We start from the raw sequence: 57,671 nt of genomic DNA on the forward strand, positions 1-57,671 counted from the left end.
CGAGCCTCAATGAGCTCTTCCCGGACTGGAAGGAACGCGGTGCTCCGCTAAACACCCCGGTCACCCGCGACGACATCTTCTTCCTGCGCGGCCCCGAGAATGCCGCCAAGGCGCCCGGTGCCTTCGTGCCCCGCAACATGCACAACGACGGGAACTACATCATCAGCCTGGCGAATCTGTGCCGCTGGCTGGGTGAGCAGGCGGAAGCGCTGGGCGTCGAGATCTACCCTGGATTCCCGGCCGCCGAGGTGCTCTACGACGAGAACAACGTGGTCAAGGGCATCGTCACTGGTGAATTCGGCATTGCCAAGGACGGGTCCCAAAAGGACAGCTACATGCCGCCCATGGAGCTGCGCGCCAAGTACACGCTGTTCAGCGAGGGGTGCCGTGGCCACCTTGGCAAGGACCTGCTTGAGAGATTCAATCTTGACGAAGGCAAGGACCCGCAGCATTACGGCCTTGGCATCAAGGAACTCTGGGACATCGACCCCTCGAAGCACGAGCCGGGCCTTGTGATCCATACTGCGGGCTGGCCTCTGTCCGAAAGTGGCAGCACCGGCGGTGGCTTCCTGTACCATCTGGAAAACGGCCAGGTCTACGTGGGGCTGATCACGGATCTCTCCTACTCCAACCCCTATGTGTCGCCCTTCGAGGAATTCCAGCGGATGAAGCTTCATCCGACCATCAAGCAGCACCTGGAAGGCGGCAAGCGCGTTGCCTATGGCGCTCGGGCCATCACCAAGGGCGGCTACAACAGCCTGCCCAAGATGAGCTTCCCCGGTGGCCTGCTTCTTGGCTGCGATGCGGGCACCCTGAACTCGTCCAAGATCAAGGGCTCCCACACCGCAATGAAATCCGGAATGCTGGGGGCTGAGACCGTGTTCGAGGCGATCCAGAAGGAGTCCTCAGGCGAGGATCTGACCGCCTTCGCGGAGAAGTTCAGGAACAGCTGGTTGTATAAGGAGCTGTTTGATGAGCGCAACTTCAGCCCGGCGATGCACAAGTACGGCACGGTCATCGGCGGCGGTATTGCGTTTCTCGAGCAGAACATCCTGCATCGCAGCCTGCCGTTCACCTTCCACGACACCACACCGGATTACGCTGCGCTGAAGCCGGCTTCCGAGTGCAAGAAGGTCGAATACCCCAAGCCGGACAACAGCATCACCTTTGACCGGCTGTCATCCGCCTTCATGTCGAACACCAACCATGAAGAGGACCAGCCCAGTCACCTGAAGCTGAAGGATCCGGAAGTGCCGATCCGGGACAACCTGCCGAAGTATGACGAGCCGGCTCAGCGCTACTGCCCCGTCGGTGTCTACGAGGTGGTCGATGCCGAGGATGGCAGTGGCAAAAAGTTCCAGATCAATGCCCAGAACTGTGTCCACTGCAAGACCTGTGATATCAAGGACCCGGCCCAGAACATCCAGTGGGTCGTCCCGGAAGGCGGCGGTGGCCCGAACTACCCCAATATGTGAGGGGCGGTTCAGGTATAAAAAAAGGCGACCCTCGGGTCGCCTTTTTTATATCCGATCAGTCAGCGGGCCGATCAGTGAGCGTGGCCGTGCTCTTTCTCTTCGTCGGACGGCTCGCGGGTATCCACGACCTCGACGTCAAAGTGCAGGCGCTGACCAGCCAGCGGATGGTTGGCATCAATGGTCACGGTCTCGTCTTCGACGGATACAACGCGCACGATCTGCGGACCTCCGGGGGTCTCCGCCTGGAACTGCATACCCGGCTCAACCTTCTCCACACCTTCAAAGGCGGAACTCGGAACCGGCTGCACCAGCTCTTCACGGACTTCGCCGTAGGCGTTTTCCGGATCCAGTGACACCTGGGCTTCATCACCCTGGCCTTTTTCAGTCAGCGCTTCTTCCAGGCCGCTGATGATGTTCTGTGCGCCTTCCAGGTAGCTCAGAGGCTCGCGCTCCTGGGAAGAATCCAGAACTTCGCCCTCGTCGTTCTTGAGGGTGTAGTGAATAGTGACGACACGGGGTTCGGTCATGTTGACTCCTTGCGTGTGGGACAGAAACGTCGTAATTAAGTAATGCGGTGGATCGAAAGTGTTGCTGAACAGCGGCCTGTACAGAGGGACTTACGACGATCCGCAACGCAATAGGTCGCCCTTTCAATATAGGCTCCCATGACTATGATATTCCATCAGCGGGTGCTTTGAAAACAGCGTCAGTCGGCTTCGCCCAGGGAGAAGAAATTGCCCTGGCTGGTGACGCCATAGTGAGCGCGGCCGTTAATGGTTTTCAGTTCAGCAATCTCGGTCAGGTGGTAGAAGGCGTTGCGCTCCACGCGGGCTTCCAGGTTGCGCTTGACGAGGAGATAGGGAACGTCCTCGCCCGTTTCCGTATTACGGCGCACAACGAGTGGATGCGCCTCCCCCAGCGCAAACACATCGTCCATGTTGGTGGTGAACCAGAGGATCCGGGCGTCGCCCTCCCCTTCGACCTCGAGACTGTGGGCAATAAAGGGCGCGTCCTCAACCCTGATACGGTATTTCTCGGCAGGCGTAAGCAGATAATACTCGCCGTCCGCTTCACGCCGCATAATGCTGGCGAAAAGCTTTTTCAGGCGCTGGCGTTCCATTTCACGCCCCTGGTAGAACCAGCGCCCGTCGCGGGCAATTACCAGGTCCAGATCGCCGGTGAATGCCGGGTCCCAGTCCGCCACGGGCGGACCCTCACCGGTTGTATCCAGTCGGGCAACATGTTCGAATTGCCGGGCCAGTTCAGCCTGATCACCGGGTGCATCAGTCATACCCAAAGTCCTCCGCCGATCCATGTGGCGCCGGCTGTGTGCGCCAGCAAGGCTGATACTATAGGGCACTGCCACTGGCTTCAATGACCGTCATGGAGAATGCTGATGAGTAATGGAATCACGGCCGCCCAATTACAGGATGAGTTCCCGCTGGATACGGGCCTCGCCTACCTCAATCATGCCGCCGTGGCGCCCTGGCCCAGGAGCGCCAGCGATGCAGTCGCCCGCTTCGCGATGGAAAACACTCGAATCGGGGCAACCCATTACCCTCGCTGGCTGAGCGTTGAGGATCAACTCCGCCACAACCTGGCTCAGATGATCAACGCGCCCGCGGCGACGGATATCGCGCTGTGCAAGAACACCTCCGAGGCGCTGTCCATGGTCGCGGCCGGCATTGACTGGCGGGAAGGCGACGAAGTCGTTATTACCAGCCAGGAATTCCCTTCGAACCGCATTGTCTGGGAAGCGCTGAAAGACCGGGGTGTTACCCTGAGGGTGGCGGATATAGAGCGTGCCGATGCGACTCCCGAAGGTGCCATCGAGGATGCTCTCAACGAACGCACCCGACTGGTGTCCGTGAGCTCCGTGCAGTACGGGACCGGCCTGCGAATTGATGCCGAGCATCTTGGCGCGCTCTGTCGCAGCCAGGGCATCCTGTTCTGCCTGGATGCGATCCAGAGTGCCGGTGCGGAACCCCTGGATGTTCAGGCCTGCTGCGTCGATTTTGCCATGGCCGACGGCCACAAGTGGATGCTCGGCCCGGAGGGACTGGCGTTTTTCTATGTATCCCCGGAGTGGCGCGAACGACTGAAGCTTTATGAGTTTGGCTGGCACATGGTTGCGGATCGTGGCAATTTCGACCGCAAGGACTGGGAGCCGGCGCCGGATGCCCGCCGCTTCGAATGCGGAAGCCCGAACCTCCTGGGCGCCCACGCTCTTGAGGCGAGCACTCGCCTGTTGCTGGAGGTGGGTCTTGAGCAGGTGCGTGAACGGATTGATCAGCGGATGGCCCACCTGGCCTCGGGCCTGGACCAGATTTCCGGTGTGGTTCCGGTGACACCGGAGAGCACGGCGCGGCGGCTGGGCATCTATACCGTCAACGTGGCGGGAATGGACAACAGGAAACTCTGCCAGGAACTGGCCAGTGAGAACGTGATCTGCGCCAATCGCGGTGGCGGCATCCGGTTCTCACCCCACTTCTACACGCCCTACGCGGCCCTGGAGCAGGCCCTCGATACCCTGGAGCGGCTGGTCAGTCACGGCTGACTTCAGATTGCCGCTCCATCGGTCTGGCGGGGCAGGATGAACTCCACATCACTGTTCTGGGCGGCCTTCATCAGGGCGCTCACAACGTCATCGATGGACGCCCCATTGTACAGCACCTCATAGAGTCCCCGGACCAGCGGCATGTAAACCCCCATTTCAAGGGCCTTTTCGTGCACCAGTTCCAGCGTGCGCACACCCTCCGCGACCTGCCCGATCTCCGTCACCGCCTCATCCAGGGTCGCACCCTTCCCCATGGCATAGCCGACCCGGTAATTGCGGCTCATGGAGGAGGTGCAGGTGACGATCAGGTCGCCCACGCCGGAGAGCCCCAGAAACGTCATGGGATTGGCGCCCATGCTCACCGCGAAGCGGCTCATTTCGGCCAGGCTGCGGGTAATCAGCATCGATTTGGTGTTCTCACCCATACCCCGCGCCGCGGCCAGTCCGGATACCATCGCGTAGATGTTCTTGAGGGCCCCACCGAGCTCAACACCGTAGACGTCCAGATTGGCGTAAACCCGGAAATAGTCGTTGCCAAGGACCTGCTGCACGCTCTCACGCAGCTTTCTATCTTCCGAGGCAATCACAGAGGCGGTGAGTTCGTGCGCCACCAGCTCTCCGGCAAGGTTGGGCCCACTCAGAACCCCAACACGGACTCCTGGCAACTCCTCCTCCAGGACTTGACTCATCAGGCGGAACCCGATCCGTTCGATTCCCTTGGTGGTACTGACCACCATCTGGCCTGCGTCGAAACAGTGCGCGCAGTCATGGATCACGTTACGGAATACTTTGCTCGGCAGCGCCACGAAAACCAGTTCGGCACCGCTGATGGCCGCCTCGATATCGGTAGTGGGTTCAATAAGCGTACCCAGCTCAACCCCCGGGAAGTAACGGGGGTTTTCATGCTGGTTGCGGATCAGCTCCGCCTGCTCCGGGTCACGCATCCAGAATCGGACGCGGTAGCCATTTTCGGCAAGGACCTTGGCAATGGCGGTTCCAAAACTACCGCCGCCAAGTACGGCTATCTGATGGATTGCTTCCATGGAATCGATCTGTCACTTGTGGATGGTTCGGTTCAGAGCTCGCACTCCAGCGCCCTGACCAGATTTCGGAATTCTTCGCGATTATGGCTGTTGAGACTCATGAGCACACGATGGGCATCAAGCACCTTGTCCCTGACTTCCTGCTCACTGGCACGCATCAGGGGAATTTCCTCAAGCTCCTCGAGATCCGAGGCCGGCTCGCGGACGATCAGAAAGATCTGGTCGAATCCCATGGAGTGGATAATGCGGGTCACATCAGGGTTGGTCGTAATCAGTGTGGGAAGGAAGTGGCTCTGTTCTTCCGAAGCCATTGCTATTTTCGCGAGAAGCCCCAGTGTCGTGCTGTCGATGACCTCGGTTTCGGTCAGGTCAACAACCACGGTCCGGAACTCCGGATTGTTGACCATGTCATCTATGATCTGGTCCAGCGTGGAGCAGAGGTTCAGGCGCACCTCCCCTATGAACTTGAGGACATAGATACCCCGTTCTTCCGCCTGAAGGATTTTGCAATCATTCATCGACAGCCCGTCCGTCCGTCACCGTTACGATTGCGATGTCATCCGGAAGTTCCGACATCTCCTCGAGTTGCAGTGCCTCACTGAGGCTTTCGATAGTGTGACGCCCAGAGCTGACGAGTTCAAGTAAGCGTTTTTCTTTCTGATCCAGACTTTTGGCGTTGATTACTTCGAGGATGCCATCGGAAAACAGGATCAACCGAAAGCCCTCGGGGAGCGGCTCGGTATAGGTTTCCCAGTGTGGATCGGCAAACAGACCGACAGGCAGGCCGGAACCCTCCAGAAAACGGGTTTCGGAGCCCGACGTAATAATAGGCAGCGGAAAGTGGGCGCCGACGGCATAACGCATGACCCGCTCCCTGGCATCAATAAGGCCCACAAACATGGTGACGTGCTTGCCCAGCCCGGTTTCCTTCAGCTCATGATTGACCCGTTTAAGGAAACGTTCGGGGTCCAGAATGTCCTCGCTGGAGCCCCGCCTCAGGTTGCGCTGGAGCCGGTTGGTCAGGTTCTTCAGGAGCACCGTAACAAAGGCGGAACTGGCGCCATGCCCTGATACATCAGCGATATAGACCAGACTGAGATGTTCATCCAGGCGCAGGTAATCCAGAAAGTCGCCACTGAGATAGAGCGAGGGCTGGATCATGTGGGTCATCCGCATGTCTCCGATCACGCGGTCCTTTTCCGGCAGCATCTTCATCTGGACCTTGCGCCCGGCTGTCTGGTCGGCTCGCAGCTCGGAAATGCCCTCGCTGAGGTTGAGGTTCTTGGTCTCCAGCTCCTCGCGATAGACCTCGTTCAACCGCGCTACCCGTACGCGCTCAAACAGCTTGCCCAGCACGGAGTCCACGGTCCCCTTGTCCCTGATGGGCTTGATGACGAAATCAGAAGCGCCGGCGCGCAGTGCCGACACCACCTCCGCGGCAGTCTCCGCCCCTGAAAACGCGATGATGGGAGTGGTCAGGTCGCCAAGCGCCTGCTCGCCATGGGCCAGCCTATGGATCGACTCGGGCGGGAGGTCCGCGAAAATGACATCGGGGAACGCCGTGCTGAGCTCAGCTACCCCTTTCGCGAGGCTGTCGCAGGCGGTTACGTAATAGCCACGAGCGCGCAGGTGGCGGCTCAGGTCCCCCCGGCTGGCCTCATCCGGGTCAATAATGAGAATCTGCTCTGTTCTGGTCGCCATGACACGCTTCCTGGATGAGCCCAATATGATAAAGTCTGACCCGGACCCGCCATTGTGGCAAGGGCCTTCTTCTGTACCAATCCCCCGGCAGCAAAAGTAGACCGTCAATGATGCGAAGTTCCCTGGATGACCTGCTCGGCGCCTACGATAAACTGATCATGGACCCGGTCCACGGCGGCATCCGGCTCCACCGCCACGAGATCGAGGTGATTGACCATCGCCTCTTCCAGCGCCTGCGCAATATATGCCAGAACGACATCCTCAGCCTGGTCTTTCCCGGCGCCACGCACTCGCGGTTCCTGCACAGCATTGGCGTCATGCACGTGGGTGATCGCATGTTCAGGGCCATGATGGATGCGTACCTGCGTGAACGCCAGCTCAGCAGGCGTCCGGAGCTTACCTTTGAACAGATTGATGCCATTGACTACATGGCCAAGGTTATCCGCCTCGCCTGCCTGCTCCATGACAGCGGCCATTCCAGCTTTTCCCATCAGTTCAACCAGGCGGACCGCATCCAGAACCTGATGCAGTCTTCCGGGCGTTTCGAGCGGCTCTGGGAAGGAGTGGACATACGCACCATCTATCCGACCATTCCGCGGGTACTGGAACACGAGCACTATTCCGTGCGCGTCGCCTGGGAAATCCTCCGGGATATTGATGTCGACGGGCGCTACGGCATCGATATGCAGGATGTGCTGGGCGTCATGGAAACCACCGAGGTGACCCCGAGCGAGCGGTTCTGTCAGCACGCGCGGACCTTCTGGTCCTTTATTGCCGGCCCGGACGCCCAGGCGGGCGCCATGGCGGAAAGCTCCACCCCGGACCTGGTGATGGAGATGCTGTCGTCCATTGTCTCCGGCGAGATCGATGCGGACCGCGCCGATTACATGCTGCGCGACGGCTTCCATTCCTCCGTGACCATCGGCGGCTTCAACCTGGACCACCTGCTCAGCAACCTGCGCTTTGGCTGGAATCCGGACTCGCCCTGGCTTGGCCTTGCCATCGCGCGCAAGGGGCTTGGCGCCCTGGAGGACTTTGTCTACAGCCGCCATCAGATGTACCGCCAGGTCTATGCCCACAAAACCGCGCTGGGCTTTGACTGGCTCCTGCGTGAGGCCATCAACGAAGTCCTGGAGGATCAGGATGTGCTTGCCTGGGTGGACGATTGCCTGGGTAACATCCGGCATTTCGCGGAAGTCACCGATACATTTTTCTGGGAGGCGTTCCGCCGAAAAGCCCGGGAGAACCCCGCAAGCTGTTCACGTTGCGTGGTGGATCGGATCCGGCTGAGTCATGTGGACACTCGGGAGAACCTTGAGGCGGGAGCGATTGAGGCGCACCGGCATTATCTCGCCGACGCCCTTTCGGCCCCCATCAATGAGATCGTGACCTGCACCATGCACGCCCGCTTCTCCCATATAAGGGATCATTTCGAGGGCATCAAGGTGCTGGTCCGGGACCCGGTTTCAGGGCGCCGCAGCCTGGCGCAGATCCCAGACGTATCAACCTTTTTCCAGAAGTTCTCGGACAGCACCATCATTCATTTCTACCGCCTTCCGGAACCGCTGCGGGGATCAGGCCCAACTGCGCCCAATGACGGACAAGGCTGAGGCCACTGCTGAAGGCGCCCTCGACGCGGCCACCGGCAAGCCAGTCCCCGCAGAATCCGAGCCTGTGGTCATCCAGTGACACCGACCCCGGTGGCTCATTACCAGTCGCTGGGCGGGCATAACGCCAGCAATGGGCGACCCACTGCACGGGCGCTGCCTCGATGGCGAACTGGTTACGGAAGGCCGCCAGTAACTGACGAGCTACCTCATCCGGAGCCATCTCCAGGTTTTCCGTAGACCAGGACGGGGTTGCATGCAGCACCCACCAGCTGCCGTGCTTCTGGTAGTCCTCGCGCCCCGGCTTGGAGGAGTTGCGCGCAACCCAGTCCAGCACCGGGCTTTTGAGGCTTGCCCCTTCAAAATCGAGGCCTGGATCCTGGCCAAAGCGCGCCGCCACTGCCCAGCAGGGACTCATGGCAAACTCCCGTAACCGCTTGCCCGCCTCCGGCACTGTTGGCAGCAGCGCCCGGGCCTGTGCCGGTGGTGTGGCGGCGACCAGTGCATCATAGGGCCCGTATTGGCCCTTGTCCGAGTCCAGGTACCACTGGTCATTCCGTTGCCAGGCCCGCCTGACCGGTGTCGCTGCCTCAATCGTCAGCGGCTGCGCAAGCGCGCGGGACAGCGCCGACATTCTGGAAGCGCCCACCCAGCGCGCTTCCCCGGGGAAAGGCTCCATTTCTCCCTGTTCATTCTCGTGCAGGAAACGGCCCTGCCAGGGCTTGATGGCCCCGGCTGCGTAACGGTCCAGAAACGACCTGAATTCAGGCTTGCGCACGGTAAAATATTGTGCCCCCATATCCAGGAAGTCACCGGACAGGCGTTTGCTGGAAACCCGTCCACCCGGCCCCCTTGCTTTCTCGAACAGGACCGGATCGAGTCCCGTTTCCCGCACCAGATTACCGACCGTTAATCCGGAAATGCCTGAACCGATGATGGCGATTGAGCGTATACGTGATTGCGTCATGCACAATTTCCTGTATGTCTGATAAATAGCAGGTCCAAAGGCAATGTCCCACACCAAAGCACTTCTTGGCAGCATCGTCCGCTGGTTTGATTCCGAGGCCATGTCGGATCAGATCAATCTATCGGATACCACTTTCAACTGGCTCCGGGTTCTCCCGTTTATCGCCCTGCATCTCGGGTGTCTCGGCGTTATCTGGGTCGGCGTGAGTCCCTTCGCCGCCTGGTTTGCCCTGGGCTTTTTCGTGCTTCGGATGTTTGCGATAACCGGTTTCTATCACCGCTATTTCTCACACAAGACGTTTACGACCACCCGTTTCTGGCAGTTCATCTTTGCCCTTCTCGGGGCCAGCGCGGCGCAGCGCGGCCCCCTGTGGTGGGCCGCCAACCACCGGCATCATCACCAGTATTCGGACTCTCCCGAGGACCTCCACTCGCCCCAGGAACAGGGGTTCTGGTGGGCCCACATGGGCTGGTTCACCTGTGATGCAGCCTTCCTGACCGACTATAAGCGGGTCAGGGACTGGATGAAGTTTCCGGAGCTGCGATTCATCAACCGCTTCGACGCACTGGTTCCTCTCGCTTGCCTCATCGCCATCTTCGCCCTCGGTGAAGCGCTCTCAGTCTGGGCGCCGGGGCTCGGCACCAATGGCCTTCAGCTTACCGTGTGGGGCTTCTTTATCTCGACGGTTGCCGTTTTCCACGCCACGGTTTCCATCAACTCGCTTTCCCATGTCTGGGGCCGGCGCCGCTTCGACACCCGGGACGACAGCCGCAACAACTTCATCCTGGCGCTGATTACCCTGGGGGAAGGCTGGCACAACAATCACCATCGCTACCCCAACTCCGCACGCCAGGGCTTCCGCTGGTGGGAAGTGGACATTACCTTCTACCTGCTCTGGATTCTGGAAAAACTGGGGATAATCCGTAACCTGAAGCCGATTCCAAAGGCTGTATACGAAGAAACCCTGGAACGTGACCGCGCCCGGAAAGCTGGATCCTATGCCTCTGAATAAAAGCACCATCGACCGTTTCATGGCTCTTTTCAATGAAAACAGACCCGATGTGGACGCGCTTATGGAGGAATGCTATTCCAGCCAGGTCCTGTTCCGGGATCCGCTGGTGGAGCGCCGCGGACGAAAAGCCCTGGCCCGGTACCTCAAGGACGCCTATGCCAACGTCATACGGTGCGAATTTGACTATGGCGAACCGGTGCGTGGCTCACGTCAGGTAACGATTCCCTGGACCATGACTCTGGAGCACCGACGACTCGCCAGGGGCGCCCCCATTCATGTTGACGGCATCACCCTGCTCCAGGGCGATACGGACAGCATTGAATACCATCGCGACTATTACGATGCCGGACAGCTCATCTATGAAAACGTGCCGCTTCTGGGAAGCGTCATTCGCTGGATAAGGAGACAGGCCGCATGATGACACAGACCACACCCCACCAACTGACTGTATGGCTGACAGGAGCCACCTCCGGCATTGGCCTGGCCGTACTCCAGGAGCTGGTTGCCAGGGGGCACCGTGTCATCGCTACCGGTCGCAACCGGGAGCGCCTCGACGAGCTCAGGGACAGCCTGGGGGACTCGGTGATACCGCTTGCCGGTGACGTCACCGACCCGACCGACTGCGAACGCTTCCAGGAACAGCTGCTGACAATGGCGCCACTGGACTGGGCCATACTTAATGCCGGCACCTGCGAATACCTGGATGTCAGGCAGTTCGATGCCGAACTGGTCTCCCGGGTAATGAACACCAACGTTGTGGGCACGGCGCGTTCCGTTGAGGCCGTATTGCCCGCCCTCAGGGCTTCGGGTTCGGAAACGCGTCGTCCGTTGCTGGCCATTGTGAGCTCCTCGTCCTGGTGGTTCCCCTTTACCCGTGCCGAGGCTTACGGGGCATCCAAGGCGGCCCTGACCTACTTCGCTGAATCGCTGCGCGCGGACCTGGCCGCGGAGAAGATTGATGTGTCCGTGGTCTCGCCCGGCTTTGTGAAAACCCCGCTTACGGACCAGAATGATTTTTCGATGCCCTTTCTGATGGACGCGGCGGATGCCGCCCGCATCATGGTCCGGGATCTGGAGAAACACCGGCGCCACAGCCATTTCCCCAAACGTTTCACCTGCTCGTTGAAACTTCTTGCCTGTCTGCCTCGTATCATCAAGGACCGCATGGCAGCTGCCATGGCACGCAGTAACACCGATTAGACGAGCAGATACGACATCCATGACAGAACAACGCATTGCCGTGGTCGGAAGCGGGATCTCCGGCCTGACGTCGGCGTGGCTCCTGAGCCGTTCCCACGAGGTTCACTTGTACGAGGCCAGCGATACCATCGGTGGCCACACCAATACGGAGTACATCGAGGCTGGTGGGCGCGTCTGGCCGGTGAACACCGGATTCATCGTCTACAACGACTGGACCTACCCGGGATTCATCCGACTGATGGAGGCCCTGGGGGTTGAATCCGAAGTGTCCGACATGAGTTTCAGCGTGCAGAGTCCGGCCACGGGCCTTGAGTACAACGGCACCAGCCTGAACGCGCTTTTTGCTCAGAGGCGCAATCTGGTGAACCCGTGGTTCCTCAACATGATCCGGGAAATCATGCGCTTCAACACCCTGACCCGGGACGGTCTGGCGAAGGACCTGATTCCGGCGGATCGGACCCTGGCCTCCTACCTGGATGAGCATGGGTTTTCCCGCTACTTCCGCAACCACTACATCATCCCCATGGGCGCCGCCATCTGGTCCGCGGCGGAAAGCGATATTCAACAGTTCCCGGTGCGCTTCTTCCTGCAGTTTTTCAATAACCATGGCATGCTCTCGGTCTACGATCGCCCCACATGGCGGGTTATAACCGGCGGATCCGCAAGCTACATACCGAAACTCCTGGCGCCGCTGGGGAGCAACGTCTACCGCAGCACGCCTGTGACCGCGATTCGCCGGGATGCCGAGGGCGTGACCCTGCACTCGCACCGGGGCGAGGAACGCTATGACCAGGTTGTGATCGCCACCCATTCCGACCAGGCCCTCTCGCTCCTTGCTGACCCTACGGATGAGGAAAACCGGATCCTGGGCGCACTTCCCTACCAGGACAATGACGTGGTTCTGCACACCGACAGCAGCGTGCTGCCGAAGAACCGCCGGGCCTGGGCCGCCTGGAACTACCATATCCCCCAGCACCCATCCGAAGCAGTTTCAGTCACTTACAACATGAACATCCTGCAGAACTTCACAGACGCACCGGAAACATTCTGCGTCACGCTCAACCGCAGCCATGCGATCGACCCCGAGCGTGTCATCAAGCGATTCCGCTATGCCCATCCGGGTTTCACCCTCGCCGGAATGGACGCACAGGCCTCCTATGAACGAATTGGCGCTCACAATCGTACTTATTACTGTGGCGCCTACTGGTTCAACGGTTTTCACGAGGACGGCGTCCAGAGCGCGTTGCGCGTGGCACGATCCCTGGGAGTGGAATGGCAATGACGATGACAAAAGCCCTGTCGGGAAGCTTTCTTGAAGGCAGCATCCGCCACCGCCGTACCGCGCCTGTGGGGCATGAGTTCACCTACCCCATCGGCCTTTACGGCGTGCGGCTTTCCGAGTGGAATCAGCTGCCGTCACTGGCGCGTGGCATCTCGACACGCCACATCAACCGGATCTGGTTCCGTCGTCGCGACTACTTCCAGCCCGGCAACGGGGATCTGGAAACGGCGGTAAAGCGTCACGTTTTTCTCGCCACTGACTGGGAGCCGGATGGCCCCATTGAGCTGGTCACGCAACCGCGATATTTCGGCTGGTGCTTCAACCCGGTGAGCTTCTACCTGTGTTATCCGAAGGGCGCCGATTCCGAGGAGAATCCTGTCCCCCGGGTCATTCTTGCCCAGATTACCAATACCCCCTGGCATGAGCGCCATAGTTATTGCCTCACCGGCGCCGGGGAAACGGTGACCAAAGAGGGGTGGCGGAGCCTGCGGTTCCGTTTTCCCAAGCAGTTCCACGTCTCCCCATTCAATCCAATGGACCAGGACTACGAGTGGCTTTTCGGGTTCCACCCGCAAGGCCTGCGGATCCACATGAACGTAAAAGGAAGCGGCGGGAAGGTGTTTGACGCCACGCTGTCGCTGACGCGTCACCCCCTGGATGCGGAACACGTCCAGTACGCCATGGAGCGTTACCCCGCGGAGACAATCAAGGCCAGCATCGGCATCCACTGGAACGCCTTCCGACTCTGGCGGAAAGGCGCGCCGTTCCATGACCACCCGGGCTATGCCACGGCCACCACGGCCGCGCCGGACAGTGGCGACCTTACTGCAACGCACATAACAACCTTGAACAATGTTGGGACCGTAACATCATGGAAAACGTAAAACACCTTATACCCACCGCCAGCACCCGTCCTGTCGATGACGGGGCCCGAAAACTGGTTATGCGGCAGTTCAGGCAGCTCGGAAAGGGGCGACTGACCGTGCACGAGGGGCATGAATCACACAGCTTCGGCAGCAGTGAACCCTATCCGGATGCGGAGTTGGTGATCAATGATTCCTCGGCCTGGCGTGACATGGTTACCGGTGGCAGCATCGGCGCGGCCGAGGCCTACGTGGCCGGTGACTGGGATTCACCCGAGCTGGTCAATCTGCTGCGATTCTTCGCGCGCAACAATGACGAAATGAACGGGTTCGAGGATCGTGTCACCTGGTTTACCCGGCCTGCCCGGCGCTCCCTGCACTGGCTCAACCGCAATACGCGGACCGGCGCGCGCAAGAACATTGAGGCCCATTACGATCTCGGCAACGAGCTTTTCGAGCAGTTCCTTGACCCGACCATGATGTACTCCGCCGCTATTTTCCCCGATGAAAACAGCACCCTGGAAGAAGCATCCATTTACAAGCTTGACCGCATCTGCCAGAAGCTGGACCTCAAACCCGGGGATCAGGTGGTTGAGATCGGTACCGGTTGGGGCGGATTTGCACTGCATGCGGCTGCCGAATACGGCTGTCACGTCACCACCACAACCATCTCCAGCGAACAGTATGAACGCGCCAGGCGGGAGGTCGAAGCCGCGGGATTATCCGACCGGATCACACTCCTGTTTGAGGACTACCGCAACCTGACTGGGCGCTACGACAAGCTGGTTTCCATTGAAATGATTGAAGCGGTGGGGCCTCAGTACCTGGGTGAGTACATCGACAGGATCAATAAACTGCTCAAGCCGGATGGTCTTGCGCTGATCCAGGCCATCACACTGCCGGACCAACGATATGAACGGGCCCTGAAGAACGTTGACTTCATCCAGCGCTACATCTTTCCGGGCAGTTTCATTCCGTCCGTGGGTGCCATCATGGAAGGATTCCGCGATCACTCGGATCTGGTCTTCAGCCACGCGGAGGACATCGGATTCCATTACGCCAGGACCCTGGCGTGCTGGGCGGAACGCTTTGAGTCCAACCTGGACGCGATCCGCGCAATGGGTTACTCCGATGCATTCATCCGCTTGTGGCGGTATTATTTCGCCTACTGCGAAGCCGGGTTCGCCGAGCGCTGCATCGGTAATGTGCAGTTGCTCATGACCAAACCGGAAAACCGCCGCCCCAATATTGTTGCGGACGGCAACCTACTCTCAACCAGAGGGGACCAGCGTGCGTAGCCTCGCTAATTTCATACTCTTCCAGCTCGGCTGGTGCGTCGCGGTGCTCTATCCGGGAACGCTGGCCGCGCTGGTATTGCTGGGAATCGTGGCGGTGCACCTGCTGCTGATCAGCGCATTTCCCCTTAGGGAATTGCGCTTCATCATCATGGTGACGGTGCTTGGATCCGTTCTGGACGTCGTACACCGCACCTCCGGTGTCCTGGATTTTCCCGGTTATGTGGGCGCCTATTCCGAAGGCATGATTCCCCTGTGGCTGGTCATGCTCTGGGCTGTGTTCGCCACGGCGGTGAATCACTGCCTCTACTGGATGCGTAACTACCGGGTTATACTCTTCGGCTTGCCCCCTTTTGCCGGCGCTTTTGCCTATTACACCGCGGAACAGTTTGGAGCCATTGAGATCGGCCACGGACTTCTGGGGATTCTTGCCATCGCGATAGGCTGGGGCCTGGTCTACCCGTTGATGGTTCGAATCAGTATCTGGCTGGAATCCATAGAGGAGGCACCCCTTGCTGAACAGCGCTGGTAACTCCCGTTTACTGCTGATCCTTCCTTTCATGGCTCTGGGAACGGGAGCCGTGGCAGAGACCGTACGTTTCACCGGAGAAGCCCGTTCCCAGGGTGGTGATACCCTCTTTTACACGGAGCATCACGAGCAGCGTGGCAGCTGCGAGGGTCCAGACTGGATTCCGGAGACCAACCAGGTGACGTACCGGAACCCGGATGGTGAGGTTATTGCCGAAAAAACCGTCGATTACAGCGAGGCGGCGGAACGCCCGGGATTCGTACTGGAGGACCGGCGGTTCGAGCAGCGTATGGAAGTCCGCAATCGCGGGGATCGCAAGGCTATTGTTGACTGGAGAATATCGGATGACGATCGCAAGCGCTTTGAAGCATCAATCCCCGGTAACGGCGTCATCGACGCGGGTTTTGAGGTGATGGTCCGTAAGCACTGGGATACCCTAGTCAACGAAGAGGAAGGCGTCGAAATCCGTTTCTTCGCCCCGACTCGCGGCAAGTTCTATCAGTTCGAGGCCGAACCCGCCGATCATGAGGCGTTGGATGCGGAGCACGTTTTCCGGATTACGGCGACTGGCTGGGTATCGACCTGGTTCGTGGATGACATCTATCTCGGTTACAACAGCAACCGGCAATTGACGGACTTCTACGGACTGACCAACATCCCGAAAACCCCCGACGAGTACTACACCGCGCATATTCACTATGGGTATGAGGCCCCGGCGGAGTGCGGCTGAAGGAGGGACCTGCACCCTGCCGATTGGTGTGGTAGGGTGTGCGGCCGTAGCGACCGCCAGTCATCATGGATAGGGAAAAGAGCACCATGCGCTTCGTCACCTTTAACGTGAACGGGATCAGGGCCCGCATGCATCAGCTTGAGCAACTGGTCAGCGAGCATGATCCCGACGTTATCGGGCTTCAGGAAACCAAAGTCGCCGATGACCAGTTTCCACTCAGCGATGTTGAATCTTTGGGCTATCACGTCGCCTACCACGGGCAGAAAGGCCACTACGGGGTTGCCCTGCTTTCACGGAATAAGCCGGATCACGTCCAGAAGGGCTATCCCTGGGATGGCGAGGAGGCGCAGCGGCGCCTGATTACCGCTGAAATCCCCGTCGGCGGTGAGCGCATCACCGTCATCAACGGCTACTTCCCCCAGGGGGAAAGCCGGGATCATCCGACCAAGTTTCCCGCCAAGGAGCGCTTCTACAAGGATCTTGGCGCCTATCTCAGTGAGTATTACCGCCCGGATCAGCCACTGCTGATCATGGGCGACCTGAATATCTCCTCCACGGACCTGGACGTGGGTATCGGTGAGGACAACCGCAAACGCTGGCTGCGTGAAGGCAAGTGTTCCTTTCTGCCTGAAGAGCGCGAATGGCTGGCCGAGATCAAGAGCTGGGGGTTGAGCGATGTCTTCCGGCGCCTCTATCCCGACACGGACGACCGCTTCAGCTGGTTCGACTACCGCAGCCGTGGTTTCGAGCGCGACCCCAAACGCGGGCTGCGCATTGATCTGATCCTGGCAACCGAGTCCCTTGCGGAGCGCGTGACAGACACCGGAATTTCGTACAGTATCCGTAGCATGCCGAAACCCTCGGACCATTGCCCGGTCTGGGCGGATTTTCGTCGCTAACGCCAGCTTTCGGATGGTGGGGGTATGAAACGCAAGACCCGTGACAGGATTCTTCACGCCAGCCTTGAGCTGTTCAATTCCCGGGGTGAATCCAACGTGACGACCCTGCAGATCGCCGATGAGATCGACATCAGCCCCGGGAACCTGTATTACCACTTCAAGAGCAAGAGCGATATCGTCACCGAACTCTATGACTGGTTCGAGGACCAGATCGGTGATCTCCTGGCGGTTCCGGAAGTCGAGATATCGGTGGACGACCAGTGGCTGTTCCTGCACCTGCTGTTCGAGACCATCGCCCACTTTCGCTTTCTGTATCAGGACCTGGTCAATGTCCTGTCCCGGTACGAGCACCTGCAGCCACGCTTCCAGCGTATCATCAAGCGGAAATACGACGCCTCACACCGCATCTGCGACAGCTTCCGTAAACAGGGTATTCTCACGGCAAGCAATCAGGAGACCGACGCTCTCTGCCACCAGATCGTGCTGACGCTTACCTATTGGTTGAGCTTTGAGACACTGTCGCACCTCAATGACAGAGATGCTGTGGATCTTGGTCGGGGCGTCTACCAGGTGATGGTCCTGGTTGCCCCTTACCTGCGGGATGAGGAGCGGATGGTGCTGGAGCGGATGAGCCAGGATTATCTATAGGGTTTTCACTTGTCGTCGTCGAGCTTACGGCGCAGCCGCTCCATTTCTTCCTGAAGGCTGGCAACCTGTTGTTCCAGGTCGCGGACACGCCCTGGTGTCGGAATGCCAAGGCGATCCAGTGCTTTGGACACCCTTTCGTCAAAGACGGATTCGAGACGGTCCCAGGTGCCCGTGGCACGTTCCCGTACTTCCCCGACGCGATCCTCTACAGCCTTGACCTGGCGGTTGACGGCACCGCGCGTGCGGTTCTCCAGGTCTTCGCCTTCCTGGACCAGTCGCTCGAAGAACTTCCCGGTGTCCTCCTCGGCTTTGGTATAGGCGCCCAGACCGGCAAGCCAGATCTGGCGCGCGGAATCCTTGATCCGATTGGCCAGCTGCTGTTGCTGCTCGTCGCTCTCCTGCTCTTCCGAGTTTTCGTCTTTGCGGGCCATGGCTTAAACTCCGGGGTTTCGATTCTCTGGGAATTCTATTACAAAGGGCGGTATCCTGAACACCTGTAAGGAGAATACCCCCATTACTCAAGGAACGCTGTATTCATGCGACTCCGCAGTTTCCTGAAGAAACGGCTCGTCACGGAGGAGGTCGAGACGCAGATGAACCGCATCCGCAAGATGACGGGCAGTCTCGGCTACGACCCCTGGGGATTCAATCGCGACGCCGCCACCATTGGTATGTCCCTGGTTCGGCCGATCTACGAGAAATGGTTCCGGGTCGACAGCCGGGGCGAAGAGAATGTTCCCGCCGAGGGCCCCGTGCTTCTGGTCGCCAATCATAGCGGCCAGCTTCCCCTTGATGGCGTCCTGATCGGCTATGCGATTGCCAGTCGCAGGGACAGGCCCAGGTTGCCGCGAGCCATGATCGAGCGGTTTTTTCCGACCGTCCCCTACCTTGGCATCATGCTGAATCAGGTCGGCGCCGTTCTGGGTGATCCCGCGAACTGTGCAAGAATGCTCCAGAACGATGAAGCCATCATCGTATTCCCGGAGGGCATACGCGGCTCGGGCAAACTGTACCGTGACCGTTACCAGCTCAAGCGTTTTGGCAATGGGTTCATGCGTCTGGCCATGGAGCACAACGCTACCGTGGTCCCCGTCGGCGTGGTGGGCTGTGAGGAAACGATACCCGCCTTTGGCAACATCAAGCCCGTAGCGCGCTGGCTCGGGGTTCCGTATGTCCCCATTGCCGCTCCGGTTGTCCTGCCGGCCAAAGTGTATCTGCGTTTCGGTGAACCCATGAAATTCCAGGGGGAATCCTCGATGACCGAGGATGACATCAACCGCGAGGTCGATAAGGTCCGTCAGGCCATCAGTGACCTCATCGATATTGGTCTCAGCGAAAGGGAACGGCTGTTCTGATGACTCAAAGCTCCAAGCCAGCACTACTCGTCACGGGCGCCGCCGGCGCCCTGGCACAGCAGGTCATACAGCGTCTGCGCAAGGACTATCAGGTCGTCGCTGTGGACTTCCGCCAGGAGGTATGGCTGGGCCCGGATATTCCGAGCTACCGCATCGATCTTTCCAAGCGGGGCTTCGAGGATCTCTTCAGGCGCTTCCAGTTCCAGGGTGTTATTCACCTGGGGCGCATCATGTCGAGCCAGGAAACCCGGCTGCGGCGTTACAACGCCAACGTGCTCGGCACGGACCGCCTGCTGTCGCTCAGCGACCAGTACGGAGTCAGCCGGGTTATCGTGCTTTCCACCTATCACGTCTATGGCGCCAACCCCTACAACCCGGCGCTCATCGACGAGAGCTACCCGCTCAAGAGCGCGGGACTGACCATGGACCTTGTGGACTCGGTGGAGCTGGAAAATCTCGCAACCATCTATCTCTGGCGTAATCCAAACCTTAATGTAACCCTGCTGCGCCCGTGCAACATCGTCGGCCCCGGGGTCCGGAACACCATGAGTTCTCTGCTCTCGGCCCGTTATGCGCCAACCATGGCGGGCTTTTCGCCGATGATGCAGTTCATCCACAGCGACGACATGGCCAACGCCATAGAAACCGCCTTCCGCCAGCGCATTCCGGGCATTTTCAATGTCGCACCCCATGACTGGGTGTCCTATCGCCAGGCGCTGGAGGAATGCGGCTGCCGGCCAGTCCCCATCCCGTCCGTGCCGCCGGTTCTGCCCCGCACCATGCTCAGGGCGCTGAAACTGAGACGCTTCCCGTCGTATCTGATGGATTTTTTCAAGTATCCTGTCATCATCGATGGGCGCAACTTCTCAACCCGTTTCGGGTTCGAGCCCGAACGCTCACTGGATAGCATCTTCCGTTATTATCGGGAGTTGCGTTACCAGTCCTGAATCCGGTCTTACAGGGAGTCACGTTTGCTGGAATTCGGCGTTGTCAGCCACCTCTCGGCGGCTGTTGTCTACGGTCTCCTGGCCGGTTTCACGGCCAGTCGTTACCTGCGTCGCTACACTGACCGGGCCGTACTGCTGGCATCCCTCCTCACCACACTCTGGGCGCTGATCGTTGTCGCCCAGAATCTGTGGGGCTGGCCCAGCTTCACCGTCCGTTACCTGACGGAACTGACCCGCAATGCCGCCTGGATACTGGTGCTTTTTGCGCTGGTGCGCGACGCCCGCGAAGGCGCCATGATTTCCCGTCGAATGGTGTTTTTCACCGCAGGCACTTTCATCATGATCCTGTCGCTGCTTGCCGTCGCTGCCGTCGTCGGCCATATCGGCAGCAGAAACCTGCTGTCGGCTCGAGCCTCGCTTTTCGGCCAGCTTGCTATTTCACTGCTCGGCATCAGTGTCCTCGAACAGATCTGGCGTAATGCGTCCACCTACGGCCGCTCCAGCATCCGCTATATCTGCTTCGGGGTTGGCGGCATCTTCATCTTTGAATTCATCCTCTACGCGGATGCCCTTCTCTTCGACCGTATGTCAAAAGGGCTATGGGATGCCCGGGGAGCCGTCAACGTCCTGCTGGTGCCGCTGTTCGCGGTCAACCTGATCAACGCCCGGCGTCAGCCCGTGCAACTCCAGCTGTCCCGCGCCTTCGTCTTCCATGCCGGCACCTTTGTTCTGGGTGGCATCTACCTGCTCGTGGTCGCGGCCGCCGGTTACTACGTCCGACTCGCCGGCGGTGAATGGGGAGAAGGGCTTCAGGTGGTGTTCATCGCCAGCTTCGTGCTGCTGTTTGTGCTGTTGATGACCTCGGACCGCTTCCGGGCCCGGCTGATGATGTTCGTGAGCCAGAATTTCTTTGACTACAAGTACGATTACCGCGATGAATGGCTGAAGATGACTGAAACCTTCAGCAACCTGAATGAGAATCCGCCCCTGCCGGAGCGGGCCATCCGGACCCTGGCCGGACTGGTGGAGAGCCACACCGGCGGCCTCTGGTTGCGCGATGAGGATGGTCACTACTCCCTTCACGCCACCCTCGGACTCGAGGCGCCGAAACACACCCAGATTGATAGCGACACCGAGCTCGTCCGCTTCTTCCGGGAACGTGAGTGGATCCTGGACCTTCACGAATACCGGGACGACCCGGTGCGCTACAACCTTCTGGAAATTCCCGATGCCATCCTGGGCTTCAGGGATCAGTGGCTCATCATCCCCCTCTACCTTGGCCGGGAGCTCTATGGGATAGCACTGATCGGCTCACCCTACACCCGGGTGGAACTCAACTGGGAAAACTTCGACCTGATCCGGGTTGTCGGGCGCCAGCTGAGCAACTTTCTCGCCCAGGCCGATGCCCAGGACCGCCTCTCCCGCGCCATGCAGTTTGAAGCCGTCAACAAGGCATCCGCCTTCATGGTGCATGATCTGAAGACACTGATCGCACAGCTGTCCCTGCTGGTGCGCAACGCGCCCAAACATCGAAACAACCCTGAATTCATTGATGACATGATCCAGACAACGGATCATGCCGTAAACAAGATGTCGCGTCTCGTCGATCACATCCGCAAACCGGAGAGCGACGACCGCGAGACCAGCCTGGACCTGGCGCAGCTGTGCCAGCAGCTTGTCGATCATCATGGGCGGCAGGAGCCCGTCCCCGGGTACAATGGCCCGACCTCCGGCATTGAGGTGCAGGCCGACCCGCAGCAGCTCCAGAACGTTCTTTCCCACCTGCTCCAGAATGCCCAGGATGCAACCCCGAAAGAGGGAGAAGTCAGTCTCACGCTGAAGGCTAGCGAGGAGTACGGGGTGCTCTTTATTCAGGACACGGGCCAGGGAATGAGCGAACACTTCATCCGCGATTCCCTTTTCAAGCCTTTTGAAAGCACCAAAGGGCTGACGGGGATGGGCATAGGCGCCTATCAGGCTCAGGAATATGTCAAACAGATCGGCGGCACCATGGATGTGACCAGTGAACCCGGCGTAGGTTCCTGCTTTACCATCCGGCTCCCTCTGCTTGCCCGACATTCAGAAACGCCGGGCTAAAATGCCGTATTGGTCACGATTGTGGCTTGCACATGCTTGGCATGAGTCGCCATGAGGGATAGTCTAGAGGACCAGGGACGCAATGGATTCCGTGTAATTTTCCGAACAACCAGTGCAGGGAAACGCAGTGAATCGACGCCTTCTCATCATAGAGGATGATCCAGGCCTTCAGAGCCAGATGCGATGGTGCTTTGATGAAAGTACCGAAGTCACCGTTGCAGACGACCGTGACAGCGCCCTGGCGGCGCTGCGTCGTCACGAACCCCAGGTTGTCACCCTGGACCTCGGACTACCGCCGGATCCGGGAGGGTCGACCGAAGGGTTCCGTCTCCTTGAGGACATCCTGACACTCGCCTCCAGCACCAAGATCATCGTCGTCACCGGCCGCGAGGACAATGAAAACGCCGTCAAGGCGGTCGGCATGGGTGCGTCGGACTTCTACCAGAAACCACTGGATGGCGATATCCTCAATTTCGTCGTCAATCGGGCGTTCCGCCTTCACGCCCTCGAACGTGAAAATGAGGAATTATCCGCGGCCCGTAATGGCGCCCGCCTGAAGGGCATCATTGCCGCCAGCCCGCAGATGCTCAACACCTGCCGGACCATCGAGAAGGTGGCACCGGCTGATGTGACAACCCTGATCGTTGGCGAAACCGGGACCGGCAAGGAAGTTCTGGCCAGGGCTCTCCACGATCTGAGTCCGCGCAAGGAAAAGCCCTTTGCCGCCATCAACTGCGCGGCCATTCCGGAAAACCTGCTGGAAAGCGAGCTCTTTGGTTATGAGAAGGGGGCCTTCACGGGCGCAAGCCAGAGTAAGCACGGCAAAATCGAACTTGCCCACGGAGGGACGCTGTTCCTCGATGAGATCGGCGATATGCCGATGGCGCTCCAGGTCAAGATGCTGCGTTTCCTGCAGGAACGGGTGATTGAGCGTGTTGGTGGTGTGAAGACGATTCCGGTGGATGTTCGTGTTGTCTGTGCCACCCACCAGGATCTTGAGAAGCTGATTCATGAACAGGGTTTCCGTGAAGACCTCTACTACCGCATCAGTGAGGTAACCATCCCCGTGCCGCCGTTGCGTGAGCGTGACGGGGATGCGGTCCTGATCGCCAAATCCCTGCTGAAGGATTCCGCGGGGCAGATGCAGCGCAACGGTCTCTCTTTCTCAGAAGATGCCATTGCCGCAATTCGACAGCACGATTGGCCCGGCAATGTTCGGGAAATGATCAATAAGATCAAGCGTGCCACCATCATGGCCGAAGGCAAGCGCGTGACGGGCTCAGACCTTGAGCTCGGCCATCATGGGGAGGAAGGTGCGTCCGGCCACGCCCTCAACCTGAGACAGGTGCGCGAGGAGGCCGAAAGGCGGGCAATCCACCAGGCCCTCCAGACCACGGACTTCAATATGGCTCAGGCGGCGCGACTCCTTGGGGTCACCCGGCCAACCCTCTATAACCTGACCGATAAATACAATATTGCCACCTCGCTCGCATAAGTGGGCGTCATTACCTTGGGGAACTGTTATGCAAGGACCGAAAACACGTGGAACCCGTCTCTCCCTCCTGATTGGCCTCGTGGTTGTACTTGCCACTGGTTGCAGCGGTGGCGAGGACATGACCCAGAAGGAAGTCGAATACCTGAGCCACATGGACCAGGCGCAATTCTTCCAGCAGCAGGGCGAGCTCAAGGCGAGCACTCAGGAAGCGCGAAGCGCCATCGAGGCGCAGCCCGATCAGATTGAGCCCTACTTTATCCTGATCAATAATCTGCTGACGGCCGGAGATGGACGCACCGCCGAGTCGCAGTTACAGGAACTGCGCGGCAGAATTGATGAAACTGACGCCGAACAGCGCGACAACCTGAACCGGCTCGCAATCCTAGTGGCCAGGGCGAAGATGAAGCAGGATGACCCACAAGGGGCGCTGGAAGCGCTGGAGGACGTTGAGTCCGCGGATCGCAGCCAGCAGCTGCAAGCCAGTATTCTTCGGGCCGATGCCCATCGTCAGGCTGGCAAAAGCGATGAGGCGAGGCGGATCTACCAGGAGGTTCTCGAGCGTGATCCCGAAGCTGTCATGGCTCTGCTTGGCCTGTCCAGGCTCGCCTATGAGCAGGGCCAGCGCGAACAGGCCCGCAACCAGATGGCGAAGGCGGAGGAAGTCAACGCCGATGACCCCGAAGTCCTGCTCTGGAAGGCCCGGATGGCGCACCGCGAAGAGCGGTATGACGACGCGACTGAGGCTTACACAGCGGCTCTCGAGGATATTGGTCGATACGACGTCATGACCCGGCGCAAATACGAAACAATTTCCGCCCTCATCGACGTCCTGCGGGAGAAAGGCGACGCCTCCCAGGCTTTCGTGTATGAAGAGATCCTCGCCGATTCCGCGCCGGGCACGCTGCACTCGGGCATGGAGTCTGCTCGGGAAGCCTATCAACGCGGTAACTTCGATACCGCCGCAGGACACCTGACCGAGGTGCTCGCGCAGGCACCCGGACACGAAGCCGCCTCAATCATGCTTGGCATGATCCGGTTCCAGCAGGGCCGGGTTGGTGAAGCCGAAGAACTTCTGGCCGGACACGTCGACAAAGTCAAATCCGGAGACCTCACCAAGATGCTGGCGGCCGCTCGGATACAGCTTGAGCGCCCCGAACAGGCCCGTGAGATGCTGGAGGAGCTGGACCCTCAGGGTAACGATCCGGGGGTTGTCGCGCTGATCGGAATTGCGGCGCTCAGCTCGGGGGATACAGAGCTCGGGCGTGGTCTTATTGAACAATCCCTTGCCATGGCGCCGGACAATGCCGCCCTGCGTGTCCGTTACGCGCGGTACCTGATGACCCAGGATGAAACTGATGAGGCCATCAGCCAGTTGGAAGAAGCTATCGAACGAACACCAACGGCGGATAAGGCCCATGCCCTGCTCGCCCGGGTTCTGGCGGAATCCGGGCGTGAGGATAACGCTGAACAGGTTGTCAGCCAGTGGATGGAGAGTCAGCCGGACAATGTCCATGCCTATAATATCGCCGGCGACATTGCCCAGATGCGCGGGGATAGCGAGGCAGCCCGCGGCTATTATCGGGAGGCGATCGGTATCAACGCGGATACGCCCGAGAGCCACTTCGCCCTTGGTATGCTCGAGGCAAGGGGCGGAAACGCCGACGAGAGCCTCAAGCACCTGCGCCACGCAGTAGAGCGTGCACCGGACAACGGGCACTATATCAGGGGCCTGCTCTCCCTTGCCGCCAGCGAAGGCAGGGTTGATGAAACCATGGAGTTCCTGGAAACGGTGGGAGAAGCCAAGGAATCATCAATCGGCCCCTACCTCACGCTGTTACGAAGCGCACTGGATAACGGCAAGGACGAGCGCGCATCGCAGCTGGCTGATACCCTTTCCGATCGTATGGAGGGAGCGGATGGGTCACGTGAGACGATTGGCGATATTTACGGTGCCGTTGCCCAGAACGCGCTCAGCAACGGCAATACGGAACGCGCCCAGAAAGTGGTACGTAATGGTCGGGAGCGTTTCAGGAGTCATGAGCGTCTGGCCCTGATTGATGCGCGTCTGCAGTTCCTGCAGGAACGCCCCAGTGACGCTCGCGAAATCCTGCGGACCGTCAAGACCGAGCACCCCGACTCCGCGGCTCCCTATATCGAGGAGGCGAATTACTTCATGAGGTCCGGGAGCTATCGCGAAGCCTCTGAACTCTACCAACTCGCCCGCGACAAGCAGGATTCCGTCCCAATACTGCTGCGCCACGCCCGGGCACTACGTCAACAGGATCGCACCCGGCGCGCCATAGAAGTTCTGGAGGAGGGTTCGAAACGCTTTGGGGACAACCACCAGATCCCGCTCAATCTTGCCATGCTCTACCAGGGCGCGAATCAGAAGGACAAGGCCAGGCAGGCCTATGAAACGACCCTGGAGCTGGCGCCCGACAATACTGTCGCACTCAACAACCTGGCCTGGCTGATCCACGAGGAGGATACCGCCAGGGGGCTGGAGCTTGCTGAGCGCGCCTATAATGCAAACGCTGAGAATCCCGCCGTAGCGGATACCTATGGATGGATCCTGCTCAGGAACGGGGAGGTCAGCAAGAGCATTGAAGTGCTCGAGAAGGCCCGTGAGCGCGCGCCAGACTCCCGGGACATTACCCAGCACCTTGCCGAAGCCTACCGCGAGGCCGGTCAGCCGGAACGCGCGGACGCACTGATGGAACAGCTCTGAGTTCGGGCCCGCATTCAGCGGGCCCCGTCCCCTTCTTCCGTCAAAAGCAGGTGTTCGAGGTCGGAAATATCCACCAACGGGTCGTCCAGATCAACAACCAGGTGTGAATGGCTCAGCGTCCAGGCCCGGCCGGTGATATTGCTGTTCACCGCACGCCGGTCACCCACCGTGGTATCGCCGAGATAGGTTCCCAGAAAACTGCTGTTCCGGGGGGATACCGTTTCCAGAACCTCACCGGGCTGCAGCATCCCATCAGCGGCCATCAAGGCGAGGCGCGCCGAGGTGCCGGTCCCGGTTGGGCTGCGACAGATTACACCAGGGTGCACATAGGTGGCCGAGCGTGAGCGGTAGTGGCCGGCCGGGGCCTGCTCCACCGGGCCCATGAAGTGCGCAAACGGGACCGGACCCACATCACCCAGCTGGGGGTGTTGCTCGGTGAAGGTCTTGCGGACTTCCCGGATGAAACTGTCGCCGAAACTTGCCAGCTTCGGGAACTCATCGGCCACCAGGGCAAACCCCAGCGCGCTGGCGTCAACCATGGCAAAAAAAGCCCCGCTCCAGACGACATCAAAGGGAATGACATCGCCCCTGGGCATGGTCACCTGCAGGTCACGGGCGGCCACATAGGCGGGTTCGCCCTGGGTGGTGATCGATTCCACCCGCCCATTACGGTTCTGGGCTGTCACATGCGCGAGTCCGGCAGGTGACTCCAGAACCAGGTTCTGTTCCCCTTCCTGCATCGCCACCAATCCACTCTGCAGCACCGCCGTCGCCGTGCAGATGGTGTTGGACCCGGAATACAGCGGGTAGCCCATGGCTTCCATGATGATATAGCCCGCCTGGGCCCGCGGATCGCCGGGCGGAACAATGAGATCCACGGACATGGCGGGATCGCCATAGGGTTCGGACAGCAGAAGCCGGCGGAGCCCATCTCCATGGTTCTGGAGATAACGCATCTTCTCGAGTGTGCTGTGCCCGGGAATGTTATCCACTCCACTGTAGACGATGCGGCTGACGTCCCCCCCTGACTGCATATCAATGAGCCCCAGCTTGCGGGTGCGTCCGTCCCGGTCAATCGGCAGCATAAGGGGCTCCTGTAGTATCCCAGTGGCGATCCGGCACAACGACCAGTTTGCCGATGTAGGTCTTGGACATGAAATGCTCCTGGGCCGTATGGAATCGGGATAATGGATAGGTACCGTCCAGAAGGGGTCTGATCTCCCCCGCCTCAATATAGCGAACCAGACGGCGGAATGCCGTACGGGTCCCCTGGGACGAGCCATGCAGCTCAAGCTGCTTGAGATACATCGTACGCAGGTCCAGGTTGACCACGGCCCCCCCGATGGCGCCGGCCGTGGTATAGCGGCCTTCCGGCTTGAGGATGCGCAGCAGGTCATTGAACATCGGGCCCGCCACCAGGTCCGCGACCACGTCAATCGGGCGACCACCAGCAATGCGCTCCGCTTCCTCCACCAGGTCCCCGTTTCCGCGCACAATCACGTCCTCTGCGCCAATGTCCCGCAGGGCCGTTTCCTTTCCGGCGCTGGTCACCGCGTAGGGAATGGCGCCCCTGGCCCGTGCCAATTGGACAATGGCCGAACCCACGCCTCCGGAAGCGCCGGTAACCAGGATGCGTTCGCCCTCGGCGAGACGGGCACGATCCAGCATGTGCTCGCCCGTTAGATAGGCACAGGAAAAGGTGGCCAGTTCCGCATCACTCATCGTGGTATTCACGGCATGGGCGTTTTCCGCGGGCACCACCGTGTATTCGGCGTAGCCGCCGTCGCGACCATGACCAATATAGTCAATGTCCGCCAGGCTCTCGTCGCCCTCGGGGCGGTTGTAGATGCTGAAATCCACCATGACACGCTCACCGATACGTGACTCGGGCACGCCCTCGCCGACCGCCGCTATGCGGCCGACGGTATCCGTGCCCTGTATGCGCGGGAAGGTCAGCGTTGACCGGCCACGGCGCCAGGTGGACACCGAATCCGGGTCCGTCTCACTGCCGTACGCGCCCTGTCTGACCCAGACATCGGTGTTGTTCATACCGCAGGCCGTCACTTCAATCAGCACTTCGCCCTGCCCCGGTTCCGGCACTGGGACGTCCTCACGGTAGACCAGCTTGTCGAGCCCACCGTGCCCGGTAAGCTGCACTGCTCTCATGATCTTTTCGGGAACCATGCCCTTGCTCCTGTGCCTGACCCGTTGTCCGGACCAGTATAGTGCCCGGCCATTCCTGCGGGAAAGGTGTCTGTTCAGGCATCCGCGAAACCGCTAGGATGTCATTACATGATGTTCATAATCAGCATTGGAGTCACCATTGTCCCGGAGCCTGGAGCGCCTCCTCATCGCCAACCGTGGTGAGATTGCCATTCGTATTGCGCGCAGTGCCGATGAACAGGGTGTACAGACGCTGGCCGTCTACAGCCTGGATGACGCTGAATCACGCCACCGTTTTACCGCCGATGATGCCGCGATGCTGGATGGCACGGGCGCCGCTGCCTATCAGGACATTGACGGTATCATCCGTATTGCCCTGGATGCGGGCTGCGATGCCATCCACCCCGGCTACGGGTTCCTCTCGGAAAACCCGGAACTTGCCCGGCAATGCGAGCAGAATGGTCTTATCTTTGTCGGGCCTCGGCCGGAAGTTCTTGAAGTATTCGGTGATAAAACCCTGTCCCGTGAACTGGCCCAACGCTGTTCCGTGCCGCTGGTGCCGGGGACGCCTGTGCTCGCGTCCGTGGCTGAGGCGAGCGAGTTCATGCAGACACTGGAGCCACCCGCGACGATCATGATCAAGGCCATCGCCGGTGGTGGTGGACGCGGCATGCGGGTCGTCCAGGACAGCTCTGAGCTGCAGGAGGCCGTCACCCAGGCCCAACGTGAAGCCCGGGCCGCCTTTGGCGATGACCGGATCTACGCCGAGCGCTACCTGGTTGGCGCCCGTCATATAGAGGTCCAGATCGCAGGGGACGGCTCCGGGGATGCCGTATTCCTGGGAGACCGGGATTGCAGCATCCAGCGCCAGCGGCAAAAGCTCGTTGAAATTGCCCCGGCCCCCTTTCTGACGGCCGATACCCGCGATGCCATGGCGGATGCCGCGATCCGGATGGCTTCCGAAGTGCTGTTCCGGGGGGTTGCGACCTTTGAATTCCTGATCGATTCCGAACGCCCCAAGCAGTTCTACTTCCTCGAATGCAACCCACGCATTCAGGTGGAACATACCGTTACCGAGGAAGTGACCGGACTGGACCTCGTCCGCCTCCAGCTTCATCTGGCCGTGAGCAGGAAACTCGACGACAGCGGGATCATGCCACCACCCTCGCCCCAGGGATTTGCAGTACAGTCCAGGGTCAACCTGGAGTCTATTGAACCCACGGGTGAAACCCGCCCGGGTACGGGGCGGATCACCGCGTACGACCCACCCGGCGGACCTGCCGTTCGGGTGGATGATGCCGGCTACGCCGGTTTCACTGTGCCGCCGGGATACGACACCCTGATCGCCAAGGTCATCGCCCGCGGCCCCGATCTGAACGCGGCGCTCAAGCGCAATTATCGAGCCCTGTGCGAATTCCGTCTGGAAGGCGTGCCCCACAACCTCAAATTGCTCTGCAACATCGTGAGACGGCTCCGCCAGCAGGACGTACCGCTCGGAACGGACTACGTGGAAAATCATCTACCGGAACTGGTCCACCAACACGAGTGGCAACAGGTGCGATTCCCACCGGATCAGGCGGAGGCAAAACCATCGGATGACTCAGCGTCCGCTCCGGTGGACGCCAATGCCATCCTCTCGCCCTGCTCGGGTCGTGTCGCTGCCGTCTACAAGGTCGTGGGTGATTCCGTACAGCCCGGAGAATCCCTGGCGGTCATAGAGGCCATGAAAATGGAGTTCCCGGTTTCGGCTGCCGCAACAGGTCTTGTCCAGGCCATTATGGTCGGCGAGGACACCATGGTTCATGAAGGCGATCCGATCATGGCCCTTGAAGCAGTGGGCCTCAACGAAGCGGCTCCCGAAACCGAGGAATCCGTCGATCTGGAGGCGATCCGGGATGACCTGGCCGAAGTTCTAGAGCGCCATGAAACGACTCGGGACAGACACCGGTCCAGCGCCGTTGAGAAACGTCATCAACAGGGTCATCAGACGGCACGGGAAAACCTGTCCCAGCTGCTGGATGACGGCAGCTTCCTGGAATATGGCGCTCTCGCCCTTGCGGCCCAGCGCCGACGGCGCCCCTTCAACGAATTGCTGGAACGCAGCCCCGCGGATGGGCTCGTAGCCGGCACCGGTACCGTTAATGCCGGAAGCTTCGGTTCCGACAGAGCCCGCTGCCTCGCCCTCGCCTACGATTACACCGTCTTTGCCGGGACCCAGGGGGTAATGAACCATAAAAAAACCGACCGGCTTCTGAAACTCGCCCGGGAATGGTCCATGCCCGTGGTCCTGTTTGCCGAGGGTGGTGGCGGCCGCCCCGGTGATACCGACTATTCCGGCGTCTCCGGCCTGGACGTTCCGACGTTTTCAACCATGGCCGCGCTCTCCGGAACGGTGCCGCTGGTGAGCGTCGTTACCGGGCGCTGCTTTGCGGGCAATGCCGCCCTCGCCGGCTGCACGGACGTCATTATTGCCACCCGCACGGCAACCCTCGGGATGGCCGGCCCCGCCATGATCGAAGGTGGTGGACTCGGCCGTTTCCGGCCTGAAGAGGTGGGCCCCGTCGATGTGCAGGCGCCCAACGGCGTGATTGATATTGTCACCGAATCGGATGCGGAAGCCGTGGAGACGGCACGGCAATACCTCGGGTATTTCCAGGGTGACCTGAGCGATTGGGAGGTGACCGACCAGCGGCATCTCAGGCACCGGATTCCGGAAAGCCGGGTCCGAATCTATGATGTCCGGGCCCTTATTCAGGACCTGGCGGATCAGGGCACGGTGCTGGAGCTGCGCACCGCTTTCGCCCCCGCCATGATTACCGCGCTTATCCGCATTGGGGGCAAGCCCTTTGGCCTTATGGCGAACAATCCGGCGGTCCTTGGTGGCGCAATCAACGCCAGTGCGGCGGACAAGGCCGCGCGCTTCATGCAGCTCTGCGGGGCCTTTGGGATTCCCCTGGTCTCGCTCTGCGACACCCCCGGGTTCATGGTGGGTCCGGAGGCTGAGAAGGAAGCCACGGTGCGGCACGTCTCCCGGCTCTTTGTCACGGCTGCAGGCCTCCAGGTGCCTGTATTCACCATTGTTCTGCGAAAAGGCTATGGTCTGGGCGCCCAGGCCATGGCCGGTGGCAACCTGCACGCCCCCGTGTTCACCGCCGCCTGGCCAACCGGCGAATTCGGGGCCATGGGGCTTGAAGGGGCCGTGCGTCTCGGATATGCGGAGGAACTTGCGGCGGTTGAAGACCCCACGGAACGTCAGGCGCTGTTCGATCAGATGGTCAGCCGTGCCTATGAGGAAGGGAAAGCCCTCAACACAGCGTCCTACCTCGAGATCGACGCAGTCATTGATCCGGCCGATACGCGCCACTGGATCCTCCAGGGGCTGATGAGCTGCGGCGATTCGGGTCGTACCCCGTCAAGGCCAGCCTTTATCGATACCTGGTGAACCGATGAGCAATACCCGCGACGCGGAGGTTTCACGCACAACCTTGCATAAACCGAAAATCGTGAAACACTGGCGACATCATCAACATTAGAGACAGGAGCAAGGAATGGCCGTACAGGCAGTTTTCTATTCCGATAAAGACGGGTTTGAAGCCGCAATCAAGGAGCCCCAGCGACTCATGTTCACCAGCAAAGCCGAAGCCGACAAGCGCGACAAGATTCTGGAACTGGCTGGCGAACTTCAGGTCTTTCTTGAGCGTGAGGTTCCGGACCTTGGCGAGGATCTGGCGGAGCGTTGCGGCATCGCCCTCGCCGAGCACTCGGATTTGCTAAAAACGGCCCTGAAAAAGCCCAGCGCGCTCAATGAACCTGCCGCAGAGGAGGACACATGACGAACACCAGCTACCTACGATTTCCCGGCGGTTCACTGGGACCACGACTCGATTGAATCCACCTTCGCCACACTGCGACTCAGAACCAAGCGGAGCCGGTCCTGTGCCGATGGCGCAGGAAACCAAATAAGACCAGGCCAAGAGCGAGTAAGCCGATGGCCGCAGGCTCTGGGACCTTCGCTGTGCGGACTTTGTTAAAGCGTCCCTGCAGCCAGAAATCCCCCGCCGGGCCGGAAACGGATGCGCCTTCGTAAGGATGGGTGCGGTCAATATTGTGAAATATGTCCTGGCCGGCCTCCAGGGAAAAAAGGTCAAAAAATAGAAAGAAATCAAATTTGTCCCAGGTAACCGGCTTAAAACCGTTCTCGAACAACTTTGACTCATTTGAAACGGGCTGTTCGTACATCAGTGGCACTGAACCTTGCCAACTAAAAGCGACGGGCTGGCTGACGAAATCAAACGAAACAAGACGCCGCTTTTGGGAATCCACGCTAAATATGCCTACGGCCTCGTGAGTCTCGTACCGATTTCCGATTGGATCACTGTAGGAATAAGTAATGAGAGATGCGCTTGCTGAGAGTGAAAAAAAGACCAGGGCTAGAGCTGCTATCCATTTCATTTTGGGAATTCCTTAAGGTCGTTGGTCGGATACAAGCGCTACGCAATTTTTACGCCATCCCCAATAATCAACAGGTTACGACCTTCCTTTCTTTGAGGTGTAAGATATTTTGACGCGTCAGAAGAGAAAGAAGACGAGCATAGGCCGCCGCAACTCTAATGGGAGAGGAGTTAGCGGATCTCTTGAGTGCCATAGGCTATTGAAAAGTATGGTGCGGGTGGCCGGACTTGAACCGGCACGGCCAAAGGCCTCAAGATTTTAAGTCTTGTGTGTCTACCAGTTCCACCACACCCGCAACACCTCTGGGAGGTGAGGCGGGATTGTATAAAGCCCTGTCGGGGAACGCAATGTCAGTCGCCCCGCGCCAGCATCACGTCACAGGGCAATTTGTGCACGAGCCGGCTTGAGACGCGCCCGGGCAGCCAGCGGGTCAGGCGGCTGCGACTGTGCCCGCCCATGACCACCAGGTCGGCATTCACCTCGGAGACCTGGTTCTCGATTTCCTCCACGGGGTGGCCGTGGATGATACGCACATCCACATGGTCTCCGATCATTCCGGTACGCTCCATCATGGACTGCAGGTAATCGGTCACCGTCCGGTCCTGTTGCTGCCACTCCTCCTCGAGCGCCTCATTCGGCATCCCCGCGTCCCTGAGTCGTTCAAAGGCACGGCTGTCAATAACGTGGACAATCCTCACGTTGGCCCTGGGGAACCAGGTCCGAACTGCCGCCATCGCGGTTTCCGCCTCTTCCGAGAAATCCGCGGCAATCACGACCTGTTGGTAAGGCGTGACACTTTCGCGCCGAACCACAAGGGTCGGCATGTGCATGTACCAGAGCAGCTGCTCGGCGGTGGAGCCCAGAAGAAGATCCCGAACCGCATGACGACCGTGCGCCCCGATAACCAACAACTGGCTGCCGGTACCTTCGGCGAGTGTATGGAGCTGTTCAGCGACATAGCCAAACGCGGCATGGGGTTTGATTGTCACCCCCGATTCCCCTTTCAGCGCCGACAGCTCCCGCGTAAGGCGCTCACGGACCGCATCCTTGAGGCGTTCGACTATCGATCCCTCACTATCCGTATCCGCGTCCTTCAGCCACTTCCGCTCAGGAAACGCCTCATCCACGACATGCGCGGCATGCACCGGCATCCCGTGTTCGTCGGCGAGCTGGAACGCCCGTCCCGCTGCACGCTCGGAGCGTTCCGAAAAGTCGTGGGCAATCAGTACACCGGATTCTGACATCATCCTTCTCCATGCCTGCGGGCTTGAACATCATTGGACTTTCTCAAAGCTTTCGTTAAGCATAACAGAAGAAACCCCGGCTGCGACCCTGCCTCAATCTCCCATCAGACGGGCCACATCCAGCATGCGGTTGGTAAAACCCCATTCATTATCGTACCAGGCCAGAACCTTAACCTGGGTGCCGAGTACCCGTGTCTGGCTGGCGTCATATACGGCCGAGAACGGGGAATGATTGAAGTCCACGGAGACCAGCGGTTCATCCGTATACCCAAGGACGTTTCTCAGCGCTCCATCCGATGCCTTTTTCATGGCCGAATTGAGGTCATTGACGCTCACCTCGTGTTTCAGAATGGCGTGCAGGTCCACCATCGATACATTGATCGTGGGGACGCGCACCGCCATGCCGTCGAGCTTGCCGGCCAGCCGGGGCAGAACCAGCCCCACCGCATCGGCGGCGCCGGTCTTGGTGGGGATCAGGTTGCTTGCGGCCGCCCTGGCCCGGTACAGGTCTTTGTGGGCCTTGTCGATCAGGTTCTGGTCATTGGTGTACGCGTGGATCGTGGTCATCTGGCCCTGCTCCACCCCGAAGGCCTCATCGAGCACTTTGGCAATCGGGGCCAGGCAGTTGGTGGTGCAGCTTGCGTTGGAGACAATACGATCATCGTCCGTCAACTGATCGTGATTGATTCCGTAGACTACCGTCCGGTCTGCGTCCGGAACCGGATAGGAAACGAGTACACGGTGGGCACCCGCATCCAGGTGCCCGCTCAACAATTCGCGTTTCTTCATCTTGCCCGTGCATTCGAGGACCACATCCACACCCAGATCCTTCCAGGGGAGCTGGGCCGGATCCTTCTCCGAGAGGCAGAGAATCTCCTGGTTCCCAACGGTCAGGTGGTCCCCGTCCAGGGTCACCGGCGTACGGAAGTGGCCGTGGGTGGTGTCATGACGCAGGAGGTGACAAAGAACCCGGGGTTCCACCAGGTCATTGATGGCCACGACCTCGATCTGGTTTTCCAGCCCGCGTTCATGGATGGCCCAGACCAGGCAACGCCCGATCCGCCCGAAACCGCTGATGGCAACGCGCAACATAAACAACCTCCCCGCTTATGGATGTAGGCTACCCCCTACTATAAATCCTCGGTGAGGGAGATTGGCCAGTGGTGGTCACTGCAACACGAAGGTGACCCGTAGATCCACGCGGTAGCCAGTGACTTTACCGTTCTCAACATGCACCTTCTGCTCGGATACCCACGCACCCTTGATGTTTTCAACGGAGCGGGAGGCCGTTTCAATGCCATTCTTGATGGCATCCTCAAAGCCACTCTTTGATTCCGCGCTTATTTCGATAACCTTTGCTACTGACATAACCTTCTCCGTGTTCTCAATGTTTTACACTGGGTACTTCCTGCTCCCCTCTCTTTCCATACTGACGCTGGCCCTCCGTTGAGCTGTTGACCGGGGTCAACAATACACGCCGTAAACGAGGGGCTTTCCAGGAACGGACAGGATCGTTGATACAGATCAATGTCGAGGTAAGAAATAGGATCGACAGTTATAGCTCTCAGACCGGATCCGGATGCTGGAGGCTCTTCATGAAAGTGTTGGTAGGCGACATCGGCGGAACCAATGCCCGCTTCCGTCTCCTGGAGGGAGAAGGCCATCAATGGTGTCTGCGGCATCAGTCAACCTGGTCCAGCCCCCGGTTCGACTCCCTTGAGGCATTGCTCGAGGCATTGATGTCCAATTTCTCAAGGCTTGAGAAAGCCACCATTGACGAAGCCTGGCTTGCCGTCGCGGGTCCCGTCCGAGCGGGACGCGTTACCTTTACCAATCTGCCCTGGCAGGCGGATTCCCAGGCGCTCGCCGCCCGGTTCGGGTGGAACCGTGTGTCCCTGATCAATGACCTCGAGGCCCTTGCGCACGCGGTTCCGAGCCTAGGGGCCAAGGAGTTGATGCCCCTCCAGCACGGTAGCCCGGGCAATGCCAATTGCCTGGTGGTTGCGGTAGGAACCGGGCTGGGGGTTGCCACCTTCAAGACTCAGGATCACGGCGTGGATGTATTTGCTTCCGAGGGGGGGCATATCGATTTTGCTCCAGCTGATCCAGACGACTTCCGGCTGCTGGAGTACCTGCGCACGCGTTACGGACATATCAGCCAGGAACGGGTTCTCTCCGGCCGGGGCCTGGCCGATCTTTACCGTTTTGTCTGTGACGAACAGGGCGCGCCGCCAGAGAGCGCTCTACTTGAAGCTGACGATCCTGCCGCTGCCATCAACCAACGCGCGGAGTCCGCCCAGGCGCCCATGGCCGTGGCTGCCATCGAACGCTTCTCGGGATTACTGGGGCGGTTTCTCGGCAATGCTGCCCTCTTCTCCGCAGCCTTGGGCGGAGTCTACCTCTGCGGGGGTGTCGCAACTCGGCTGTACCCCTACCTGACCAATGCCGCTTTCCTCGATGCCTTCCTGGACCGGGGCCGAATGAAGCCCATGATGGAGCGGATCCCGGTCTGGACGATTGCAAGCACCGAGGTAGGCCTTAACGGGGTCACCGCACTGGCAACCCGCTACGCCGTGACCGGGATGCCGATTGACGCCTGCGCCGTTGATCATCTATCACAGGCCCAGTCATAACAATGAGGAATCCATGAATGGGTCTGGACAATAGACTGCCCGAGACAATGAAGGCCATGGTTCTGGAAGAACAGGGCCAGCCTCTGAAACAGCGGCAGCTACCCATGCCGGAGATTCAAACCCCGGACCAGGTGCTGCTGAAAGTTGAAGCCTGCGGCGTCTGCCGGACGGACCTCCACATACTGGATGGCGAACTGCCCGATCCCAAACGGCCGTTGATTCCCGGCCACCAGATTGTTGGCACGGTCGTGCGCACCGGTGACGCTGTCACCAACCTCCAACCGGGGGACCGTGTCGGGGTGCCCTGGCTTGGTCACACCGACGGATCCTGCCGCTACTGCCGCCGGGGGCAGGAGAACCTGTGCGAACAGGCTCGCTTCACGGGTTACACCATGGACGGTGGCTATGCGGAGTATGCCCTGGCCCACGAACCATTCTGCTTTCCGCTGCCGCCCGATGCCAGGGCTCTGGATATCGCGCCCCTGCTCTGTGCGGGATTGATCGGCTTTCGTACCTGGCGGCTTGCCGGCGGGGTGGATAATGAACGACTCGGGATCTATGGCTTTGGCGCGGCTGCCCATATCCTGTGCCAGATTGCGTGCTGGTACGGGCAGTCCGTTTATGCCTTTACGCGCCCGGGGGACGAGGCGGCGCAGAAGCTCGCACGCGATCTTGGCGCCGTCTGGGCCGGCTCCAGCGAGGAGGATCCGCCCGAGGTACTGGATGCGGCTCTTGTTTTCGCACCGGTCGGTGACCTTATGGTTACCGCCCTCGGACATGTGGACCGTGGCGGCAGCGTGGTCAGCGGCGGCATCCACATGAGCGACATTCCGGCCTTTCCCTACCGGCTGCTGTGGGAAGAGCGCAGCATGAAGTCGGTGGCCAACCTGACCCGGGAGGATGGCCATGCCTTCCTCGAGGTGGCGCCCCGCGTTCCCGTGCGCACCGAGGTGCATGCCTACGCGTTGAAGGATGCCAACCAGGCCCTGGAGGATCTCCGCCACGGCCGTTTTGCTGGGGCCGCAGTCCTCACCATGGACTGAGCCGAGCACCCCGGCTAGGACGCGTTCAGGCCACTCTGGGGTAATGGCCCTTCATGCGTTCGCCCAGGGCATCCCGGTACAGGTTTTCATAGGCGGTCGCCGCATCGAGCCACTCGAACCGCTCCCTCATGGCATTACCCATGAGTTGCTTCCAGGCGTCTTTCTGTTCGTAAAGCGCCAATGCCCGGTCAACAGTCTCCAGAAGTGCCCCCACTTCCGGCGCGCTCATGCGGAGCCCGTTCGCGCTATCAAGCCCGGAATCCAGATCCTTCACTGTATCCCGGAGCCCGCCAACACCGGTAACAAGCGGGATAGTGCCATAACGCATGGCAATCATCTGCACCAGGCCACAGGGCTCAAAACGGGAAGGCATGAGCAGCATGTCCGCGCCGGCGTAGAGCTGGTGGGCGCGATCCTCATCGAAGGCGGTGTGGACGGATAACCTTCCCTCGTGGCGCCGGGCAAGGCGATGCAGCTCACTTTCGATCTGAGCCGCTCCCGCACCCAGCACAACCAGCCGGAGATCCTTCTTCATGAGCTCCGGCATCGCCTCAAGCAACAGGTCGATGCCCTTCTGTTCCGTCAGCCGGCCCACCCAGACGATAACCGGTGCCCTGTCACTGTGGTCAAAGGCCAGTCCCAGCTCACGGATCAGTTCCTGGCGCTGGCTTGCCTTGCCTTCCGGGTGTTCTGAATCGAAATGATGGGTCAGCCTCGGATCCGTCGCCGGATTCCAGGCCGCGTAATCGATCCCGTTAAGGATACCGCTCAATACGCCGGAACGGGCCCTGAGCAGTCCATCCATGCCGCCGCCGAATTCGGGTGTCTGAATCTCCTCCGCGTAGGAGGGACTGACGGTCGTGATGCGATCCGCGAAATTGATCCCGGCCTTCAGCAGCGAAATGCTTCCGTAGAACTCCAGGCCATCGGGCTGGTAAAGATGGTCCGGAAGCTCAAGCCGCTCCAGGATTTCCGGCGGGAAGCAGCCGCTGAAACCGGCGTTATGGATAGTGAATACCGACGCCGCGGCCGCTCCCTGCAGGCGCATCCAGACCGGGGTAAGGCCGGTATGCCAGTCGTTGCTGTGCACAATGTCCGGCTGCCACCCTGTTTCCAGCCTGCCACAGGCAATGTCGGCAGCAACCCGGGAGAGCATCCCGAACTGGACGGCGTTGTCCGCCCAGGGCGTACCGGCCTTGTTGAGATAGGGGCGACCCCGGCGGCGCAGGAACCCCGGGGTCTCCAGCAGCCATACCGGGCACGGCAGGCTCGCTTGATTGGTCTCGACAATGCGCCCCTTCCCTGCCGCCAGGCGGACCCGGGTTTCAAGTTCCCGGGTCAGATTCCGTTGATAGGCCGGTATGAGCACCCGCACGTCGTGGCCCCGGGCGGTCAGTGCAGCGGGCAGCGAGCCAACCACATCACCCAGGCCGCCCACCTGGGCCAGCGGCGCCATTTCAGCCGCGACCAGCAGAATCTTCATCGACTCCATTGCCGTTCTCCTTAAATACAAGATAGATGGCGCCCAATGGTGGCAGCGTCAGCGACAGCATCGCCGGCTGCCCCATCCACGTATCCGCCCGCGCGGTGTGGCCACCCAGGTTTCCCACGTCGGAGCCCCCATACAGGCCGGCATCCGAGTTGAGGTATTCCTGGTAGAACCCTGCACGCGGCACGCCAATGCGGTAGTCGTATCGCGGCACGGGGGTAAAGTTGCACACAATGACCACATCCTCATCGCCACTGGAACGCCGGAAGCTGATGACGGACTGATCCGAATCGTGGCAGTCAATCCAGTCAAAGCCGGACTCGGAAAAATCGCGCTGGTGCAGCGCGGGCAGTCGGCTGTAAAGCCGGTTCAGGTCGCAGACCAGCCGATAGACGCCGGCGTGATAGCCGGTATCCGCGAGCCCGAAATCAATGGCGCCTTCGTGGGACCATTCGTGGGGTTGCCCCACTTCATCCCCCATGAACAGCAGTTTTTTGCCTGGATACGCGAACATGTACGCGTACAGCAGCCGGAGGTTGGCGAACCGCTGCCATTCGTCGCCGGGCATGCGATCCAGGAGCGCCCCTTTGCCGTGCACCACTTCGTCATGGGAAAGCGGCAGTATGAAATTCTCGTTGAATGCGTAGAGCAGCCCGAAGGTCAGGCCGTCATGATGGTAGCGGCGGTGAACCGGATCCTGTCGCAGGTAAGCCAGGGTGTCGTGCATCCAACCCATGTTCCACTTCATGCTGAAACCCAGGCCGCCCAGGTGCACCGGTCGGGTTACGCCCGGCCAGGCGGTGGATTCCTCAGCAATGGTGAAGGTGCCCGGGCATTCTCCGTGGGTCACGGTGTTCATCTGCTGCAGAAACGCGACCGCTTCCAGATTCTCATTTCCGCCGTACTCATTGGGAGTCCAACCACCGCCTTCACGCCCATAGTCCAGATACAGCATGGAGGCCACTGCATCGATACGAAGCCCGTCCAGATGGAAATGTTCCAGCCAGTAGAGCGCGCTGGAAATCAGGAAGCTCTGGACCTCGTGACGCCCCAGGTTGAATGAGAGCGTGCCCCATTCAGGAGTTTCGCGAGAGGGATCCGCATGTTCAAACAACGAGGTGCCGTCGAAACGCGCGAGCGCATGCTCATCCTTTGGGAAATGCGCGGGGACCCAGTCCAGGATGATGCCGATCCCGGCGCCATGCAGGCGGTCCACCAGGTAACGGAAATCGTCCGGTTCGCCGAAGCGGCTCGTAGGTGCAAAGTACCCTGTTGTCTGATAGCCCCAGGAGGCATCCAGGGGATGTTCGGTCACGGGCATGAGCTCAACGTGGGTAAAGCCGGTTTCGGACAGGGTTTCCACGAGCGCGTCCGCCATCTCCCTGTAGCCCAGAAAGCTTCCGTCCTCATGGCGCCGCCAGGAGCCGGCATGCAGCTCATAGATGCTCATGGGTGCGTCGTGCCAGTTCGGACGGTTGGCCAGCCAGTCGCTGTCATCCCAGGCATGCCCCGGCGGTCCATCCACGATGCACGCGGTCTTGGGGCGGGATTCAAAATGGCGGGCGTAGGGATCGATCTTGGTGACGACCTCACCGGTCTGGCGGTTGCAGAGTTCGAACTTGTAAAGGGACCCGTGGCCCACCCCTGGAATGAACAGCTCCCAGACCCCGTAACCCTCATGCTCATGCATACGGTGGGCACTGCCGTCCCAGTCATTGAAATCGCCAATAACGCTCACCCACTCGGCATTGGGGGCCCAGACACTGAAACGGGTGCCCGCCACGCCATCATGCTCACGCAAGTGCGCGCCCAACAGCCGCCATGCACGCCAGTGCCCGCCCTCACTGAAGCTGCTCAGCTCACCATGGCTCAACTCTGACGGAACCTGTTGATGGCGAGCGGTAGAGCGCTGAGATCTTGCCAATGAATCTTTCCTCACACGGCCATCCTCGGACCCGGATCATTTTCCTTCCCATTAACCGGATCTTCCTCCTGTGGGCATGCACCAGTGTTGACCCCCGTCAACACATGCGGTTGTTGGTAGTGCTCGAATGAACGGATCGAAAATGCCTGTTCACGGAGACGGCATGGATTCTCCCAAGCACGTTCAGAATGAGCGTTACATCAGCCTCATCACCCAGAACACCCTGGCGCTTGTGCTTGCCGGTGGAAAGGGCACGCGGCTGGGATCGCTGACGTCCCATCGGGTCAAGCCCGCCGTCCCCTTTGGTGGCCATTTCCGGATCATCGACTTTCCCCTTTCAAACTGCGTCAATTCCGGTATCCGGCGCATCGGGATACTGACCCAGTACAAGGCCCATTCCCTCATCCAGCATGTCCACCAGGGCTGGGGCTTTCTGCGTTCCGAGCTCGGGGAATTCGCGGAGTTGCTGCCGGCCCAGCAGCGAACGGGGGATGAGTGGTATCTGGGCACCGCCGACGCGGTCTACCAGAACATGGACATACTCCGTCTCCACGATCCCGCCCATCTGCTGGTGCTGGGCGGCGACCATATCTATAAGATGGACTACGGCCCCATGCTGGCCATGCATGTCAGCTCCGGCGCGGACGTGACCGTCGGGTGCATGCCTGTGCCACTCAGTGACGCCCCGTCCTTCGGCATCATGGAGATCGACGAAAACAACCGCATCCAACGCTTTACGGAGAAGCCGTCCTACTGCGATCCCATGCCCGGTTCCAGCGACAAGGCCCTGGCGTCCATGGGGATTTATGTCTTCAACACGCGCTACCTGCTCTCGCGCCTGCTCGTGGATGCAAACAGCCCGGACTCGAGCCATGACTTCGGCAAGGACATCATCCCCTCCGCAGTAGAGGACAGCGAGGTCTTTGCCTACCTGTTCCGCAAGGGCAACAGCGACAGCCCCGCCTACTGGCGCGATGTGGGTGATATCGATTCCTACTGGAAAACCAACATGGAACTGGTCGGTGTGAATCCGGAACTCAACATCTATGACAAGCGCTGGCCGATCCTGACCTGGCAGCGCCAGGCGCCGCCGGCGAAGTTCGTCCTCGACGAGCCGGGTCGTCGCGGGGAGGCGACCAACTCCATGGTTGCCGGGGGTTGCATCGTTTCCGGCGCGACGGTTCGCAACTCGGTGCTAGCCTCCCATGTCACCGTTGCCGAGGGGTCATCTATCGAGAGCTCGGTCCTGCTGGAGAACGTCCGGGTCGGGCGGGACGTGCACATACGACGTGCCGTGATTGAAACCGGCTGCACCATCCCGGACGGAATGCACATCGGGTTTGACCCGGCGGTGGATGGAAACCGTTTCGAGCTGAGCCATGGCGGGATTGTCCTGGTGACGCCGGAAATGCTTGGCCAGGAGGTGAGCTGTGTCCGATGAATGTCTTCGTGTTGTCCTCTGCTGGCACATGCACCAGCCGGAATACCGGGATCCGCTGACCGGCGAATACCTGGCCCCCTGGACCTACCTCCACGCCATCAAGGACTACGTGGACATGGCCGCCCACCTTGAGTGCGCACCCGACGGCGTCCAGGCCGTGGTCAATTTTCCGCCCGTGCTGCTGGAACAGATCTCAAGCTACGCGAGACGGATACGGGATTTCCTGGAGCAGGGCTGCCATCCGGGCGACCCCCTGCTCGCGGCGCTCGGCATGGAAGAACTTCCCGAAACCCGTGAAGCACGCCGCCCGCTGTTTGAGCGCTGCCTTCAGGCCCATGAACAGCTGATGATCGAGCGTTTCGCCCCCTATGCCCGCCTTGCCGCCCTGACCCGCCATGCCCTGGAAACGGACATCGGGCCGGATTACCTGACCAACCGGCACCTCGCTGACCTGGTGACCTGGTATCACCTTGCGTGGCTCGGTGAAACCGTTCGCCGGCGCGACGAACGGGTGCGCGCCTTGATGGACAAGGCACAGGACTATGATCTTGCGGATCGACGCCAGCTCCTTACCCTGATCGGGGAGCTCATGACCGGTCTGCTGGACCGCTACCGGGCGCTTGTTGACGCCGGACGGGTTGAACTCTCCACTACCCCCTACACGCATCCCATGCTGCCGTTGATGATCGATTTCGAGTCCGCCCGCGAGGCGCGCCCGGATACGCCGTTACCCGAATCAGGCCAATACCCCGGTGGCCATGAACGGGCACTGTGGCAGTTGAAACGCGCTCGCCAGTCCTTCGAGGAACACTTCGATCTTGAGCCCGTGGGATGCTGGCCCTCGGAAGGCGGGGTGTCCGGCCCCGCCCTGCAGCTGATCGGCGAGTCCGGCTTCCGATGGGCAGCCAGCGGCCAGGGCGTGCTGCGACACAGCCTTTCCTCGGAAAGCCCCGATTCCAGCGAGCTGCACCGTCCCTACCGGCTCGAGGATAACGGTCCGGTCTGTTTCTTCAGGGACGACGAACTGGCGGACCGGATCGGCTTCAACTACAGCCACTGGCACGGTGACGACGCCGTCGCCGATTTCGTGGAACGGCTCGAAAACATCGCTGACGAAAGCAACGGTGGCCGCGTGGTCCCGGTCATTCTCGATGGTGAGAATCCCTGGGAATATTACCCTGACAACGGCCTCCATTTTGTCCCGGCGCTCTACCGGGCAATACTGCAGAGCGAAAGGCTGCGCCTGACAACATTCAGCCAGTGCCTCGACGACGCCGCAGTGCCGGTTGACCCACTCCCCACTCTGGTTGCGGGGAGTTGGGTGTACGGGGATTTCAATACCTGGATCGGTGACCCGGACAAGAACCGCGCCTGGGATCTGCTGTGCAACGCCAAGGCGGTTTTCGATGAACGTTATCCGCATATCAACGATGCGGCGCACCGCGCCATGGCTCTGCGCCAGCTCGCGGTATGCGAGGGCTCGGACTGGTTCTGGTGGTTCGGTGATTACAACCCGCAGGAGGCGGTCAGCGAGTTCGATCGGCTCTACCGGCGCCACCTCACGGCCCTGTATGAATTGCTCGAGGCGCCCCGACCGGCAGAACTGGATACACCCATCAGCAGCGGCGGAGACGGTGCTGAAATGGGCGGCGCCATGCGCCGCAGCCACGAATGACCCAGCCTGATGAGCGCCAGGCCGGGGTTCTGCTGCACCCCACATCCCTGCCCGGAGGCGCCGACCTGGGCCCTTCCGCACGTGGTTTCGTGGACTTCCTGGCGGCCTCGGGGTTCGGCGTCTGGCAGATGCTGCCGGTGGGCCCCACCGATGCGAACGGTTCCCCTTATCTGTCCCCGTCAAGCTTTGCCGGCGACACCGGACTGATCAGCCCCCATGATCTTTTCAGGCTCGGGCTGCTGCCCAATGATGTAAGTCCCGCGGACCTTCAGGACCCGGAGCGCCGGGACTTATTGGAGCGGGTCCAACGGGCACTGCCCGATCACCCGGAACACCAGCACGCCCTGACGCTCTTCCGCGAGGCGAACTCGGCCTGGCTGGCCGACTATGCCCTGTTCCGGTGCCTGGGTCGCCGCCACTACCACATTCCATGGATCCGGTGGCCCACCGCTGAGCGCGACCGCCACCCGGAACGACTGACGGAACTGCATAATGAGCTGGCGTCGGAGATCGAACTGGAGTGCCTCGGACAGTACCTGTTCTCCCTTCAATGGCAGGCGCTCCATGAATACGCCGCCAACCGGGGAATCCGGCTTTTCGGGGACCTTCCGATCTACGTGGCCCATAACAGTGCGGATGTGTGGTGTCATCCGGAGCTGTTCGATCTTGACGCCACCGGGCACCCGAACGAGGTGGCCGGTGTCCCGCCTGATGCGTTTGCCGAGGACGGACAATACTGGGGCAACCCGGTCTACCACTGGGATCGCCATGAGCAGGACGGATTCCGGTGGTGGACTGAGCGCCTGGGGCACCAGTTGCGCCGGTTCGACCTTCTGCGCCTGGATCACTTCCGAGGACTGGAGGCCTTCTGGTCCATTCCCGCCGGCGCCGATTCCGCCGCCGAGGGACAGTGGCGGCAGGGGCCCGGAATTGAACTCTTCAACGCGGTAACCCGCGCACTGGGTCCGCTTCCCCTGGTGGCCGAGGATCTTGGGGACATCACGCCGCAGGTTGAGTCCTTGCGCCAGAGCGTTGGCTGCCCGGGAATGCGGGTTCTTCAATTCGCCTTCGAAGGGGATGCGGCTAACCCACACCGCCCCCATAATCACGGCACCGACGCCGTCGTCTACACCGGCACCCATGACAATGACACCACCCTCGGCTGGTGGCGGACCTGCAGCGACACGACACGGGCCACCGCCCTGGCCTATCTGGCAACGCCCTCGGACCCGATGCCCTGGCCGCTGATCCAGACCGCGCTCAACTCGGTGGCAGAGCTTGCGATCATTCCGGCACAGGATTTGATGGAACTCGGCAGCGAGGCGCGCATGAACACACCCGGAACCACCGGGGGCAACTGGCAATGGCGGCTGGGGCCGGGTGAACCATCATTCTCCATGACCCCGGCCCTGAGGCACGCCCTGGCGATCAGTGGTCGCGCCGGTCCGATCACACCCAGCGCATACACCCCATCTCCAGGGGATGCTGGAGGTAGCGATTGAACGGGTACATGCGGACGCGCATACGGAACAACCCATTCTCCGGGGCGGGTATATCCAGAACAAAGCGATGGAATCCTGAGTCGCTCACCTCACTGGCGCTGAAGCGGTAGACCCGCTCCGCCGCATCCGGGGCCATTTCCGGTGTGACCAGGCATTCCATCACTACATCCTCCGGTGACAGGCCATTGAGGCCGGCGTCCACCCTCAGCGTGGCTTCCGTGTCACCCTCGATCGCGTCGGGCGGACATTCCGCCCAGGCCATGCTCACTCCAGTCCAGGCGGCGTAGACACGCGCCTTCCATTCTGAAAGCTCACAGGCTCCAGCGCCTTCCGAGTCCGTCAGTTCCCGGGCGCCCGAGGCAGCCGGTGCATAGATATCCTCGGCATAGCGAAGCACCATGCGCTCCGCACTGAAACGCGGCAGCACTGTGTACATCGACGCCTTGCAGCGGCTGACCCAGTCCGTGGAGTATCCGCCGGGGCCAGCGTCAAAATAGGCTGGAATAACCTCATGCTCGAGCATATCCAGAAGGTCCTGGGCCTCAACCAGGTCGCGCTGGTCGCTGGGCAGGTCATCACTGTGTGGAGCGATTCCCCAGCCATTGCGTCCATCAAAGCCTTCCGCCCACCACCCATCCAGTATGCTCAGGTTAACGCCGCCATTGATCGCCGCTTTCTGGCCCGAAGTGCCGCTGGCCTCCAGAGGGTATTCCGGAGTGTTGAGCCATACATCCACACCGGTCACCAGCTTCCTGGCCAACGCGATATCATATCCCTCCATCAGGAAAACGCGGTTGAGGAAGGATGGCTGGGATGAAATCTCGTGAATACGCCGGATCAGCGCCTGGCCGGGCATGTCCTGGGGATGGGCCTTGCCGGCGAAAATCAGGATGACCGGCCGCTCGGGATCGCCCATGATTCGGATCAGGCGCTCCATGTCCTCGAAGATCAGCAGCGCCCGCTTATAGGTGGCAAAACGCCGAGCAAAGCCGATGATCAGCGGACGCGTGTTCTCGGCCGAGATGACGCGGCGCATCCCCTCGATACGCGCCCGGCTGAAGTTATTGCGTCGATACTGGATATCCAGCAGTTCAGCAAGATCCGCCAGCATCTCACTTTTGAGCGACTGGGTCAGGCTCCAAAAGCGGTGGTCGGGTATGCGTTGGATGGTGCGCTCCCAGAATTCCGCATCGTCAAGGTGAGCTTTCCAGTCCGGGCAGTGCCCATCGAACAGGTTGACCCACTCACGCGCCAGGAATGTGGGGATGTGGACCCCATTGGAGACGAAGGAAAGCGGGTTTTCGGCCGGATCAACGTCGGGCCATACATGGGATTCCATGCGCGCCGCCACATCACGATGCACGGCGCTGACGCCGTTGAAGCGCCGCGCCCCTCTCAGTGCCAGCGCCGTCATGTTGAACCGCCCCCGGTTCTGGGGTGAATGCCCCAGGTACAGCAGATCCTCCACGGTGACATCCATGGCCTGTGCCAGCCCCCTGAGGTGGTCAGCGGCGAGATCGTGCTCGAACAGGTCATGCCCCGCCGTAACCGCCGTATGGGTAGTGAAGACAGTGGCGGCGGCCGTGGCTTCCAGAGCAGCCTGGAAATCGAGCCCCGCCGCCACCCACTCACGGCACCGCTCAAGGATCATAAAGGCGGAGTGGCCCTCATTGATATGCCAGACGCTGGGCGCCAGCCCCAACCGCCTGAGTGCAATCACACCCCCGACGCCCAGCAGCAGTTCCTGGGCGATACGCATCCGTCGGTCGCCGCCATAGAGCTGGTATGTGATGGTGCGATCCTCGGCCGTGTTGGCGGCAACGTCCGTGTCCAGAAGGTACAGGTGGACACGGCCAACCGCGACCTTCCAGATCTGAGCCGCCACCATCCGTCCCGGGAATACCACCTGGATCTGGAGCTGGTCTCCATGCTCGTCCATCACCGGTAAAACCGGCAGTTCATCCAGGCTGAACGGATTCAGGTGGATTTCCTGGCCGCCACTGCGGTTGATGGTCTGGCTGAAATACCCCTGGCGATACATCAGGCCTACCGCTACAAACGGAAGGCCCAGGTCACTGGCCGCCTTGCAGTGGTCCCCGGCCAGGATCCCGAGCCCGCCCGAGTAGAGCGGCAGGCTCTCATGCAGGCCGTATTCCATGCAGAAATAGGCGATAAGATCGCCCTCGGCATCAAGGCCCTGGATTTCACGCTCACGCGGGCTGGTGACCGTGGGGTCGAGGTAGGAATCAAAAGCGGCGAGGACGTCCTGGTAGCGCAGGACAAAGTCCGGGTCCTGGGCCAGTTCATCAAGCCGATACTGGGCGACGCGCCGGAGAAACACCTTGGGGTTGTGACCGCAGCGTTTCCACAGTTCCGGGTCGATCCGGAAGAACAGTCCCCGGACCCCGCGATCCCAGCTGTAGAACAGGTTATCCGCCAGCTCCTCAAGCCGTTCAAAAACAGCAGGAAGGCGCGGCCGTACTTCAAGGAAATACTCATTACCGCTCATCCGCTGTCTCCTTGTGTGGACGTGCCGGAATCTTACATGCTAGAAGCCGTTTCAGAAGGGTGTGTTGACCGCGGTCAATCCCGACGCTGCAATAGCGGCAGCACGCCTGACAGTTTTCAGTTAAACTCGGAACTCAATGGGTCCAGCCAATTCGGCGTTGTTTCAAGGAGTTACTATGGCATCATCAAGAACCATCCAGCTGCACATCGGCAATGCCATCCCGCCGGCGAATGCCAAGGGTACAGAACGGATTATTGCACTCTGGCAGCAGATTGGCACTTTTTTCGGGGACCGGCCTTTCCAGGCCCAGAGCGGCATAAAGGGTTCCGCCAGGGCGTACCGCATCTCTCTGGACAGCAGTTCACTGCTGCGGGCCATGGAAGGCGCCAGGGACGGCTCACAGAGCTTCAGCGATCATCGCAGCGCACACATCAAGGACCCGGCCAACCGCGTTGACGCCGAGCTCGCCATCACGGTCACCAGCGAAGACCAGGCCCTCGAAGAGGTCGAAAGCTACCAGGTGGCCACGGTCTTCCTCCAGCAGCTGGTCATGGCCACCAACATCATCCATCCCGGCGCCTTCCAGGTGCTTGATGCCCGTTTTACCGGTGAAGGTGCTCACCGCTTTGAGGCCCAGCAGTACGATGCCCGTATTTTTCACGGAGCACTCCGGACCGCCACTTCGAACCAGTGGCCTGAACTGGGTGAGCCAGCGCTCGAAACCGTCTGGACCTGGCTCGAGAAGACCGGTGTTGCCAAGGCCGACACGGCCATCCGCGACATCAATCGGGTCCTCTTTACGCTGCTGAAAGTGGCGGAACAGCGCCACGAATACAGCGCCCGAACCGTTCTCATGGTGATGTTCCAGCTTGAGGTGCTGCTCGACTGCCGTGACTCCCGGAACCTGGAACAACTGCGCAACCGCGCGCAGCTGGTGCTTGGCGATATTCCCGAGGCGGCGGACTGCTTCACGGAGCTGCACGACGTCCGCAACGGGCTTTTCCTGGCGAACCAGCCGGTCAACCGCCCACCACTGATCTGCCATAACACGGCGCAAGCACTGCGCGAACAGATCGGCCAGCACAACACGGCCGTTGAATCCGGCACGGCTCTCGTCCTGGCTCTGCTCCAGGACCTGATCGCCAATGATGCCCAGAGCTACAACTTCATCGAAAGCATGTTCCGCGAATAGGGGAAGCAGTGGGGGGCAGCGCCGGGCGGGAAGGCGCTGCCCCCGTCTCCTAGCGGGCCGTATAGCCCCCATCGATGATCAGTTCACTGCCGGTCACGAATTTCGATTCGTCCGAAGCAAGGTAGAGCGTCCCATAGGCGATGTCATTGGGCTCGCCCACATGCCCGATCGGATGCAGTCCGTCCAGATGCTGGCGGAACGCGTCGGCCCCCTCCTCGGAAGCCTCGGCCAGGTCGGCCACCAGGGGTGTCCAGATGAAGCCCGGATGAATGGAATTGACCCTGATCCGGTCACGCGCGTAGAAGAGCGCATCGTTTTTCGTCATCAGCCGCACCGCCCCCTTGGACGCGTGATAAGGCGGCAGGTCGCCGGCCCCGATGAGACCGTAGATGGACGACAGGTTGATGATGCTTCCGCCGCCGGCTGACCGCATCAGGGGAATGGCATGCTTGATGCAATAGAAGACGCCGGTGACGTTCACGTCCATCACATGCTCCCACTCCTTGCGGGTCACCTCGTGTGTCGGCTTGTTCACACCGGCGATCCCCGCGTTGTTGACCAGCACGTTCAGAGTCCCGAACTTTCGCGCCACATCCGCAAACACCTCCTCCACCCGCGCCTCATTGGCCGTATCCATATGCCAGTATTCCGCCTCGCCCCCTTCCTCGTGGATCTGGGCCACTACGGCCTTACCTTCCTTGTCGTTGACGTCCGTCACCGCCACCTTGGCGCCTTCGTGGGCCAGAAGAAGCGAGCACGCCTTGCCAATGCCCAGTGCACCCCCGGTGACCAGGGCTATCTTGCCTTCAACCCGTTTCATAGACCCTCTCCTTTTCGGTTCCCTTTAATCATCAATCACGAGTTTATGCCCGGCTTCCCGTGCCGGAATTGACGCCCCTCAATAAACAGGCAATGGTCAACGCTATACTGGATCACGACACTTAAGGTTACCGAGGACTTACGTCATCGATATCACCGTTACGACCCTCACCATGACGCCATCGCTGGATCTGTTCGGCACAACCGACCACCTGGTCGAGGATGCCAAGACCCGTTGTCGCGAGACCGGCCGTGAACCGGGCGGAGGCGGTATCAATGTGGCCCGGAACCTGCACTTCCTCGGCAACGGCGTCCAAGCCATATTCCCGGCAGGCGGCAGCACGGGCGATATGATCGAGACGATGCTGGGGGACGAGTCGGTTCCCTGCCGGCGCGTTCCCGTCAGTCACCCAACACGCCAGAACCTGGCCCTGACCGAGACAGCCACCGGCCGCATGTTCCACCTGGTGTTCCCGGGCGCCGAGCTCAGTGAAGCGGAATGGCACGCGTGCGAATCAGCCATCCGGGATGCCGGAGGCAACACGCGCTACCTGGTCCTCAGCGGTAGCCTGCCTCCCGGCGTTCCGGAGAATTTCTATGCTCGCCTCGCCGAAGAGGCGGCAGGACGATCCATACGGGTTGTGGTCGATACCTCCGGTCGGCCGCTGGAACCACTACTCGACTCAGGTGTTTACCTGGCGAAGCTCAATCGCAAGGAGCTGGCCCAGCTGGGCTATTCCGGCGACTGGGGCACTGACAGCCAGTTGTCGTTCATGGCCGGGCTCGTGGAATCCGGCGTTGCACAACTGTTGGTCGTCACCCAGGGCGCCCAGGGCGCGCTCATGGCGACGGCCAGCGGCGAAAGACTCCGGGTCACGCCACCAGCCGTTGAAATCGTGAGCCATGTGGGCGCGGGGGACAGCTTCGTGTCAATGATGGTCCACAGCCTCTGCCGTGGCCGCAGTGAGGCTGAAGCTCTGGCCTGGGGTGTTGCCGGTGCGGCGGCGACTATCAGTACACCCGGAAACCGGATACCTGAAGAGGCCCAGGTGCACGCCCTCTTCGCCCGCATAAGGCGTTGACGCTTGTCAATGCGGGCCACTATGATGTCGAGAGTCCCTCACCCTACCCGAGACTGTCGCCATGGAAGATCAGGGCCATCCGGAACCCGAGGAGTACGAAACAGACCTCAACGAGCTGATCAGTGCTTTCCCGATCCTTATGGCCCAGCTTGATACGCGTTACCGGATCCGGTTCGCAAGCGAAGGCTACCGCAACTGGTTCGGCGTTGAGCCCGATAAACTGGTGGGCCGTCATATCGGCGATGTGATCGGCCACGAAGCGTTCACCACACTCAGGCCCTGGTTTGACACCGCCCTTGCCGGAACCCAGACCACCTATTATGGGGAAGTGACCTATGCTCACTGCGGCACGCGTTTCATCCATGGCATCTATGTGCCCTACTACAGTTTTCACGGCGCGGTCACGGGCGTGCAGGTTGTCGTAAGCGATGTCACGGAACACCGCGCCATCCGGAAACAGCTTGCCGATGAAACCCTGCTCAACCAGACCATCATCCAGCACGCCATTGATGGCATCGTCACGATCAACGAGAACGGCATTATCCAGAGCTTCAACCCGGCGGCCGAACGGCTGTTTGGCTACAGCGCCTCGGAAGTCATTGGACGCAACGTCAATATCCTGATGCCGGAAATGGAACGACGCCGCCATGGCGACTACGTCCGAAACTACCAGCAGACGCGCGACCGCCGCATCATTGGCCTGGGGCGGGAAGTCACCGCGCAGCACAGGGATGGCAGCCAGATTGAAATCCGCCTTGCCGTCGCGGAGTTCTACCTGAGACAGCAGCAGCACTTCGTGGGTTTTATCCACGATATCACCGAGCGCAAGCGCGCTGAGCAGGAAGCTCGCGAAGCCCTTGAAAACCTGGCGCACGCGGACCGGATTACCGCCATGGGGGAGCTGGCCTCGGGCCTGGCCCACGAAACCAGCCAGCCACTGACGGCCATCCACGCCACCGCCGAGGCCTGCCGCTCGCTGCTTGAGGCGGGCAAGCTGGACCCTGACCGGCTCAGTGATGCCATGGAACAGATCACCCTGCAGAGCCGCAGGGCCAGCAACATAATCCAGGAGCTCCGGAGCTTTGTCCGCAAGGGTCAGCCCGAAGAGGTTTCCCGCCATGATCCGGAATACCTCATCACCAACGTGCTTCCGCTGCTCAACACCGAATTCGAGCGGGCCAACATTGCGGTTGAAGTCATCCCGGAAACCCCACTCTGCCATTGCCCGGTCAACCGCATCCAGATCGAACAGGTCCTGGTCAACCTGATCCGAAACGCGATCGATGCCATGAGCGAGCATGACGGTGAGCGCAGGCTCCGTGTGCGCAGCCGCCTCAGGCCGGAGGACGGACTGTGCGAGATCGACATCGAGGATACCGGTCCCGGCATTCCACCTGAACACCTGAAACAGCTTTTCAACCCCTTCTTCACGACCAAGACCCAGGGCATGGGTCAGGGGCTGCCAATCTGCAAGTCGATCATCGAGCGCCATGGCGGTAAACTCGAGGTGGAGACGCCTGATGAGGGAGGGACGCGCTTCCGGTTCACCCTTCCTCACGAACCCCAATGCAGCGTTGAGGAGATGAATGAATGAGAACGCCACGGTCCTGATCATTGATGATGATCCGGGCATCCGCCAGGCATTGGAGCTACTGATGGCCTCGTCCGGCCTCGCCGCCCGCACTTACGAGAGCGGCAGGGATTTCCTGGACGCGGAAAAGCCGGAAGGGGCCGCGTGCGTCCTTCTCGACCTCAGCATGCCGGATATGGACGGCATGGAAGTCCAGCGGCAATTGCAGGAGCAGGATCCCAGCCTTCCGGTCATCTTCCTCACCGGCCATGGTGACGTGCCGGTCGCTGTCCGGGCGTTGAAGCATGGGGCGATGGATTTTTTCCAGAAACCGGACTTCGATCACCAGGAATTGCTTCAGACCATCCGCCAGGCGTTGACAGCCCACGAAGCCACACTCAGCACAAGCGCCGAGCAGCAGAGAATCCGCGACGGGATCGATTCGCTCAGCCGCCGGGAGCTTGAGGTTGCCCGTCTCGCCGCCGCCGGAAAGGCCAATAAGGTGATTGGCATCGAGCTCGGCATCAGTGAACGCACCGTGGAGGTTCACCGCGGGCGCGCCATGAAAAAGCTCGGACTCCGGCGGGCAGCGGATCTGGTAAGGGCCGAACCCACACTCGCGGAAGTGGCATCTGATTGACGCGCGTCAGTCGCCCGGGTCGACCAAAGTGTTTTCATGCAATCAAGACACTCAATACCGGACCGCTTGCGATATGACAACTCCCCTCGCCTGCTCCCCAATCCACATCGTCGAGGATGATGACGCTGTGCGCCAGGCGCTTGTGTTTCTCATTGAAAGCTGGGGGGGCACGGTGGTCGCCCATCGCTCCGCGGAGGATTACCTAGCGGCGAATGCATCCCTGTCATCGTCCCAAACCCCTGCCTGCCTGCTGTTGGACCTCCACCTCGGAGGCCAGAATGGCGCTGAACTGCTCGAACAATTGTACAGGGGTCATTACCCCAGCCCGGTAATCATCCTGACAGCCCATGCCGACGGCGATCTGGCGGAGCGCGCCCTGCGCGCGGGCGCCCACCAGGTGATTGAAAAACCCTTCCGGAGCAACGATCTGATCACGGCGATTTCGGATATCCTTGAGTCTTCATCGACGCCTTAACGCCCGTTACGGGGTTCCCCTCATAGGTCAATCAGGGAACATACCTTAGGCTGCCTGAACAGGGTGTTGAAACCGCCAACGCCCGGTTTGGAACCCCCCAGGGAGAAGAACAATGAATGGATATGCCCAGGCAGAGTCAGGTACCCTCAGCCACTCACTCACCAGCCAGGGCGGGATGAATGCAGCCCGTTCCACCAATCGCATCCTCAGGCGCAATGAGCACCTGATCCACGCGGGTGACCAGGTCAGGCATGCGCACGTCGTGGTCAGCGGCGTCCTGAAGAGCTACATCAATTACGAGAACGGTGACAGCCAGGTACTCGGCTTCCACATCCCCGGGGACATTATCGGCCATGAGTCACTGATCAACGGGCGGTCCTTCTGCGGCGTGCTCGCACTGGATACATCAAGCGTCAGGCGGCTCGAGACCGTTGGTGAGACGACATCCCAGGCGCTGATCGAGAGCATGCACAGTGAGATCCAGCGGCTGACACGCCAGTTGCACCTGGAGCGGGAATGCTCCACTGCCGCACGCCTCGCCACCTTTCTGATGGACTACTCGGAATCCCAGGCCCAGCGTGGATACTGTCGGTATGAGTTCATACTGCCCATGGGCAGGCGGGACCTTGCCGGCTATCTCGGCCTGGCAACCGAGACGCTGTCCAGGGTTTTCAGCCGTTTCCGGGATCAGGGCATTCTGAGGGTCAGCACAAACCACGTGACGATACTCGACCCGGCACGGCTGGAGGCGGCCAGTGGCACGGCCACCGAGGAATCAAGGCTGATCTGCTAGAGCCTCAGCCCGCCGGCATGAACTTGCGGATGGCTGACGCCAGTGCTTTCTCGTCAACAGGCTTGACGAGAAACTCGCTGGCACCCTGACGCATGCCCCAGACTCGATCGGTCTCCTGATCCTTTGTTGTCACCACAATGATCGGAATATCCTTGGTCGCCGCATCCTTGGAAAGCTGGCGCGTGGCCTGGAAGCCATTGATATCCGGCATGATGATGTCCATAAGGATCAGATCCGGCTGCTCCTCCCTCGCTTTCTTGACGCCGTCGGCCCCGTTCTCGGCGTCGAGCACCTCGAAACCAAGATTCTTCACGACACCTGCCATTTTCTGACGATCCGTCGGGGAGTCGTCGATAATCAATACTCGGCTCATCTCCTGCTCCATTTCCCGGTTGCACAGTCCTGCCCAAAAGGCATATCTGCCGCCTATCATACGCGGAAGGCGGGGCCGGATGGTATAGGCTCGACCAAGATGATTGTGATGAACTGTTTCAGGCACAAAAAAACCCCGCGACCGGGGCCGCGGGGTTTTTGATCATTCAGACCTGCATTACGCTTCCGGCGGACGGAACGCAACCTGCTGAATGAAGTCCACCTGGTTCAGGATGAACGGGCGCTGCATGTCGCCATAGCGCTCAACATTAACGAAGCCTGCGTCTTCAAGCAGGTGCGTCACGTAGTTCTGACGCAGGGGGTACATGTTGAGTTGGAACGTGCTGCCGTCCTTGAACTTGTAGTGGAACTGTGCGAGACCGCGATGCAGCTGAGCCGGGCCCACATCCACATCGTCGCCGCAGTAGTTGTACGCATGCTTGGAGCTGTAGCCCTCGTCCAGCATCGTGTCATAGTTGCGGTGATCGATGATCAGCATGCCGCCCGGGCGCAGGGTCCGGAACATTGCGTGCAGGGCATCGCGGCGCTGTTCGTGGTCGAACAGGTGGGTAAAGGAGTTGCCGAGGCACACGATCGCATCGTACTTTTCCTTGCCCAGTGTGTCGTCCAGGGTCAGCCAGTCGGCAACGCGGGAGTCGGCAAAGGTCGCGCCACGCGCCTTGGCGTTCTCACGCGCCTTGATGAGCATGTTCTCTGAGCCGTCTGTGGCTGTTACGTTGAAGCCCGCCAGGGCGAGGGCCACGCCGTTAACGCCAGTGCCGGTGGCAACGTCGGCGACATCTTTCGCACCGTGGGCCCTCAGCAGCCGTTCGTAGAATGGTCCATCGCGTTCCAGGCGATCATCCCAGCCGACCAGGTCATCCCAGTATTCGGCAAAACTGGGGGTATACTGCTCGTACTGTTCGCCAGCGTTCGCATTTTCTACAGCTGTCATTATCGCACTTCTCCATCTGAATTTGGTCCACAGGATCATCCGCTTGATTAGAGGGAGTCCTGCCGTGGTTTCCGTATGCAGTTGTTGCATACCGCTTCCCCATCGGTAGGTGGTTGGCACCACCGCCTGAAGGACCAGGCTGGCCAGCGATGGGAACGGGAACGCCGTACGGTTGGAGGCCGGCGTCCGACCACGACCGAGACGAACTTTACGATGATTAACGGCGACGGTACAGATTCAGAAACGTAAAAAAGGTACCATTACAGTTTTCGGCTTTCCCCTATACAGCGATACAGTTAAGGTTGATCAATGACCAAGACGCTCTACGAAGATGTTGCCGGACAGATCGCGCAGCAGATCGAGGATGGGGTCTACAGCCCCGGTGACCGCCTCCCGGGGGTGCGCAAGCTGTCCCAGCAGTTCGGCGTAAGCCTTGCGACCGCCGTGGAGGCCTGCCAGCTGCTGGAAGACCGGGGTATCATCCGCGCCCGCCCCCGCTCCGGATTCTATGTGCAGGAGCCCGACGCAACTCCCGTTGAATGGCAAAAACCCGAGAGCACCGAAGACGGCCCGACCCTGGTTACTGGCCAGGCCCGGGTGCTCGAGTTGATCAGCCATCACAGCGACCCCGCCATCCTGCCCCTGGGGACCGCCGTCCCTGACGCCGAACTGCTTCCGCTCACCGCCCTCGACCGCTGCTTCGGCCATGCCCGGCGGGTCCACAAGAACCGTATCGCCTCCTATGACTTCCCGCCGGGCCACGAATCGCTCCGCGTACAGATTGCGCGGCGCATGGCGGACGCCGGCTGCCATATCAGCCCGGACGATGTCGTAATCACCGGCGGATGCCAGGAATCCCTCTCACTGAGCCTGCGTGCGGTTGCCAGCCCAGGCGATGTCATCGCCATCGAATCGCCCACATTCTACGGCATTCTCCAGGCCATCGAGTCCCAGGGCATGCGGGCGCTGGAACTGCCTACCGAGCCCGGCGGCGGCATCCACCCCGAGACGCTGGAGAACGCCATCAACCGCTGGCCCATACAGGCCTGTGTCGCCATGCCCAATTATGGCAACCCCCTCGGGCATCTGGCCTCCAATGAGCGCAAGGAAGCCACTGTGAAGCTGCTGGCGGACCACGGAATTCCGCTTATCGAGGACGACGTCTACGGCGAACTGGGCTTTTCGGGCGACCGGCCCTGGGCCGCCAAGGCCTGGGACACGGATGGAGGCGTCCTGTACTGCAGCTCCTTTTCCAAGACTCTGGGCTC

The 57,671-nt window shown here is 60.4% G+C and carries 51 protein-coding genes and 1 tRNA gene (2 of these 52 running past the window's edge); 32 read left to right on the forward strand and 20 right to left on the reverse strand.

Features of this window, described 5'->3' with window-relative positions; genetic code table 11:
• Positions 1-1,475, forward strand: the 3' portion of a protein-coding gene (locus tag DES49_RS07290; RefSeq protein ID WP_133735762.1) for an electron transfer flavoprotein-ubiquinone oxidoreductase. Its footprint begins 181 nt before the window's first position; 1,475 of the gene's 1,656 nt are visible here — the last part of the coding sequence; its start codon lies off the left edge, out of view; the stop codon is at positions 1,473-1,475.
• Positions 1,476-1,546: 71 nt separating this feature from the next.
• Here the strand turns inward: DES49_RS07290 and DES49_RS07295 are convergent, their stop codons facing one another.
• Positions 1,547-2,002, reverse strand: a complete 456-nt coding sequence (locus tag DES49_RS07295) for an FKBP-type peptidyl-prolyl cis-trans isomerase (protein ID WP_133735763.1) — start codon at positions 2,000-2,002, stop codon at positions 1,547-1,549.
• A 179-nt stretch (positions 2,003-2,181) separates the two neighbouring features.
• A complete protein-coding gene (locus DES49_RS07300; RefSeq protein WP_133735764.1) occupies positions 2,182-2,766 on the reverse strand; it encodes a DUF1285 domain-containing protein in 585 nt (194 codons plus the stop codon).
• Between the two features lie 105 nt (positions 2,767-2,871).
• On the opposite strand from DES49_RS07300, the gene DES49_RS07305 reads away from it, so the two are divergent.
• On the forward strand, positions 2,872-4,032 hold the full coding sequence (locus tag DES49_RS07305) for an aminotransferase class V-fold PLP-dependent enzyme (RefSeq protein WP_133735765.1): 1,161 nt from the start codon (positions 2,872-2,874) through the stop codon (positions 4,030-4,032).
• 2 nt (positions 4,033-4,034) lie between these two features.
• On the opposite strand, the gene DES49_RS07310 is transcribed toward DES49_RS07305, so the two are convergent.
• The 3 genes from DES49_RS07310 to DES49_RS07320 are packed head-to-tail and all read right to left on the reverse strand — an operon-like array spanning position 4,035 to position 6,776.
• Positions 4,035-5,075, reverse strand: coding sequence for an NAD(P)H-dependent glycerol-3-phosphate dehydrogenase (locus tag DES49_RS07310; protein ID WP_133735766.1), 1,041 nt, complete (start codon positions 5,073-5,075; stop codon positions 4,035-4,037).
• Positions 5,076-5,107: 32 nt separating this feature from the next.
• Complete coding sequence (locus DES49_RS07315) at positions 5,108-5,593, reverse strand: STAS domain-containing protein (protein ID WP_133735767.1); 486 nt, start codon at positions 5,591-5,593, stop codon at positions 5,108-5,110.
• Positions 5,586-6,776, reverse strand: coding sequence for a PP2C family protein-serine/threonine phosphatase (locus DES49_RS07320; protein ID WP_133735768.1), 1,191 nt, complete (start codon positions 6,774-6,776; stop codon positions 5,586-5,588). Before DES49_RS07320 ends, DES49_RS07315 begins: the two co-directional genes overlap by 8 nt.
• A 110-nt stretch (positions 6,777-6,886) precedes the next feature.
• Between DES49_RS07320 and DES49_RS07325 the strand changes: the two genes are divergently transcribed.
• A complete protein-coding gene (locus tag DES49_RS07325; RefSeq protein ID WP_133736138.1) occupies positions 6,887-8,386 on the forward strand; it encodes an HD domain-containing protein in 1,500 nt (499 codons plus the stop codon).
• Here DES49_RS07325 and DES49_RS07330 read toward each other — a convergent pair.
• Positions 8,313-9,350, reverse strand: a complete 1,038-nt coding sequence (locus DES49_RS07330) for an NAD(P)/FAD-dependent oxidoreductase (RefSeq protein WP_166646028.1) — start codon at positions 9,348-9,350, stop codon at positions 8,313-8,315. The two genes, DES49_RS07325 and DES49_RS07330, sit on opposite strands and share 74 nt — an antisense overlap.
• Positions 9,351-9,393: 43 nt before the next feature.
• On the opposite strand from DES49_RS07330, the gene DES49_RS07335 reads away from it, so the two are divergent.
• The 10 genes from DES49_RS07335 (at position 9,394) to DES49_RS07380 (ending at position 17,808) form a co-directional block, all read left to right on the forward strand.
• On the forward strand, positions 9,394-10,362 hold the full coding sequence (locus DES49_RS07335) for an acyl-CoA desaturase (RefSeq protein WP_133735770.1): 969 nt from the start codon (positions 9,394-9,396) through the stop codon (positions 10,360-10,362).
• Positions 10,349-10,780: a nuclear transport factor 2 family protein gene (locus tag DES49_RS07340; RefSeq protein WP_133735771.1), complete on the forward strand. Its 432-nt coding sequence runs from the start codon at positions 10,349-10,351 to the stop codon at positions 10,778-10,780. The genes DES49_RS07335 and DES49_RS07340 overlap by 14 nt, the downstream gene beginning before the upstream one ends.
• Positions 10,777-11,562, forward strand: coding sequence for an SDR family NAD(P)-dependent oxidoreductase (locus DES49_RS07345; protein WP_341776795.1), 786 nt, complete (start codon positions 10,777-10,779; stop codon positions 11,560-11,562). The genes DES49_RS07340 and DES49_RS07345 overlap by 4 nt, the downstream gene beginning before the upstream one ends.
• Positions 11,563-11,581: 19 nt before the next feature.
• On the forward strand, positions 11,582-12,844 hold the full coding sequence (locus DES49_RS07350; protein ID WP_133735772.1) for an NAD(P)/FAD-dependent oxidoreductase: 1,263 nt from the start codon (positions 11,582-11,584) through the stop codon (positions 12,842-12,844).
• Positions 12,841-13,728: a DUF1365 domain-containing protein gene (locus DES49_RS07355; protein ID WP_166646029.1), complete on the forward strand. Its 888-nt coding sequence runs from the start codon at positions 12,841-12,843 to the stop codon at positions 13,726-13,728. Before DES49_RS07350 ends, DES49_RS07355 begins: the two co-directional genes overlap by 4 nt.
• On the forward strand, positions 13,716-15,005 hold the full coding sequence (locus tag DES49_RS07360; RefSeq protein ID WP_133735774.1) for an SAM-dependent methyltransferase: 1,290 nt from the start codon (positions 13,716-13,718) through the stop codon (positions 15,003-15,005). Before DES49_RS07355 ends, DES49_RS07360 begins: the two co-directional genes overlap by 13 nt.
• Entirely contained in the window at positions 14,998-15,534 is a 537-nt protein-coding gene (locus DES49_RS07365; RefSeq protein ID WP_166646030.1) for a DUF2878 domain-containing protein, read from the forward strand. The genes DES49_RS07360 and DES49_RS07365 overlap by 8 nt, the downstream gene beginning before the upstream one ends.
• A 49-nt stretch (positions 15,535-15,583) precedes the next feature.
• Positions 15,584-16,261: a hypothetical protein gene (locus DES49_RS07370; RefSeq protein ID WP_133735776.1), complete on the forward strand. Its 678-nt coding sequence runs from the start codon at positions 15,584-15,586 to the stop codon at positions 16,259-16,261.
• A gap of 86 nt (positions 16,262-16,347) precedes the next feature.
• Positions 16,348-17,160, forward strand: a complete 813-nt coding sequence (gene xthA / locus DES49_RS07375; protein ID WP_133736140.1) for an exodeoxyribonuclease III — start codon at positions 16,348-16,350, stop codon at positions 17,158-17,160.
• Between the two features lie 24 nt (positions 17,161-17,184).
• Entirely contained in the window at positions 17,185-17,808 is a 624-nt protein-coding gene (locus DES49_RS07380) for a TetR/AcrR family transcriptional regulator (RefSeq protein WP_133735777.1), read from the forward strand.
• A 5-nt stretch (positions 17,809-17,813) separates the two neighbouring features.
• On the opposite strand, the gene DES49_RS07385 is transcribed toward DES49_RS07380, so the two are convergent.
• Positions 17,814-18,239 (reverse strand): phasin family protein, encoded by a 426-nt coding sequence (locus tag DES49_RS07385; RefSeq protein WP_133735778.1) that lies wholly within the window; start codon positions 18,237-18,239, stop codon positions 17,814-17,816.
• Positions 18,240-18,344: 105 nt separating this feature from the next.
• Between DES49_RS07385 and DES49_RS07390 the strand changes: the two genes are divergently transcribed.
• From DES49_RS07390 to DES49_RS07410, 5 genes are all read left to right on the forward strand, one after another.
• Positions 18,345-19,163: a lysophospholipid acyltransferase family protein gene (locus DES49_RS07390; protein ID WP_133735779.1), complete on the forward strand. Its 819-nt coding sequence runs from the start codon at positions 18,345-18,347 to the stop codon at positions 19,161-19,163.
• Positions 19,163-20,110, forward strand: coding sequence for an SDR family oxidoreductase (locus DES49_RS07395; protein ID WP_133735780.1), 948 nt, complete (start codon positions 19,163-19,165; stop codon positions 20,108-20,110). The genes DES49_RS07390 and DES49_RS07395 overlap by 1 nt, the downstream gene beginning before the upstream one ends.
• Before the next feature lie 24 nt (positions 20,111-20,134).
• Complete coding sequence (gene prsK / locus DES49_RS07400) at positions 20,135-22,207, forward strand: XrtA/PEP-CTERM system histidine kinase PrsK (protein WP_133735781.1); 2,073 nt, start codon at positions 20,135-20,137, stop codon at positions 22,205-22,207.
• 127 nt (positions 22,208-22,334) lie between these two features.
• Entirely contained in the window at positions 22,335-23,702 is a 1,368-nt protein-coding gene (prsR, locus tag DES49_RS07405) for a PEP-CTERM-box response regulator transcription factor (RefSeq protein ID WP_133735782.1), read from the forward strand.
• Between the two features lie 28 nt (positions 23,703-23,730).
• Positions 23,731-26,430: a tetratricopeptide repeat protein gene (locus tag DES49_RS07410; protein ID WP_133735783.1), complete on the forward strand. Its 2,700-nt coding sequence runs from the start codon at positions 23,731-23,733 to the stop codon at positions 26,428-26,430.
• A 14-nt stretch (positions 26,431-26,444) separates the two neighbouring features.
• On the opposite strand, the gene DES49_RS07415 is transcribed toward DES49_RS07410, so the two are convergent.
• Positions 26,445-27,515, reverse strand: a complete 1,071-nt coding sequence (locus tag DES49_RS07415; protein WP_133735784.1) for a proline racemase family protein — start codon at positions 27,513-27,515, stop codon at positions 26,445-26,447.
• Positions 27,502-28,614 (reverse strand): alcohol dehydrogenase family protein, encoded by a 1,113-nt coding sequence (locus DES49_RS07420; protein WP_133735785.1) that lies wholly within the window; start codon positions 28,612-28,614, stop codon positions 27,502-27,504. Before DES49_RS07420 ends, DES49_RS07415 begins: the two co-directional genes overlap by 14 nt.
• A gap of 139 nt (positions 28,615-28,753) precedes the next feature.
• Here DES49_RS07420 and DES49_RS07425 point away from each other — a divergent pair, with 139 nt between their 5' ends.
• Both DES49_RS07425 and DES49_RS07430 read left to right on the forward strand, forming a co-directional pair.
• On the forward strand, positions 28,754-32,035 hold the full coding sequence (locus DES49_RS07425) for an acetyl-CoA carboxylase family protein (protein ID WP_133735786.1): 3,282 nt from the start codon (positions 28,754-28,756) through the stop codon (positions 32,033-32,035).
• A gap of 106 nt (positions 32,036-32,141) precedes the next feature.
• Positions 32,142-32,426, forward strand: a complete 285-nt coding sequence (locus DES49_RS07430) for a YebG family protein (protein ID WP_133735787.1) — start codon at positions 32,142-32,144, stop codon at positions 32,424-32,426.
• Between the two features lie 79 nt (positions 32,427-32,505).
• Here the strand turns inward: DES49_RS07430 and DES49_RS15745 are convergent, their stop codons facing one another.
• The 5 genes from DES49_RS15745 to DES49_RS07455 form a co-directional block, all read right to left on the reverse strand.
• A complete protein-coding gene (locus tag DES49_RS15745; RefSeq protein WP_133735788.1) occupies positions 32,506-33,045 on the reverse strand; it encodes a PEP-CTERM sorting domain-containing protein in 540 nt (179 codons plus the stop codon).
• A 209-nt stretch (positions 33,046-33,254) separates the two neighbouring features.
• A tRNA-Leu gene (locus DES49_RS07440) sits at positions 33,255-33,340 on the reverse strand.
• Between the two features lie 55 nt (positions 33,341-33,395).
• A complete protein-coding gene (locus tag DES49_RS07445; protein WP_133735789.1) occupies positions 33,396-34,292 on the reverse strand; it encodes a universal stress protein in 897 nt (298 codons plus the stop codon).
• Between the two features lie 90 nt (positions 34,293-34,382).
• On the reverse strand, positions 34,383-35,381 hold the full coding sequence (gene gap / locus DES49_RS07450; RefSeq protein WP_133735790.1) for a type I glyceraldehyde-3-phosphate dehydrogenase: 999 nt from the start codon (positions 35,379-35,381) through the stop codon (positions 34,383-34,385).
• 75 nt (positions 35,382-35,456) lie between these two features.
• Complete coding sequence (locus DES49_RS07455; protein ID WP_133735791.1) at positions 35,457-35,657, reverse strand: dodecin family protein; 201 nt, start codon at positions 35,655-35,657, stop codon at positions 35,457-35,459.
• Positions 35,658-35,884: 227 nt separating this feature from the next.
• Between DES49_RS07455 and glk the strand changes: the two genes are divergently transcribed.
• Together glk and DES49_RS07465 are read left to right on the forward strand one after the other, a co-directional pair.
• Positions 35,885-36,922, forward strand: coding sequence for a glucokinase (gene glk, locus DES49_RS07460; RefSeq protein WP_133735792.1), 1,038 nt, complete (start codon positions 35,885-35,887; stop codon positions 36,920-36,922).
• Between the two features lie 47 nt (positions 36,923-36,969).
• Positions 36,970-37,965 carry a zinc-dependent alcohol dehydrogenase family protein gene (locus DES49_RS07465; RefSeq protein WP_133736141.1) on the forward strand — a complete coding sequence of 332 codons (996 nt, stop codon included), beginning with the start codon at positions 36,970-36,972 and terminating at the stop codon, positions 37,963-37,965.
• Positions 37,966-37,990: 25 nt separating this feature from the next.
• Here the strand turns inward: DES49_RS07465 and glgA are convergent, their stop codons facing one another.
• Together glgA and glgB are read right to left on the reverse strand one after the other, a co-directional pair.
• Positions 37,991-39,457 (reverse strand): glycogen synthase GlgA, encoded by a 1,467-nt coding sequence (gene glgA, locus DES49_RS07470; RefSeq protein ID WP_133735793.1) that lies wholly within the window; start codon positions 39,455-39,457, stop codon positions 37,991-37,993.
• Entirely contained in the window at positions 39,423-41,378 is a 1,956-nt protein-coding gene (glgB, locus tag DES49_RS07475; RefSeq protein ID WP_243864945.1) for a 1,4-alpha-glucan branching protein GlgB, read from the reverse strand. The genes glgA and glgB overlap by 35 nt, the downstream gene beginning before the upstream one ends.
• Positions 41,379-41,541: 163 nt before the next feature.
• Here glgB and glgC point away from each other — a divergent pair, with 163 nt between their 5' ends.
• The 3 genes from glgC to malQ are packed head-to-tail and all read left to right on the forward strand — an operon-like array spanning position 41,542 to position 45,996.
• Entirely contained in the window at positions 41,542-42,819 is a 1,278-nt protein-coding gene (gene glgC / locus DES49_RS07480) for a glucose-1-phosphate adenylyltransferase (protein ID WP_133735795.1), read from the forward strand.
• The gene (locus DES49_RS07485) at positions 42,809-44,494 is read left to right on the forward strand and encodes a glycoside hydrolase family 57 protein (RefSeq protein WP_243864947.1); all 1,686 of its coding nucleotides are present in this window, start codon (positions 42,809-42,811) and stop codon (positions 44,492-44,494) included. Before glgC ends, DES49_RS07485 begins: the two co-directional genes overlap by 11 nt.
• Positions 44,491-45,996 carry a 4-alpha-glucanotransferase gene (malQ, locus tag DES49_RS07490; RefSeq protein WP_133735796.1) on the forward strand — a complete coding sequence of 502 codons (1,506 nt, stop codon included), beginning with the start codon at positions 44,491-44,493 and terminating at the stop codon, positions 45,994-45,996. Before DES49_RS07485 ends, malQ begins: the two co-directional genes overlap by 4 nt.
• Here the strand turns inward: malQ and glgP are convergent.
• Positions 45,944-48,505, reverse strand: a complete 2,562-nt coding sequence (gene glgP / locus DES49_RS07495; protein ID WP_133735797.1) for an alpha-glucan family phosphorylase — start codon at positions 48,503-48,505, stop codon at positions 45,944-45,946. The genes malQ and glgP overlap by 53 nt on opposite strands.
• Before the next feature lie 175 nt (positions 48,506-48,680).
• On the opposite strand from glgP, the gene DES49_RS07500 reads away from it, so the two are divergent.
• The gene (locus DES49_RS07500; RefSeq protein WP_133735798.1) at positions 48,681-49,697 is read left to right on the forward strand and encodes a hypothetical protein; all 1,017 of its coding nucleotides are present in this window, start codon (positions 48,681-48,683) and stop codon (positions 49,695-49,697) included.
• Between the two features lie 49 nt (positions 49,698-49,746).
• Here DES49_RS07500 and DES49_RS07505 read toward each other — a convergent pair whose 3' ends face one another.
• Positions 49,747-50,517, reverse strand: a complete 771-nt coding sequence (locus tag DES49_RS07505) for a glucose 1-dehydrogenase (RefSeq protein WP_133735799.1) — start codon at positions 50,515-50,517, stop codon at positions 49,747-49,749.
• Between the two features lie 151 nt (positions 50,518-50,668).
• Between DES49_RS07505 and DES49_RS07510 the strand changes: the two genes are divergently transcribed.
• The 5 genes from DES49_RS07510 (at position 50,669) to DES49_RS07530 (ending at position 55,076) form a co-directional block, all read left to right on the forward strand.
• Positions 50,669-51,598 (forward strand): 1-phosphofructokinase family hexose kinase, encoded by a 930-nt coding sequence (locus DES49_RS07510; RefSeq protein ID WP_279591380.1) that lies wholly within the window; start codon positions 50,669-50,671, stop codon positions 51,596-51,598.
• A 61-nt stretch (positions 51,599-51,659) separates the two neighbouring features.
• Entirely contained in the window at positions 51,660-53,192 is a 1,533-nt protein-coding gene (locus DES49_RS07515; protein ID WP_133735801.1) for a PAS domain S-box protein, read from the forward strand.
• The gene (locus DES49_RS07520) at positions 53,185-53,808 is read left to right on the forward strand and encodes a response regulator transcription factor (RefSeq protein ID WP_133735802.1); all 624 of its coding nucleotides are present in this window, start codon (positions 53,185-53,187) and stop codon (positions 53,806-53,808) included. The genes DES49_RS07515 and DES49_RS07520 overlap by 8 nt, the downstream gene beginning before the upstream one ends.
• 73 nt (positions 53,809-53,881) lie before the next feature.
• Positions 53,882-54,283, forward strand: coding sequence for a response regulator transcription factor (locus DES49_RS07525; protein WP_133735803.1), 402 nt, complete (start codon positions 53,882-53,884; stop codon positions 54,281-54,283).
• A 112-nt stretch (positions 54,284-54,395) separates the two neighbouring features.
• Positions 54,396-55,076, forward strand: a complete 681-nt coding sequence (locus DES49_RS07530; RefSeq protein WP_133735804.1) for a Crp/Fnr family transcriptional regulator — start codon at positions 54,396-54,398, stop codon at positions 55,074-55,076.
• A gap of 4 nt (positions 55,077-55,080) precedes the next feature.
• Here the strand turns inward: DES49_RS07530 and DES49_RS07535 are convergent, their stop codons facing one another.
• Both DES49_RS07535 and DES49_RS07540 read right to left on the reverse strand, forming a co-directional pair.
• Positions 55,081-55,449: a response regulator gene (locus DES49_RS07535; RefSeq protein ID WP_133735805.1), complete on the reverse strand. Its 369-nt coding sequence runs from the start codon at positions 55,447-55,449 to the stop codon at positions 55,081-55,083.
• Positions 55,450-55,626: 177 nt separating this feature from the next.
• Positions 55,627-56,403: a class I SAM-dependent methyltransferase gene (locus tag DES49_RS07540; RefSeq protein WP_133735806.1), complete on the reverse strand. Its 777-nt coding sequence runs from the start codon at positions 56,401-56,403 to the stop codon at positions 55,627-55,629.
• 309 nt (positions 56,404-56,712) lie between these two features.
• Between DES49_RS07540 and DES49_RS07545 the strand changes: the two genes are divergently transcribed.
• On the forward strand, positions 56,713-57,671 hold the 5' portion of the coding sequence (locus tag DES49_RS07545) for an aminotransferase-like domain-containing protein (protein WP_133735807.1). Its footprint extends 460 nt past the window's final position; the window shows 959 of its 1,419 coding nt (coding positions 1-959); it begins with the start codon at positions 56,713-56,715; the stop codon falls past the right edge of the window.

This window comes from Halospina denitrificans (genome assembly GCF_004364635.1).
Lineage (GTDB): Bacteria > Pseudomonadota > Gammaproteobacteria > Pseudomonadales > Oleiphilaceae > Halospina > Halospina denitrificans.

Excerpts from the sequence above, each read along its gene's own strand:
- glgA (WP_133735793.1), bottom strand. The coding sequence starts at position 39,457 with ATGGAGTCGATGAAGATTCTGCTGGTCGCGGCTGAAATGGCGCCGCTG.
- glk (WP_133735792.1), top strand. The coding sequence starts at position 35,885 with ATGAAAGTGTTGGTAGGCGACATCGGCGGAACCAATGCCCGCTTCCGT.
- DES49_RS07345 (WP_341776795.1), top strand. The coding sequence starts at position 10,777 with ATGATGACACAGACCACACCCCACCAACTGACTGTATGGCTGACAGGA.
- DES49_RS07540 (WP_133735806.1), bottom strand. The coding sequence starts at position 56,403 with ATGACAGCTGTAGAAAATGCGAACGCTGGCGAACAGTACGAGCAGTAT.
- DES49_RS07430 (WP_133735787.1), top strand. The coding sequence starts at position 32,142 with ATGGCCGTACAGGCAGTTTTCTATTCCGATAAAGACGGGTTTGAAGCC.
- DES49_RS07305 (WP_133735765.1), top strand. The coding sequence starts at position 2,872 with ATGAGTAATGGAATCACGGCCGCCCAATTACAGGATGAGTTCCCGCTG.
- DES49_RS07530 (WP_133735804.1), top strand. The coding sequence starts at position 54,396 with ATGAATGGATATGCCCAGGCAGAGTCAGGTACCCTCAGCCACTCACTC.
- gap (WP_133735790.1), bottom strand. The coding sequence starts at position 35,381 with ATGTTGCGCGTTGCCATCAGCGGTTTCGGGCGGATCGGGCGTTGCCTG.
- DES49_RS07535 (WP_133735805.1), bottom strand. The coding sequence starts at position 55,449 with ATGAGCCGAGTATTGATTATCGACGACTCCCCGACGGATCGTCAGAAA.
- xthA (WP_133736140.1), top strand. The coding sequence starts at position 16,348 with ATGCGCTTCGTCACCTTTAACGTGAACGGGATCAGGGCCCGCATGCAT.
- DES49_RS07310 (WP_133735766.1), bottom strand. The coding sequence starts at position 5,075 with ATGGAAGCAATCCATCAGATAGCCGTACTTGGCGGCGGTAGTTTTGGA.
- DES49_RS07360 (WP_133735774.1), top strand. The coding sequence starts at position 13,716 with ATGGAAAACGTAAAACACCTTATACCCACCGCCAGCACCCGTCCTGTC.
- DES49_RS07340 (WP_133735771.1), top strand. The coding sequence starts at position 10,349 with ATGCCTCTGAATAAAAGCACCATCGACCGTTTCATGGCTCTTTTCAAT.
- DES49_RS07330 (WP_166646028.1), bottom strand. The coding sequence starts at position 9,350 with ATGACGCAATCACGTATACGCTCAATCGCCATCATCGGTTCAGGCATT.
- DES49_RS07525 (WP_133735803.1), top strand. The coding sequence starts at position 53,882 with ATGACAACTCCCCTCGCCTGCTCCCCAATCCACATCGTCGAGGATGAT.
- DES49_RS07380 (WP_133735777.1), top strand. The coding sequence starts at position 17,185 with ATGAAACGCAAGACCCGTGACAGGATTCTTCACGCCAGCCTTGAGCTG.
- DES49_RS07315 (WP_133735767.1), bottom strand. The coding sequence starts at position 5,593 with ATGAATGATTGCAAAATCCTTCAGGCGGAAGAACGGGGTATCTATGTC.
- glgC (WP_133735795.1), top strand. The coding sequence starts at position 41,542 with ATGGATTCTCCCAAGCACGTTCAGAATGAGCGTTACATCAGCCTCATC.
- DES49_RS07500 (WP_133735798.1), top strand. The coding sequence starts at position 48,681 with ATGGCATCATCAAGAACCATCCAGCTGCACATCGGCAATGCCATCCCG.
- DES49_RS07300 (WP_133735764.1), bottom strand. The coding sequence starts at position 2,766 with ATGACTGATGCACCCGGTGATCAGGCTGAACTGGCCCGGCAATTCGAA.
- DES49_RS07385 (WP_133735778.1), bottom strand. The coding sequence starts at position 18,239 with ATGGCCCGCAAAGACGAAAACTCGGAAGAGCAGGAGAGCGACGAGCAG.
- DES49_RS07355 (WP_166646029.1), top strand. The coding sequence starts at position 12,841 with ATGACGATGACAAAAGCCCTGTCGGGAAGCTTTCTTGAAGGCAGCATC.
- DES49_RS07390 (WP_133735779.1), top strand. The coding sequence starts at position 18,345 with ATGCGACTCCGCAGTTTCCTGAAGAAACGGCTCGTCACGGAGGAGGTC.
- DES49_RS07415 (WP_133735784.1), bottom strand. The coding sequence starts at position 27,515 with ATGCTGCCGATTGACCGGGACGGACGCACCCGCAAGCTGGGGCTCATT.
- DES49_RS07410 (WP_133735783.1), top strand. The coding sequence starts at position 23,731 with ATGCAAGGACCGAAAACACGTGGAACCCGTCTCTCCCTCCTGATTGGC.
- DES49_RS07465 (WP_133736141.1), top strand. The coding sequence starts at position 36,970 with ATGAAGGCCATGGTTCTGGAAGAACAGGGCCAGCCTCTGAAACAGCGG.
- DES49_RS07445 (WP_133735789.1), bottom strand. The coding sequence starts at position 34,292 with ATGATGTCAGAATCCGGTGTACTGATTGCCCACGACTTTTCGGAACGC.
- DES49_RS07520 (WP_133735802.1), top strand. The coding sequence starts at position 53,185 with ATGAATGAGAACGCCACGGTCCTGATCATTGATGATGATCCGGGCATC.
- DES49_RS07420 (WP_133735785.1), bottom strand. The coding sequence starts at position 28,614 with ATGGTTCCCGAAAAGATCATGAGAGCAGTGCAGCTTACCGGGCACGGT.
- DES49_RS07320 (WP_133735768.1), bottom strand. The coding sequence starts at position 6,776 with ATGGCGACCAGAACAGAGCAGATTCTCATTATTGACCCGGATGAGGCC.
- DES49_RS07350 (WP_133735772.1), top strand. The coding sequence starts at position 11,582 with ATGACAGAACAACGCATTGCCGTGGTCGGAAGCGGGATCTCCGGCCTG.
- DES49_RS07505 (WP_133735799.1), bottom strand. The coding sequence starts at position 50,517 with ATGAAACGGGTTGAAGGCAAGATAGCCCTGGTCACCGGGGGTGCACTG.
- DES49_RS07325 (WP_133736138.1), top strand. The coding sequence starts at position 6,887 with ATGCGAAGTTCCCTGGATGACCTGCTCGGCGCCTACGATAAACTGATC.
- glgP (WP_133735797.1), bottom strand. The coding sequence starts at position 48,505 with ATGAGCGGTAATGAGTATTTCCTTGAAGTACGGCCGCGCCTTCCTGCT.
- malQ (WP_133735796.1), top strand. The coding sequence starts at position 44,491 with ATGACCCAGCCTGATGAGCGCCAGGCCGGGGTTCTGCTGCACCCCACA.
- DES49_RS07335 (WP_133735770.1), top strand. The coding sequence starts at position 9,394 with ATGTCCCACACCAAAGCACTTCTTGGCAGCATCGTCCGCTGGTTTGAT.
- DES49_RS07515 (WP_133735801.1), top strand. The coding sequence starts at position 51,660 with ATGGAAGATCAGGGCCATCCGGAACCCGAGGAGTACGAAACAGACCTC.
- DES49_RS07295 (WP_133735763.1), bottom strand. The coding sequence starts at position 2,002 with ATGACCGAACCCCGTGTCGTCACTATTCACTACACCCTCAAGAACGAC.
- DES49_RS07395 (WP_133735780.1), top strand. The coding sequence starts at position 19,163 with ATGACTCAAAGCTCCAAGCCAGCACTACTCGTCACGGGCGCCGCCGGC.
- DES49_RS07455 (WP_133735791.1), bottom strand. The coding sequence starts at position 35,657 with ATGTCAGTAGCAAAGGTTATCGAAATAAGCGCGGAATCAAAGAGTGGC.
- DES49_RS15745 (WP_133735788.1), bottom strand. The coding sequence starts at position 33,045 with ATGAAATGGATAGCAGCTCTAGCCCTGGTCTTTTTTTCACTCTCAGCA.